Genomic DNA, 57671 nt, shown 5'->3' with positions numbered 1-57671 from the left:
ACATGCGCGATTTCGCCGGCCGTGGAGGAGCTACCTTCGATGATGACGTCGTTAAGGCATAGTGCGGCACCGACGCCTCGTCCGATGGAGATGAGCATGGAATTGGGGGAGCAGTCGCCGAAGAATCGTTCCGCCACAAGCGCGGCGTTGGTGTCGTTGCCTACCAGTGTGGGCACTCCGGTGGCGTTTTCCACCTCGGCTTTCAGCGGCAGTTCGTCCCACTCCAAGTGCACGGATTTGCGCACTACGCCGTCGGGTTCCACAATGCCAGTCACGGCGATGCCGATGCCGAGAATCGGCAGTGGCGTTGAGACGATGAGCTGCTTGCACAGGCCGATCACGTCCTCGACGCTGCAACCGTTGTCTGCAGGAAGTTCGGTGCGGTCCACGATTCTGCCGGAAAGATCCGCCAGCGCTCCTTTGGCGAGTTTCGGATTCGACAGGTCGATGGAAACGATTCGCCAGAAATCAGTGTCGATGGCGAGTACTTGCGAACGTTTGCCACGCCCCTCGCGATTGTCTGGTCCGAGTTCGCGCAGAATACGATTGTCGACCATTTCGCCGGTCACTTCGCTGGTGGTGAAGCGTGAAAGTCCGATGAGTTTGCCGATGTTGGCTCGTGATATTTGCGTTGCGGGGAATAGTTGCTTGAATGCGGCGGTGATATTGCTGATTCGAATATCGGAAGGTGATGCCTTTGTCTGAGTGCCGCTCACGGTGTCCTCGCTTTCCTGTGTGGGGCTGATACATATTGTAGTTTGCCGCGATGCAAGCGTGTCATGTAATTTTTATTGTCAATAAAGATTACTAAACAGGAGTGCGTGGTAGTTTTCGAAATCTTGCGCGCTCTGGATTTCGATAGTTCTCAGTGAAAGATTAGTTCACCTCCTTGGGATGTCGTCGAACATATACAGTCTCACCGCCGTTTCTGTCTGCAGTGCCCATGCCAGCACTTTAAACTGTGCCGCCATAAAGCTTCCTGTTTTTACGCATAACGAGACCGCACCTTCGGCCATATGGATCTGAATTACTTCAGCTTTGCAGCCGAAGTGCGTCTCACAATGGGGAACAACTATCGCGATTTGTGAGGAAGGTCCGCCAGATCATGTATATGCGTATGGCCCGTACTTGTAGTACGGGCCATACTTTTCGTTCCATGGCTGTGGCGTAGAAATGGATTATTCCTTGACCGCACCCGCGGAGAGGCCGGACTGCCAGTACTTCTGCAGGCACAGGAACGCGATGACCAGCGGGACGATCGTGATCAACGAGCCCGTGATCACCAGATTCTGGATCGCCTGGCCGCCAGCGGTGCTCGCCTGGTCCTTCCACTGGTTCAGGCCGATTGTCAACGGATACCAGTTCGAATTTTTCAGCATGATCAACGGCAGGAAGTAGTTGTTCCACGTCGCCACGATCGTGAACAGGGCCGTCGTAACGATGCCCGGAGCCAACAGCGGCAGGGACACCTGGAAGAACGTGCGGAGCTCCGAAGCTCCATCAACTCGCGCGGCTTCAAGCAATTCCGTCGGAACCGCCTGCTCGGAGAAGATCCACATCAGATACAAGCCAAACGGGCTGATCAACGATGGAATGATCATGGCCCACGGCGTGTTCGTCAGGCTGAGCTTGGCGAACAGCAGGAACTGGGGGACCGCCAACGCGATGCCCGGCACGCTGATCGCGCCGATGATGACCGCGAACACGGCCTTGCGGCCCGGGAAACGGAACTTCGCCAGCGCGTAGCCGCCCATGATGGCCAGCAGTGTCGCGCCGCCCGCGCCCACGACCACGTACAGGAGCGTGTTGAGCAGCCAGCGCCCGAAGATGCCGTCCTGGTAGGTGAACACGGTCACGATGTTGTCCCACAGGGCGAACGTGTGGCCGAAGCCCAGACCGAACGTGGACGTGAAGTCGGCCTGCGTCTTCGTGGCGTTGACCAGCAGGTACACGAACGGGAACAGGCAGTACACCGCGAAGATCGCGCATACCAAGGTCAGCAGCTTGCTGCGCCTCGGGTTCGACACGTTCGCGAAACCGGACTTCGCCGCGCGTCTGCGCTCCGCCTTCTCATCCATTTCCACGCGCTTCAAGCGTGCCCTCTCGGCCTTCCTTGCGGCTCGTTCCTGCTCTTTAAGCTCTTGGGGAGTCATATACCCCGTCGACATCGCAGTATCGCTCATGATTGTTATGCTCCTTGAAAAATCCGTGTCCTATGCAGATGACGTACGCCCCAAGGCGTTACTTCATCTGCTCCTTCATGCTGTTGAGCTGCACCGCGTACGCGATCGCCATCGTGATCACGGCCATCGTGATCGCCAAGGCGGCGGCGTAGTTCGACTGGTTGCCCGCGAAGCTCAGGTTGTACGCGTACATGTTCGGCGTGTAATACGTGGTGATCGAGTTGCCAGGCACCATGTTCTGCAGAATGCTCGGCTCGTTGAACAGCTGGAACGAGCCGATGATCGAGAAGATCACCGTGATCGCGAGCGAGCCCTTCAATTCGGGCAGCTTGATGGACTTGATGATCTGCCATTCGCTCGCGCCGTCAATGCTGGCGGCCTCGTACAGCGAGTGCGGGATCGTGGACAGCGAGCTGTAGAAGATCAGCATGTTGTAGCCCGTGAACTCCCAGGTCACGATGTTGCCGATCGAAGCGAGCAGCACGCTTGGGCTCAGCACGTCGAGGTTCGTGCCCAGCCAGTCGTTCAGGGAGCCGACCAGACCGTATTTCGCGCCGTACATGAAGCCCCACACCAAAGTCGACACCACGGCCGGCACCGCGTACGGCAGGAACGTGCTGATGCGGAAGAACTTCGCGCCGTGCAGCTTCATGGAATCCAAAGCCAAAGCCATCGCCGCCGACAGGAACAGCATGATCGGCACCTGCACGCAGGTGAACAGCGCGACCCTGCCGACTGAGCTCCAGAACTGCTGGTCGTGGAACAGACGAATGTAGTTGCTGATTCCCACGAACTTCGTGCCGCCGATCATCTGCTTCTGGAAGAAGCTGATGTAGACCGCGTACAGGATCGGGATCACGAACACGAACACGAACACCAACGCGAACGGCCACATAAACTTCCAACCACGCCAATCCGCCTTGTGTTTATTGACACGCACGGTTGCCGAATGCAGTGGCATATTGGCAACAACTTCCGTTGCTGACATCATTCTCTCCTTCGAGACATTTTTTGATTGTTTTTGATTGCCGCGCAAAGATTTCCGAGTGTGAAACAGGTGTGGATGGGAAAGCATCCCTTTCGCGCCTGTACTTTCACTCCACGGTGGAGCCTTGATGAATCGCACCCCGATCGTTGGACTGAAGAAATTCAGATTTCGATGATCGGACGGTACGGTTCATGCCTTCGAGGACACCCGATGGTATTCTTTTTCCTTTCTTTCTATTGGACGGCAGTGGCATGATCCTTGCTTTTGGCGCCCTTGCTTGTAGTCTGCATCTTAAAACCGAAGGATTATGACTGACAAATAATTTCGATGATTTCGACGATTTCAATAATCAAGGCACTCACCATAACAGACACGCGCGATTGTATCGTGTGAGGGCCTACGAAGTTGATGGTTCAGCGCATGATAGCTGAACCGCCGGGGTTGCAATTTGGCACATATTCCAGGCAATTTGTTGATAGAAATATATAGCAGAGCTGTTATTGGCGACATCGCTGTTGATTTACGTTGTAGGTTTTTCCGGTCTGTGTTGACTTCTTAGTAAAGCGTTGAAGTGTCCGATCATATGACGATGTATGTGCTTTTAGACGCGGCACATTCCTCGGGACAGCACTATATTCGCTAATGTGACTTTCTCGTTCTTTAGACAATGGATCATCAATTGTGTTGGCCGTTGCGTGATGCAGCCGCGCGTGTCTGTTCTGGTGAGTGCCTTGATTATTGAAATCGTCGAAATCATCGAAATTATTTGTCAGTCATAATCCTTCGGTTTTAAGATGCAGACTACAAGCAAGGGCGCCAAAAGCAAGGATCATGCCACTGCTGCTCAATAGAAAGAAGGGAAACAATGAGGTTCTCATTAGGAAAAATAATTGCTCTCTGCGGTGCTGCGGCGATGGTTGTTCCATTGGCAGCGTGTGGAACAACTCAGTCGGAAACTCCCGATGGGAGCGGTAAGACGGTTGTTAATGTTTGGGCTTGGGATAACAATCTTAAAGCTAATGCTAAGGTTTTCATGAAGAAAAACCCTAACATTGTCATCAAATTTACCAATGCCGGTAGTGGTAAAGATGAATACAAAGCTCTGAATAATGCTTTGGAAGCTGGCAGTGGAATTCCGGATATAGCCATGATTGAATATTATGCGATTCCTGAGTATGTAATTAAGGGCTCTCTTAAAAATCTGAATGACTATGGGACTGCCAAATATAAGGATTTCTACACCCCAGGTACTTGGAATGCAGTGAATTTCAATGGCGGTATGTATGGTATGCCAGTCGACTCTGGACCAATGGCTTTTTACTATGACAAAGAGGTATTTGACAAAGCTGGCATTTCTGAGCCGCCAAGTACTTGGGATGAGTTCTATCAAGATGCAAAGAAGATTAAGCAGATTGGTTCATATATTACTAATGATCCAGGGAACGCCGGATTCTTCAATGCAATGGTCTGGCAAGCAGGTGGACACCCATATTCCACATCTAAAGACGGCACTAAGGTTACCGTCAAACTCACTACTGATAAAGGAGTGCAGAAATTCTGTGACTTCTGGCAAAAGATGATTGATGAAGGACTAATCGAAACGAAGACAAAAGATAGTTCTGATGATTGGTATCGTTCAGTTGGTTCCGGAGAATTTGCGAGCGTGATATCTGCTGCATGGGCTCCCGGCATGTTTTTAAACAATGCTTCGGAGGGTGCTGGAAAGTGGCGAATTGCTCAAATGCCAACGTGGAACGTCGGCGAGAAGGTAAGTTCTGAGTACGGCGGCTCCTCCCTTGCCCTGATGTCGTCATCCAAGAATGCGGATGCTGCGTACAAGTTTATGGAATTTGCCAGCACTAATTCTGATGCCATCATGTCCCGTGTGGACCAAGGTGGTTTTCCTGCTGATTTGAAGACCATGTCTAACGATAAATTCCTTAGCCAGACTACTATGGTGAACTCCGATGGAGACACGGTGGATTATTTTGGCGGTGAGAAGTTCAATGCTGAATTCGCCGAGGCTGCGAAGCGTGTCACATCTAAGTTCGAATTTCTGCCCTATGACGTTTATGCGCGAAGCGTTTTCACCGACACTGTCGGGGCGGCTTACACGGGACAGACCACAATGAAGGAAGGTGTGAAGGCTTGGCAGGACAAGCTCGTTGAGCAAGGAAAGAGCCAAGGCTTTACTGTGAACGAATAAGGATAACAATGGCTGGAATCAAGGACGTGGCGGCTCTCGCAGGAGTTTCCATAAGCACGGTTTCCTATGTGATGACAGGGAAACGTCCCATAGGGGCAAATACCCGTCGGAGAGTATTGCAAGCTGCGCGGGAACTTGGTTACTTGGCGAAAAACGGTGGTCCAGCTCCGTTGAGTGGTGAGACTCATTTCGTCGCGCTGAGTTCGCCCGTCCATGATTCCACCAGCTATACCAATTATTGTGCTTATTTTCTAAATTTTCTCAAAGCGGCCAGGCAACTTGGCTATGAAACGTTGCTGTTGACTGAGGAAACAGGAGATGAGCAGCTTCGCTCTATCATCGATACTGGGATGGTGGATGGTGTCGCTCTTATGGATGTGACTATGAATGATCCCCGAATTGAATTAGCTCAGCTTTCAAGTATTCCGGTCATTTCTATTGGACATCCTATGAATGAAATAAATGTGCCATGCATTGATACCGATTTTATTGAAATGGGTGAAATGATCATGCAAACGCTTTGTCGTAATGGGCACAGCAGAATTCTGTTTGCAGGGGGGAAGGAGATTGATTACGAACGAAATGGAGGTGCAAATTACCTCATTCGACTCAGGACATCAATGCATGATGCTGCTGCGCGATACAAGATTCATATAGATGAAGAGTTTACCGACGAGGATGATTTCGATGCTGCCGAAAACCTACTTGAGAGGTTCATCTCGAGTGAGAACACAGCAATTGTGACTCAAGGCGGCCCATTGTTCCTTAATAATCTTGTTGCTGCGACGCGGCAGCGTGGAATGAAGATTCCTCAAGATCTTTCGCTGATTTCAGCGGGAACATATACAGATTCCATAGGCAAGCGTCTGAGGATAGATGAATTTCCCTTAATGCCAGCAGAGTTGTGTCAACTGGGCATGAGCATGCTTGTTCGGCTCATGGATGGAACTCTAAAGGGAAAGGAAAAAGCAACATTGATTCATCCCGTATATAGGCAACGTGGATCCATAGCATCGCGTTGATGAAGAACTTGATTTAATAAGGAAACAAGATATGACTGATTTCAATCGTTCCGTCCTTCCCGACGCCGTGCGTTCCAACGGCGCGACCCCGAACCCATGGTGGGCCAACGCGGTGGTCTACCAGATCTACCCGCGTTCCTTCCAAGACACGAACGGCGACGGCATCGGCGACCTGAAGGGCATCACCAGCCGTCTCGATTATCTGGCCGACCTCGGCGTGGACGTGCTGTGGCTGTCCCCGGTCTACAGGTCCCCGCAGGACGACAACGGCTACGATATCTCCGACTACCAGGACATCGACCCGCTGTTCGGCACGTTGGAGGACATGGACGAGCTGCTCGCCGAGGCGCACAGGCGCGGCCTGAGGATCGTGATGGACCTGGTGGTCAACCACACGTCCGACGAGCACGCCTGGTTCCAGGCCTCCCGCGACAAGGACGACCCGCACGCCGACTGGTACTGGTGGCGTCCCGCCAGGCCGGGCCACGAGCCGGGCACCCCGGGCGCCGAGCCGAACCGGTGGGGCTCCTACTTCGGCGGCTCCGCATGGGAGTACGATCCGGAGCGCGGCGAATACTATTTCCACCAATTCTCTAAGAAGCAGCCGGATTTGAATTGGGAGAATCCGGAGGTTCGCAAGGCCGTGTACGAGATGATGAACTGGTGGATGGATCGCGGCATCGACGGCTTCCGCATGGACGTGATCACCTTGATCTCGAAACATCTCGATAGCCACGGACGGCTGCCCGGAGAGGTCGGCTCGGAATTATCCGAAGGAGAGATAGGCGAAGAGGGATACACGAACGCGAGCCCGTTCTGTTCCGATGGTCCGCGGCTCGACGAGTTCCTCGCCGAAATGCGCCGTGAGGTGTTCGAGGGCCGCGAGGGCTACATGAACGTGGGCGAGGCGCCGGGCATCACTCCGGAACGCAACGAGTTCATCACCGATCCGGCCCACAAGGAACTCGATATGTTGTTCTTGTTCGACCACGTCAGTGTCGATCAATCCCCCGAATCAAAATGGGATACACGCGCTTTTGCTCCTAAAAAACTTCAAGATAGAATGAGCAGACAGCAGGAGGCCGTGAGGAACGCCGGCTGGGCCAGCCTGTTCTTCTGTAACCATGACCAGCCGCGTGTCGTGTCCCGTTGGGGCGACGACTCTGACCGTGAGTCGCGCGAGTTGAGCGCCAAGGCGTTCGGCATGCTGCTGCACATGCACCGCGGCACCCCCTATATTTACGAGGGCGAGGAGCTGGGCATGACCAACGCCCATTTCACCGAGCTTGGCCAGTACCGCGACTTGGAGGCCGTCAACGCCTACCGTCAGCGTGTGGAGGAGGCCAAGTGCCAGTCGCCGGAATCGATGATGGCGGCCCTCGCGCTCATCGGACGGGACAATTCGCGCACGCCGATGCAGTGGGACGCTTCCAGGTATGCCGGCTTCACCGCGGCCGACGCGGCGACGGAGCCGTGGATCGGCGTGAATCCGAACCATGTGGAGATCAACGCCGCCGAGGAGTTCGACGATCCGGATTCCGTGTACGGCTTCTACAAGAGGCTCATCGCCATGCGCCACAACAGCGCGACCGTCGCGACGGGCGAGTGGAATCTGGTCGCGACAGACAGCGAGCAGGTGTATGCCTTCACCCGTACCAACGGTGACGATGCGATTCTTGTTGTCGTCAATCTCACCGGTAGGACGGCGCGGGTGCCGGCGGAGGTCGCGCGATTGCTCGGAAATGGCGTGGGCGAGTCGCAGGTGCTGCTCAGCACTTATGATGCCGTGCATGGCGTGAAATCGATCGCTCGTGGCGAGCTCGCTCGCTGGGAGGGAGTCGTGATTCAGCTCTGATCGACTCAAGCTGACTTCATGTTCACGCTCGACCTTACCCTGGTTGAGTGTGAACATGAAGTCAATGTCAGGGTCGTGTCTATCTCCCAGAGTGGCGTCTCTTAATGGGGGAGTCGATGTCCGTCAAATGTGAATTGGAGAACACTGGCTGGTGCCGCTCACGGTGTCCTCGCTTTCCTGCGTGGGACTGATACATAGTGTAGTTTGCCGCGATGCAAGCGGATGCTTCGTTGTGTATTTATTGTCAATAAGCATTACTGAAAACTGTTGTGTGATGCAAATATAAGCATTTCTGTCTTTTGTGAATACTCTATGTTTGGCTAAATTGCAATGCTTTGGCATTGTTTGTAGCTTGCTTCTGATTTAAATGTAAGGAAACTTGACAAAAAGGAATCGCATATATATGCTGTGATTATCCGGCGCGATGAGGTGCCGGAATAATCTCACGAAGGAGAGAGATATGCGATCCCACACTCAGCGTTTGATGGTTTCCTCCGATACCCTCAAGCCGGTTACGCTCGGCCTGTACGGCATGGTATCGCTCGCCACCTTCAACGATCGCGGATCGCTGATGATGGGTGCACTGCTCGGCGTGCTGCCGGTGATCGTACTCTTCCTCGGTCTGCAGCGCTACTGGCAGGCAGGTCTTGCGGCAGGCGCGGTCAAGGGCTGATCAGGTATCCATCTAACTCCGTGCGTGGCGTAAATGCTGCGCACGGGTGCCCGGAGCAACGGAACAACCGCAATCCGGGCACCTATCCTATTCCAGGCAGGTATATGCAATGGACGCAAAACTGCATCGCAATAATCGTGAGCAAGGATGCATCGGTATCGACATCGGCGGCACAAAAATCGAAGGTGTGCTGCTCGACGCAACAGACCGCGTCGTCGACGTTTGCCGTATGCCATCGCATTCCGGCGAAAACAACGTTGTAACCGACATCGTGCGCGTCGCACGTACACTCTCCAACGAACCGTTGCCCATCGGCATTGGCATTCCAGGACAGGTGAACTGCGCAACTGGACAGGTGCGCAACGTTGTCAATCTCGGCATCGAAACCTTGGAACTCGGCGAACGCATCAGTGAGATTATGCACGTTCCGGTTCACGTAGAAAACGATGTGAACGCAGCTGCGGTCGGAGCCACGGAATTCGTGGAGCACGTAGACGGCAACGTAACCGTGGTGTTCCTCAACTTCGGCACCGGTCTGGCCGCAGGGCTCGTACGCGACGGGCAAGCCGAACACGGGTACAGCGGATGCATCGGCGAAATCGGGCATCTTCCCGTCGACCCGAACGGATTCGCATGCCCCTGCGGGCAGCGAGGATGCTTGGAAACCGTAGCATCCGGCGGAGCCGTGGCAAAACTCTGGACCTCCGCAAACCCACCCATGCCTGACCTCATCCGCAAAGCACGACAAGGAGACGAGCATGCCAACGACGTGCTCGGCAAAGTGGCGCACGGCATGGGGGACGTCATCCAAATCGTCGCCCAAGCCTATGATCCGCAACGCATCATCATCGGCGGAGGCATGGCGAAAACCGGCAATGATCTGATCGAAGTCATTCAAGCCGAATTGAGCCGCAGAGCAGAAGGTTGCCGATTCCTGAACACACTCGACATCGCATCGAAAATCAGAATCGCAGCGGTCGATAAACCAATCGGCGCAATCGGTGCTGCGCTCGCAGCAAAACGAGCACAGCTGGGAAACCAAACAATGTAAGCGGACGTGCAACAAGTCGCAAGTAATCGCACAATAATCCGCGTAAAACGGCGAATTCAGCAAGCTGAAAGGCAAATCGATGACAAACGAGAATACCCGCGAATGGGCGATCATTCCCGAACCGAACAGCATGACGGTCGGCGAAGGCGCGGTATCGCTGCCCTACGCGGGTCGTGTGAACGAATCCATTGCAAATGGCGATGGCGATTATCTGCTTGCACGTCAGCTTGTTGCCGACATACGTTCCGTGACAGGGCTTGATTGGGATTACGCGACGGGTTGTATGTGGCCTGGATTCATCAGCTTGCATATTGCGGATTCGGGCGCGGCGGAAGAAGATGGCATTCCCGGTGCATATACGCTGACTATCGATACTGACGGTATTGCGATTACCGGTTACGATTTCGAAGGTGTGCGCAACGGTGTGCAGACCCTGCGTCAACTCATACGGCAAAACGGTGCCGTGCTGCCAGTACTGCAGATCGAAGATGCTCCCGCATATCAGATCAGGGGATATTACTTGGATGCGACGCGCGGTCGCGTGCCAACGCTCGCATGGCTCAAACAGTGGGCCGACAAACTCTGCCTTTACAAATACAACCAATTGCAGCTTTACATCGAGCATACGTTCGCATTCGACGGCATGAGTGAAACGTGGCGTGGTTCAAGCCCGCTCACGCCGGCAGACATACTTGAATTCGACCAATACTGTGCGAACCTTGGCATCGAACTCGTGCCGTCAGTCTCCACGTTCGGTCACCAATACGTTGCGATGCGCACGCAGGAACTGCGCGAACTCGGCGAATTCCCCGAAGACGCCGACCGGCCGTTCAGCTTCATCGAACGCATGAGGCACCACACACTCAACGTCGCCGACGATCGATCGTTCGCATTCTCCACGCAACTGGTCGACTCGTACCTGCAACTTTTCCGTACGAAACGATTCAATATCTGCGCCGACGAAACCTTCGACCTCGGCAAAGGCAAGTCGAAGCAGGAAGCTCAACGCGTAGGCGTCGCAACGCTGTACGCAACATACGTGGGCAAACTCTGCGAACACCTTTCCCAGCAAGGCCATGAGCCCATGTTTTGGGGAGACATCGCCATCGAGATGCCGGAAATTCTCGAAACCCTGCCAAACAACGTCACCCTGCTGAACTGGCAGTACGAGCCGAAAGCGACCGACGAGAAAATCCAACTTGTGGCGAAAGCCGGAGCCAAACAAATCGTATGCCCGGCCGTATGGGGGTGGAATGCGCTGCTCCCTCGCATCGACGACGCGTGGAACAACATTGCACGCATCGCACGATACGGCCGCGACTGCGGTGCGGAAGGCATGCTCGTCACCGATTGGGGCGATTTTGGGCATGTCAACGATCCGCGCATGGCCGTGCCTGGCATGATATTCGGTGCGCAATATGCGTGGAATCCAACAGAAAATATTGCTGGAGATACTGACGAAAATAGTGCCGAAAATGATTTGCTCGCGCGTATTTCGCGCGTCGAATATGACGATTGCAGCGCACGGTTCGTCACATTGCTCCGTAGCGCTTCCGCGCAAGCCGCATTCACTTGGCGTGAGCTTGTGGAATATCTCGAATTGGATGATGGTACGGGAAATTGCAATACCGAAGTTGCGCAAACTATCCCATGCTTGACCGATCGTCTTGCCAATCCGGGAAACGCATTGACTTTGCGTGAGGCGCGCGATCGCATGATGCGCAATATGGAAACGACAATCGAACGAATTCCGCAAGTCAATCGTAAGCTGCAGCAATGCATGGTTGAAATTGCGCCAATTATGGCGCATATAGGAAAGCCGAGCATTGCAGCTGCCGTGCGTATCGCCATGGAAGGTCAGCTGTTGCTCAATCGAGTGGGATTCGCGCTCGCCGGCGCGCATGACGTGCGTGATGCGCATGACGTGCGTGATGCGCATGACGTGCGTGATGCGCATGACGTTGACGATCAGCAGCCCTCCGACTGCTGTGCGCTGGCACGCGATCTCGAATGCTGGTGCGAGGCCTATGCGAAGGAATGGGCTGTGACGAGTCAACCATCGGAACTGCATCGCATTCAGGAAACCGTGTGGAAAGCGGCCGACGAGTTGCGGCGAATCAGCAAATAAATCATCAAACAAATTCTCAAGTAATCAGCAAACGAAAACGTCAATCCAAGTTCAATGAAAGGAACATCATGACCGAAGTCATCATCGTGAAAAACGAGCGCGAAGCGGGCGATATTTACGGCCGTTCAGTCGCCGATCTCATCAAAACCAAGCCGAATGCGGTATTGGGTCTGGCAACTGGATCCAGTCCGCTCGCCGCATACCAGTCGCTCGCACGCATTGTACACAGCGAGCATATTGACGTATCGCAGGTGCGCGGTTTCGCATTGGACGAATACTTGGGGTTGCCGCTTGATCACCCGCAGTCGTACCATTCCACCATTCACCGCACTGTTGTGGAACCGCTTGGACTGAACCCTGATTTGGTGCACGTGCCTGGTGACGTGCTTGACGGGGCGCCGCTGAGCGACGGCGAACGCATTGCGGCTGCCGGACCTGCCTACGACAGGGCAATTGAAGAGGCTGGTGGCATCGACGTGCAGATTCTGGGCATTGGTACCGACGGGCATGTCGGTTTCAACGAGCCGGGATCGTCGCTCGCTTCCGGCACGCGTGTCAAAACGCTGGTTGAACAGACACGCATCGACAACGCTCGATTCTTTGACGACGACATCAACAAGGTGCCTACGCATTGCATCACGCAGGGCATTGGTACGATTCTCAAGGCTCGTCACTTGGTGCTGCTTGCCTTCGGATCAGGCAAGGCTGAAGCTGTGGCCGAAACGGTGGAGGGTGGTGTGAGCGCGTTCTGCCCGGCGTCCGCGTTGCAAATGCATCCGCACGCCACCATTATTGTGGACGAAGAGGCTGCGAGCCGCCTACGTCACAAGGACTATTACCGTTACGCCTACGCTCACAAGCCCTCTTGGCAGCACATCTGATTGCTGCTCTGCAGTCGGTGTCCGCTAGCGTCCGGATTCTTCCATTCGCTGGAACATTCTGGACGCTTTTCGGCCTGTCATCGGGATGATTCTTCCACTCACTGGAAGTTTTTGGACAGTACGAGGGTATTTCGCCGTCCGGATTCTTCCAGTGACTGGAGGAATTGGGACTCTGAGGTGGCTGTTAGCGGGAGGATTTCTCCACCGACTGGAGGTTTTTGGACGCTGATGGGCTTGTCGGCGGGGTAATTCTTCCACTGACTGGAAGAATTGGATGCTAATTGAGGAATATGGCTGGAAGTGAGTCGGAAGGTTTGAATATGGAACAGTCTCGGGAGCGTTTTGCGAATGAGGTGGACATTGCGTTGGCGCAGTCGGCCCGCCCGTTTGCGATTCACAATGCGCGCAAAGTCGATGCGCGAGGTGTTGTGGAACATTATTGGATAGTTTCCGATGGTAGTGCGATTATTGCGACTGGTAATCGGGACGATGATTTTGCTGCGGCTTGCGCAAGCGTCGGTTTGGATGCGGAGGCTGCAGTTGGTGCCGATGCTGATTCCGGTTCGGTCAGTTCGGCTGGTTCCGGAAATTCCATGACCGGTTCGACCGGTTCCGTAACCGACGCTGCAGGCTGCATGATGACTCCCGGTTACGTCGACATTCATGCGCACGGTTCGTGGGGGAGCTCCTTCGATGATGGCGTGCAAGGCATACGCACGGCTCGCGCAGGTCATATGATGCACGGCACCACCCGCCAAGTGCTCAGTTTGATCACCAATCCGCTTGATGTGATGTGCGCCAATCTTCAAACCGTGCGTGGCATGATGAATGCTCGCCCTGACATTCTTGGCGCGCATTTGGAAGGTCCGTTCCTCGCGTTGTCTCGCAAAGGTGCGCATGATCCGGAATGCTTGAAGGATCCGGTTCCCGAATATGTTGATCGTCTTTTGCAAGCGGCAGACGGCTGTTTGCGGCAGATTACCATTGCGCCCGAATTGCCTCACGGTATTGATGCGATTCGTCGTTTTGCAGCGGCCGGAGTGGTTCCTGCGGTAGGGCATTGCGATGCCGATTATGCAACTGCCTGCAGGGGTTTTGATGCGGGTGCTGGCATTATGACGCACATGTTCAACGCGATGAATGGCTTGCATCATCGTAAGCCAGGTCCGATTCCGGCTGCCGTTGAAGATCCGCGCGTCACTATCGAGCTGATCAATGATGGTTTTCATGTGCAGGATCCGATGGTGCGTTTGGGATTCGGTTTCGCACCGCATCGCATGGCATTCGTAACCGATGCCATGGCTGCCACCGATTGCCCGGATGGTCATTATTTGCTGGGTGCGTTGGATGTGGATGTGATTGATGGTCACGCTCGGCTCGTGTCGAATGGTGCGATTGCCGGTTCCACGCTGACATTGGAAAAGGCTGTTCAGCGTGCGGTGCTCGAATTAGGATTCGCGCCCACCGACGCAGTGGAAGCCGCCACATTGACTCCGGCCAAAGCATTCGGTTTCGACCGTGCGAACCCGGTCACCAAGAAGCCGCTCGGTCTGCTAGCCCCCGGCTACGCTGCCGATGTGCTTCTGCTCGACCCCGCCACTTGGTCCGTCTCTCACGTCTGGTGCGCCGCCCACCCTCTTCGTTGAGGCGTGATTGCTGAAACGTAATTGCAAGGACCGGCTCCGTAACAGGATGCCGGTCCTTGCTGTATCTCAAGTTTTTTGTTTTCAGTCTTGCGGGGTGAAACTGTCGCGTGCGACGAGACGGGTGGAGATTCGCATATGCTGGCTGATCGTGCGATTCGCGGTCAGTGCTTCGGCAAGCATGAGCGCTGCGGCTTTCGCGAGTTCGTCCTGGCTAATGTCGTACGACGACAATGCGGGAGATGTGTATTTCGCGATCTCCTGATTGTTGATGCTGATTACTTTGATATCTTGTGGCACTATCACATTTTCGGTGGCAAACGCCTGTAGCACGCCAACCGCCAACGGGTCGGCTGCAACGATCACTGCATCGGGCAGATCGTCCGCATGATCCTGCAGTAACTGACGCCCCTGCAAACGGCCGTTTTCCACAGTGAATGGGCCATTCGCATACACCAATCCCTGCACGTCCAAGTCCAAACGTAGCGTCCAATTGCGGAATGCGAACGTACGAATATCTTCCGGATATTCATGCTCGCCCATAATGTTGCCCAAGCCGCCTATGAAACCGATTCGCGAGCAGCCGGATGTCGTAAGCGCGTCAATTGCATCCAATATGGTCTGTTCCAAATCGGGTTGCACTGAATCGAACAATTCCGGCGCAGGATTGATGTCGATGAATACGCCGTGTGGAAGCTTCCTATGCAGGCGGTGCAGCGTCTTGCGACCCAATGGCGATGGGCCGATCGAAATGAATCCGGCGTATTTGTCGGCATTGGCGATCAGCGAATCCACGTCCTCATGCATGGTTACGTTCATGCGTTGCTCTTCAGCATGTTTGACGAGCGCTTCGCGCAACTCGTCGAAATACACGTCCTGCAAACCCTCGTCGGGAACGACATTGTCGAGAATCGCGACATCCTGCGGAATGGTAATGCGCTGATATTGCGGTACGTTCTTGTACCCCATTTCTAGACTGGCGTTTAGAATCTTCTCGCGGGTGGAATCCTTCACCGAAAAGGTGGGATCGTCCTTCAAAACCCTCGAAACAGTGGCTTGGGAGAAACCTACCCGTTTCGCTATCTCTCTGATAGTGGCCATTCGAATCCTCCTCGAAGCCATCGTTGGCTAAACACATTTACTAATTAATTTAGCATATATGCCTCCATCCTGCCGTATTCCCTCTAAGCGTTTCACGAGATGAAGCAATCGTGCGACAAACGAGACTCCTCTTTACTCAGCTTGCCTCGGGGCGGCTTCGGGCAATGAAGTGCCCATGGTTTCGAGGCGCATGAGGAACTCGTTGGCGCTCATGGCGTTGCTCAACAGCGTGCCCTCGGCGAGCGTGCCTCCGATGGAACGGATGAACTCAACCTGGTCCAGGGACTCCACGCCATCGAACACCACATGGAACGCATCGTTATCGCGCGAAATCTCGAGCGTGCGCTGCATGATCTGCTTTGCGCGAGGCGTACGGAAATCGCGAACCACCGTCTTGTCGAATCGTGCGAAATCCAATGGCAGATGCGCGAACGCGGCAACCTCCGAATACGTGGTGCCAGCATTGGTCAAACCCAACTCGACGTTCGGCAAAGCGGCAAGAGCGGCAACCTCATCATCAACTTCATCATGCACCACATGAATGGCATGCGATCCCAACTGCAGACCGAAACGCAGCTGTGGCTGCTCATGAGTCAACTGCTCCAAGCGCTCGTGGAAGATGGACGCGCCTAATTCCGAACCATTCATGCAAATGTCCACAATATCCAATTCGGGTGCCACCTTGCGGAACGCGGTCATGTCTTTCACGCAGGTTTCCAGCACGTCGAGCGTCAGCTGCACGCTCATGTTGAGACGATGCGCTTCAGCCGTTACGAAATACGGTGCCAGCGTACGGCCCTTCGCGTCATGCACGCGCACAATCGTATCCAGCGAAGTGATACGTTTCGTATTCACATCGAAAATCGGCTGGTAGAGCACGGAAATCGTATTGTCTTCGATCGCATGGCGAAGCACGTCGGAAGCGTTGAAATAGTCTCCCGAACCATTCTGCGCGGCGAGCGTGGACGTCATGCCGTCGACTACGGGCAGATTGGAGCTCTCCGACTCGTAGATGTGCGCGCTCGCATCGGCAAGCAGCACGGCGAACCCGTCCGTCGCGTTCGAGAACGAAATGCTGCTCGACACGTCCACGGAAACCTCGCCTTCTTCGGTATACACCGGCATGACGGCAAGATTGCGCATGCGTGTGGCCAACTCCTCCACACCACTGGTTGACGTCACATCGGTTACGATCATGGCGAATTCCGCGCCGTTCACGCGCGAAAGCGTGGCGTTTTCCGGCAGCAGCTGGCTTAAACGCATGCCCACGGATCGCAGCACGGCATTGCCGATTTTGCGTCCATAATGTTCGTTGACGGTGCGCAAATGCTCCACGCTGAAATACACCACGGCAACCAGATTATGCACATTCTCGGTTTGCAGGCTCTTCAAATGCCCGATGAACGCACGATACGTGAGTGCTCCAGTCAGCGTATCCGTTTCCGATTCGGTGCGCAGCAGCGTCACTTCCTTGTTCACGCGTAACGATTCAGTAAGTATTTCGCCGCAGGTGAGCAATATCGTCTCGTCGGTCGACATGAACGGACGATTCCAAATACTGCGTTCCGTCGCGAGATAATACTGTCGCGAGCCGGTGGAAATAGGCGCGGAATAGCGGTAGGAATACCCTCTTTTATCAAGATTGTTTGCATTGCTGATGAAACAGCGCATGCGGGTGAGACCACGATTAATGCGTCTTACCACGGTCTCTTCCGGAACTTGATTCGGCAACGGCAGCGCGTCACTCACATTCGCTATGCATTTCAACGCACTTCGGGATCGCGCGAGCCGGCTCATCGTATCGACCGTCATCAGCAACAGCGAGCAGGCGATCAGTGCCAGCATGAACACGGAAAGCACGGTGGCAGTATCCGAGCCAATATTGGCGAACTCCAGAATTTCGGGAATCCACACAATCGCCATCAAATCAGCCAAAGCCATGGCAAGAATGTGAGACAGCGAATACTCGTGCATGGCTTTACGAATCGGAATTTGTACAAAAAAGAACGTTACAATATCACAAATCAATCGAATAATCGGCACTGCAGCAGTCATAATCAGTAATGGCAGCAACCAATGCTGAAATTGATAAGGATTAATCGCAGCATTGACGGAATTCTGTCTGATAATAATCGACAGTACGTGAGAAGTATTCGCAAATAATATTTTGATCAGTGGGATTGGCGCAAGTGTGGTTCCGGCGTGAAGAATGCCGATTTTCAGACTGCGTGCGGTGATGATCGACGTGATGATGGTAACGATGATCAGGAACATGGCCACGTTGGGGAAATAGCCGGTTACCAGCAGTATGACGGTCAACGGTGGCAGCACGGTGTGTTCGGCGGCAACGCGATACGACGAACGCTTTTTGTGGTAGATCAGGCACAGCAGAAAACACAGCGACCATATGCAGATGCGCGCAGGGTCTTCCATAAGTTGCTGCACGCCTTCCTGCGCATGGAATGCGATTGCGGCCGCAATGCACAACGCATAGATGATGGCCAGAATGGTGATTCTGGCTGGTTTTCTGATACCGTCTTTTGGCTGGCTGCTGTTGATTGCCTGATGCTTTGATTGCTTCGATGTCATGATTGCCTGATTTCGTTCCCTTGTTTCACGTTGCTTCTTGCTGAAGAAGTGACGTCTGCCTGCCTATGTCTGCTTGTGCTTGCTTGCGTTGCCGCCGGCTACAGCACCGGTCCGATAATGCGCCACGGTGCGTTCGTGCCTTCCTCGGCGCTGTCCGGCTGCTCGTTTTCGTTGTTGCCCAACGATTCGTAGATATCGCCGTTCCAGATCACCTTGTCGCCTTGCTTGTACAATACGTCTGGCTCCCATGTGGGGTAGGCCTGCTGCGAGGAATTCCAACGTGCATTGTCGAAATCGACGAGCGTGCCCGGTGTGCCTCGGAAGCCCGAGCCCAAGGTGGTGGCGAATTCGCCGTTCGTCTGTTTCATGCCGCTGCAGAATGTTTTGAGCGTGTTTGTGTTCGTATAGTTTTCGCCGCATTGCTGGTCGCGATTCAGCGACCACATGCTTAAGTGGCCCAGGCTTGTTTCTAGCGCGAACGTGTTGATTTCGCGCGCATTGTCGAGCGTGAAATACTCGTTTTTGGTGTCGTTCTGGCCGATGAGTACGGTGGCTCCCAGCAGTTCCCAGATCTGATGGTCGCTGAAGAGTTTGCCGCGACTGTACAGCAAGGTTTTGTATTGCGCGTGGGCCGCGTTCAATGAGCTTTTGATCAGGGTGGATTGTGTGATCGACGTGGATGCCACGTTGAAATCCATGGTCATGAGATTCACGGTGGAAAGCGTCACGCCAGCGTCCAGAAACGCATTCACGGTTTGCATTCCTTGCATTGTAAGGCCTTTCGCGTCAGCTGGAAGCGTCAGGCTGATGATCAGATCGTGACTGGTATCGTCTTTTCCTTTATTTTTCGCTTTTTCATTGGCGATGAGTTTTGCCACGGCTTGCGCTCGCCGGGTTGCGGTTTCGCTGTAGCCGTCGAGATTCTTGTTTTCGATATCGAAGTCGAGCGAGGTGATGTGATAGCGGTCGATCACCTGCTGGTATGCGTCGGCAAGCGCGTCGACGTCAGTGCATGCGGCGGCCAGTTCGGTACCGTTCTGGCCTCCGAAGCTGACGGTTACCGTGCGGTCGGTTTTGTAGGTTTGCGCGATACGGCTGTCAAGATCAAGCGTGGAGGCTGCCTCGTCGAGCGTGTAGTAGCCGCCCCAACTGGGCTGGCAGCCGTCGCCGGCGGTGATGAAACCGAGGGACACATTCCGGTAGACGTTGCCTACCTTGGATTCAAACTCGTATGAGGGTGTTGCGGTCACGTCCACATAGCCGCCGAACCAGGGTTCCGGCAATTTCTTAGCCGCCGTTCGCGTGAAGGTGATCCACGACCATGTGCCGGCAGCAACGAGCGCGATGCACAGTATCGCTATGAACAATCGGAGGAAGGAAAATCGCCTTCCCGGAAACAAGGGTTTCATCATTCCCTTTCATCAAGAATCGTCAAGCTACCATGCCGATGGGGGCATCGGGTGGTCGAGCGGGCTATGCCCCGCTTGGCTTCAGTGCGCAGGCGGGTGATTTTACGGGGGATTGGGTATCCCTCTCGTGCGCTGGCTCTCTTATATCTTGCTAACAGTAAGGGAGTGTAGTATGTGGCTGGTACGAAGATTTTAGGCATTGATGTATGTTTTTGCGTCGATGAGGCGGCGCCGGCAATTCAAAGGGGTTTGAGGTGGCAAGAATAGGGGATGCTGAAGGTGGTGATCGCAAACATCAGTGGGGAGCGGAAACCTCCACACAACCGCTTGCGATTATGCATGGCAAGCCTTCGCCGACGCGCGTTGTGCTCGGTTACGTTGCCATCATCTGCACGGTTATTTCATGGCTTATCTACATGATCACGATGATTTTGTCATTGTTCGTCAACAATCCTTCGCTCACGTTACGTTTCGTGGTTGAAGGCGTGCTGTACATGACGATTGTGACCACGCTGATTTTCAGTGCGCTCGTCTATCTGGTCACACGGCAGGGCGCGCTATATCGCTTCATCCGACATGAACGCGTGCCTCGGGCGATGCTCGACGACCATTTCGCACATAACTACAACAAAGGCATCACCGTACTGATCCCATCGTATGTGGAACAGCCGAAAGTTGTCGAAAAAACAATCTGGTCGGCGGCATTGCAGGAATTTCCCGACCTTGCAGTCGTACTCCTAATCGACGATCCTCCGCATCCTAAAAATGATGAGGCGCGAGCGATTCTCAAAGCAAGCCGTGAACTCATGCCGAAAGTATTAGCCGAATTGGCGGCACCTGCGGAACGTTTCACAAAAGCGCGCGACGAAACCGCTGCGGCGTTCGCCGATCAGATGGACGCAAGGCGTAGCGTGGTCGCACGCTGTGCGGAAGACTATCGTGCGGCCGCGCAATGGTTGGAGCATAAGGCCGACACATGGCTGGTCGAAGATCATACCGACGATTTCTTCTGCGATCAGGTATTGCGCGGTCTTGCACGCGACCTGCGTTTGACGGAACAGGCGTTGAACGAATCGATCACATTGCAGCAGCATGTCGACGCGAATCGCATTCTGCAACTGTATGAACGTTTGGTGCGTATCTTCACCGCAAAAGGATGGTCTTTCGAACGCAAACTGTACGCATCGACTTCCCGCGAAGGCAACAAGGCCATGAATCTGAATTCCTTCATCGGATTGATGGGACACTCGCTCAAACGTGTGGAAACTTCCGATGGGGTGATTTTGCGTGACGTGCGTGAGGGCGAATCTCCGGATTTCGTGATGCGCAATTCCGAATATGTGCTGACGTTGGATGCCGATTCCATGCTGCTGCGTGATTACTGCCTGCGTTTGGTGTACCAGATGGAACAGCCGGGCAATGAGCGCGTGGCCGTGATTCAGACTCCGTATTCCTCGTATCGTGGAGCGCCGACGCGAATCGAACGTATTGCGGCCGCCACCACTGACATTCAGCATATGCTGCATCAGGGTATGACGTACTATGATGCCACGTTCTGGGTGGGTGCGAATGCGGTGATCCGCAAGGCCGCGCTTGACGATATTTGCGTGGTCTCGACCGAGGGCACGCGTACGGTGAAAACGTATATTCAGGATCGTACGGTAATCGAAGACACCGAATCCAGTATTGATTTGGGCTATTTCGGCTGGCATTTGGTCAATTATCCGGAGCGGTTGAGCTATAGTGCCACGCCTCCGGATTTCGGCTCGCTGGTGGTGCAGCGGCGGCGTTGGGCGAACGGTGGTCTGCTGATCATCGGCAAATTCTTCCGCATTGTGCATGCGCGGCATCAGCAGGGCAATGATGTGAAGCTGGGCGAGTGGGCGTTGCGCGTGAACTATATGGCGTCCATCGCATGGTCGAGCTTCGGCTTGATGTTCCTGTTGGCGTATCCGTTCGATCAGCGGTTGCTGAGCCCATGGGTGGTGTTCGCTTCGTTGCCGTATTTTGCCACCATGTCGAGCGATTTGAAGCGTAACGGGTATAAGCGTTCTGATATTTTCCGTATTTACGGTTTCAATATCGTGCTGTTGACGGTGAATCTTTCCGGTACGCTCAAGTCGATTCAGCAGGGCATGACGAATACGAAGATTCCGTTCGCGCGTACGCCGAAAGTCAATAATCGTACCGCTTCTCCGGCATTGTATGTGACGATGCCGTGGGTGATCATCATTTACTCGTGCATGGTGCTCTACGCCGATACGCTTTCGCATAATTGGGGCAACGCGGTGTTCGCCGGCTTCAATGCGATCGTGACGTTCTGGGCGCTGACCGCGTATATCGGCATCTGGCATTCCGTGCAAGACATGGTGGTTGGTCTGATTCGCTGGTTCTTCGTACCGATCAAGGAACCGCAGCAGGAAGCGGCCCGCAAGAAGGCCTCCTGGCGTGACGCCCTCTACTTCGGTGACCGTCAAATGATCTACGAGTCCCGCCCCCTGTAGCCTTGAGACTTCTCTAGCCCGTGTGTACGTGTACGGGCGGTGGTTGTAGATGCCTCCATCCTATGCAACTTGCGTTTCCGTCTGCACGTCCTAGTGTTTGGGGAGGATGGCCGCACGTTTTTGGCTTGCTGACCTCACGATTTGGGAAAAAAGGCGGAAAATAAAATCGTAAGGTCGAAACCAAATCGCAATCGTGCGACGGGACTCAAGATTGCAACGGTCGGTACATCAAAATCATGATATGAAGGAACGGGGCCGCAACATCCCGGTGTCCATCATTTCGAGGAATGACGGGTAGGTGTGTCGAAACGTTTGACAAATCTGAATTGCTGGCTTACAATTGGTGAAACGTTTCGACGAAACGATTCGATAAAATACGAGCGTGATTCTGCGGAAGAAATTCCGGAAGGCTCGGCGGATGGCTTTGTTGAACGATGGACGAGAGCTGCGGTACGCATGACGTGTAACGCAAATGACTTGGAGAGCCGAAGGAGGCGGAAGATGGCGGGCATCAAAGATGTGGCTCGGGAGGCGGGGGTGTCAGTCAGCACCGTTTCGTACGTACTTTCCGGCAAGCGTTCCATTTCCGCCAAAACCACCGATAAGGTGATGGCCGCCGTTGAACGACTTGGATATACTCCGGATGCCAGCGCCCGTAAAATGCGCGGCATGCGTAATCATATTTTTGCGCTCAGCGCGCCGATTCGCGGTGATATCAATCAGGCCAAATACAACGCTTACTTTCTGCAGACCGCATGGCAGGCAAAGAACCGTGGCTACGATGTGCTGTTGCTTACCGGCGAGGACGCGGTGGCTGACATTCGGCGCGTGACGCAAAGCAACTTGGTTGATGGCGTGGTGCTGCTCGACATTGAGGAACATGACGAGCGTACCGCCCAGGCTGGCTCATATTCCAAACCCTGTGTGGCCATCGGTTACCCTGCAGAGCATGAAGGCTGTGCCTGTGTCGATATCGATTTTGCCACGGCTGGTCGTATGGCTGTGGATTGCCTGTATTCCAAGGGGCATCGGAGCGCTATGTTTTTGCGTGACAATGAGACCGATTACGATCGCGGTTCGGGCTATGTGCTGCTGTTCCGCAAGGCTTTGCTGGAACGTGCCGAAGAGTTGGGCATGACGATTCATGAATCCTCCAAGCATCGTGACGATCGCTTTGATGCCGCGGAATTCGTGCGTGAGCTTCGTTCTTTGGATGAGCGCCCCACAGCGATTGTCAACCAGGCGAACGCCAATGTGCTGAAGTTGGTATTGCAGCAATTACAGGCTTCGGGATTGCGGGTGCCAGATGATATTTCGGTATTGTCGTGCGGCACGTATTTCGAGGGAGAGCTGATGCCGCAGCCGATTACCGAGATGCCGGTCATGCCGCAGGAATTATGTTCTAAGGCTGTGGATCTGCTGGTCGACGCCATCGATGAGCATCGCGACATCAAGGGATTGGTGGAGCTGTCCGCTCCGGTCATGCATAGTCGAGGTTCCGTTACCAAAGTTGGTGACGTGTGAAAAGAAAACTGTAGGAGTATGTCCGTGAAAGGCGGACGGATTTCCGTATCCATAATCGAAACGATTCGAAAGTAAGTGAAGGCGTTGTAGCCGAAGCGAAGATGGTGATTGCCGAATTGAAAAGCGCCAATCCGCGGCCATCGTCGAAACGTTTCGAAAAAAGGAGGCGACACATATCAATCTTCATAACTGAAAAACAACTTGAGACATAACTCAACAACACAACCACCAATAACAAAGGAGAAACCATGAAGATCACACGAGGCATCGCACTTGCGGCCGCGGCGGCAATGTCGCTGACCACGCTCGCTGCATGCGGCAGCGACACCGCGCAAGACGAGGAAACGCCAGACAGCCTGTCGTTCTGGTATTACGAGGAAGACGACGCTGGCCAGACCCAGGCATGGCGTCGCGCCGCGGAAGCCTTCGAAAAGGAAACGGGTGTCAAAATCAATTTCGAACGCAAGTCGTTCACGCAGATCGCGCAGAACGGCAGCCAATTCCTCAATTCCGATGAGGCGCCGGATCTTATGGAATCCAATCGAGGCAACGGTTCTGCCGGCGTGCTCTCCACCATGGGGCTGCTCACCGATTTGGGTGATTACGTCGATCAATACGGTTGGGACAAGAAGGTGACCGGCGCCAATGCGGCCGTGGCCAAGTATGATGAAAACGGCATCATGGATGGTGACACCTGGTACGGCATGACCAGTTACGCGGAATTCCAGCGCGTCTACTACAACAAGGATCTGTTCGCCAAGTACGGGCTGGAGATTCCGACCACCTATGACGAGTTCGTGGACGTCTGCCAGAAATTCGTGGATGCCGGAGTGACGCCGATCGCCGCCGACGCGCAGGAATACGGCGTGATGTGGCTGTGGTGGCAGCTGGTTTCCAAGGAGGCCGACGCCAAATTCATCGACAACTGGCAGCTCTACAAGGGCGATGTCGACTGGAACTCCAAGATTCTCACCAATTCCGTGAACACCATCAACGACTGGCTCGACAAGGGCTTCATCTCCCGCAACGCCACCGGTATGAAGGCCGAAGACACCACGCAGGCATTCATCAAGGGGGAGTATCCGATCTATCAGACCGGCACTTGGAATCAGGGACGTTTCGTCAAGCAGATCACCACTTTCGATTGGGACGCCGCAGTGATGCCGGAATCGAATTTCGCGATTGGCTGCGCAGGCAATCTGCTGGTGATTCCGGAACGCTCGCACCACAAGAATCTCGCTGCGAAGTTCATTGACTACGTGCTTTCCGACGATGTGCAGAACTACCTCGGCAACGCCGGCGGAATTCCGGTGGCGGGCGACGCCAGCAAGATCAACGACGAGAAGAGCAAGGCCATGATCGAGGAATACGCCTCCTACGCCAATGATGGCAAGCTCAGCTACTACCCGGATTACGCCGCTTCCAACCTTACCGATGCTGTTCCGGCGGAATTCCAGGAACTGGTGAACGGCACCAAGAAGCCAGCCGACGTGCTCAAGGGTATCCACGAGAAGTACGATGTCGGTGTGGAAGACATGGGCGTCAAGACCAACTGATCGTATATCTGATCTCATATCCAATCTCATATCCGACATCGCACGGGATTATTCCGGTTTTGCTCAGTATCAATCATGAATAATCCCGTGCGGTATCGCAAATTACAACTTGCGAACCAATATCGCAATCGTAAATATTCACAGGCAACGCAGCGCAACCAAAGGAAAAGCCAAAATGTCAAAGAAGACCAAAAACGGGGGAGTCTCAATGTCAAGGCTTCCCGGAAACCGTTCCGCAAAATTCGTACCATATCTTGTTCCCGGACTGGCAGGTCTGCTCGTTATCGTCGTTATTCCATTCGTGTGGAACATTTACTTGAGTTTCACTCGATGGCGTGGAGTTGGCCCGGTTAAATTCGTTGGATTGCAGAATTGGAAACGTCTGTTCGCTGATTCCACGTTCTGGATTTCATTCGCTAATTCATTCTGGATTATTGTGGCTATCGTAGTTATTCCTACGATTCTTGGACTATTTATTTCGTCACTGCTGACTGACGTTATTCAGAAGAAATTCGGCGGCAAGACGGCTTCCTTCCTGCGAGCCATGTTCTACCTGCCGCAGTTGCTGCCGGTTGCTGTCGCGGCCATCATCATGGGCTGGATCTTCCGTCCGGAAGATGGCGCGGTGAACGCGCTGCTCGTCAAGCTCGGCCTGGGATCGTTGCAGCATAACTGGCTCGGCAGCCCTGATAGCGCGCTTCCGGTGCTGATGTTCATTCTGGTGTGGATCCAGTTGGGCTATCCGATCGTGATCTTCATGTCCGGTCTGCAGCGCGTGGATCCTGAACTTTACGAGGCGGCCGGTCTTGACGGAGCCAACTGGTGGCAGAAATTCCGTGTGGTCACGCTGCCGTCCATCATTCCCGAACTGCTGGTGGTCATCCTCACCGCCACCATCGGCGCGCTGAAAACCTTCGCACCGGTCTATCTGCTCACCAAAGGCGGGCCGGGAACGGCAACCACCGTGCCATCATACTATTCCTACAATCAATTCTTCCAAGTGCAACAAGTCGGCTACGGCGCGGCCATCTCCACAGCGCTCACCGTGGTCATCATCGTGTTCTCCATCGTGTTCACCATGGTGCAGAAGCACGTCGAAAAGGAACTGGTCTGAACGGTTCAAACCGCAACTGACCCGTAACATGTAAGACTCGCAAGACTTCGAAAGTCGAGGAAACAACCATGACGCAAACCATGACCGCATCGGCAGCGCGGAAAGCATCCAAGAAAACCCAACATGTGCGCTCGACCGGCGACTGGATCACCCTCATCGTGCTCATCGCAGCCGCACTGCTCGTGCTTTTCCCGTTGCTCGTGCTCACCGTCAACGCGTTCAAAACATCCGCCGATTACAATGCCACAGGCCCGCTTTCGCTGCCGAAGCATTTCACCATGGACGGCATCATCTCCTTCTGGACCACCACCAAGTTCCCGCTGAAATTCTGGAACAGCTTGGTTATTTCGCTGGTAGTGGCTGTGGCCGCCGTCGTGCTTTCCGTGCTGAACTCCTTCGCGCTCGGCATCGGCAGGGTCAAAGGCAACACCTGGATTGTGCTCGCCATCATGCTTGCCAATATGATGCCGCAGGAAGCGCTGCTCTACCCGCTGTACACCATGTTCAAGCAGGTCGGACTGTACAACACCAAACTGGCGATTATCATCATCTTCACCATCATTCAAAGTGCGTATGGCACGTATCTGCTGTCATCCGTATACGGCACGTTCCCGCAGGCCATTCTCGAAGCGGCAGCCATTGACGGCGCCTCGCGCTGGCAGATTCTGCGTAAGGTGGTGCTGCCGATTTCCTGGCCGACCATCAGCGTGCTGTTCGTGTTCTTCTTCGTGTGGACGTGGAACGAATACATGATTCCGATGGCATTCCTGATGGGCGACGACGTGCAGACCATTCCGCTGGCGCTCGCCACATTGCAGGGCCAGCGCACGATGGATGCGACCACACTTGCTTCGGCTTCGCTGCTGAGCATTGTGCCGACTATTATTTTCTTCATTATTTTCCAGCGCAAGTTGTCGCAGGGCATTACCGCTGGTGCCGTAAAGTAGCGGGAAAAGGGGTTTCTTATGACTCGAGATAACGATTGGAGCGCTATGCAGCAAAGTTCGTATCATGATATGCAGGTCGATTCGTTGGGTGCGTTCTCCGCGCGCAATCCGCTTGACTCGCTTGCGGTTGCGGCGCCGGGGCGCACGCGGTGTGTGAACGCCGAGAATCCCACGGGCGGCAAGGGCACTGCGGCCACTGCGGCCAGTGCGCTTGGCCCGTCGCGCAAGGGCAGTCCGTGCATTCAAACCGTGAAAGCAGGGGAGAGCGTCACACTGATGGATGTGGACGGTCCGGGCGTGATCCGTCATATTTGGATGACCGTCACCGACCGAACCTCCCCGACCGGCCCGAACGTGCTTCGCAATCTGATTCTGGAATTCTATTGGGATGGCGAGGAAACCCCGTCCGTGCAATGCCCGATCGGCGACTTCTTCTGCTGCGGTCACGCGCAGGCTTGCCGAGTCAATTCGATGCCGGTGGTGGTCGTGCCTAATCGCGGCTTCAACTGCTATTTCTCCATGCCGTTTGAACATGCGCGCATCGTGCTTCGCAACGATCATAATGAAGACGTTCCCGCGTTCTTCTACCAGATCGATTACACCGAATATGACGCGCTTCCGGCAGACACCATGCGTTTCCATGCGCAGTGGCGTCGCGAGCGCGTCACCGAACTGGCTCGCGACTATGTGGTGCTCGATGGCGTGCACGGTCGTGGCGCATATATCGGCACGTATCTGGCGCTCACCGCGTTGGAAAGCCGCTGGTGGGGCGAGGGTGAAGTCAAGATGTACATCGATGGGGACGACCAGTATCCCACGTGGTGCAGCACCGGTGCCGAGGATTATTTCGGTGGCGCGTGGAGTTTTGCCGATTTCGACGAGCATGGGCGTATGCATGAGCAGACGTTCTGTGCGCCGTACGTCGGTTTCCCATTCTATTCGCAGCGTCTCGCCTCGCATCGCGAGAGCGCGTATTGGGATGTGAATACGCCGGTGACCCGCGGATTGTATCGCTGGCACATTCCCGATCCGATTTATTTCGAACATGATTTGCGTGTGGAATGGCAGCAGATCGGTACTGAGGAGGGCGGCAATTTCGAGCGTCAGGACGACGTCGCTTCCGTCGCATACTGGTATCAGCTCGAGCCGCATACTCCGTTCGATCCGATTGGCGATCGTCGCTTCCGTCAGCCCCGCTGAATTGTTGTCTGCACAACCCGCAAAATCGGGCCGATTCAAGAGTTGTGCAGACAACAATCGGCCCATTTATACCCCTGAACTTGCGATTTCCAGTCTTTCCGGTCAGTTCGGGGGCGTTGTGCTGTCTGCACGACTTGCGTTCTGTGCCTGCACAACTCGGGTTTTAACCCAATTTTGTGGGTTGTGCAGACGCGGGGTGTGGGTTGTGCAGACGGGAAATGCGACTTGTGCAGACGGGATTAGATGTCGCAACGCCTGCTGTGCCGATTATCGTGCGAACGTTCTGCGCATCCACGCAACAGCCAGTTGTGTCCAGATCTGCATGCTTGGTTCGATGCCGTTGACGCCCTGCCATGCGGTTTCCGCAGTGCCCAACGACAGTCCGTGACCGCCGTTCGGGAACAGGTGCGCCTCCACACTGACGCCAGCCTTCTTGCAGGCGTCGATCAGCATCAGTGTGTTCTCATATGGCACGACTTCGTCGGGAACGGTGTGCCATACGAACACCGGCGGTGTTTTGGTGTCAATATGGCGTTCGATCGACACGGATTCGAGCGCTTCCGGATCGTTGCGTCGCTCGCCAAGCAGCGAGTCGAAACTGCCGCGATGCGCGAGCGTGCCAGACGTAATTACAGGATAGGCGAGCATCAAACCGTTCGGGCGCACCGCATCCGGGTCATATCCATGTGCCTCAAGCACGTCATCGCTGGTGGACGTGGCGAGATTCGCAGCCAGATGACCACCCGCGGAAAAACCGATTACAGCAATCGCCTCCGGATCAACATGCCATTCAGCGGCATGCTCACGAATCATCTTCATCGCATCGGCAGCTTCCAAAAGCGCAACTGGAAAAACGGAAGGTTTTACCGAATATCGCAACACAAAAGCATTGAAACCGGCCGCGAGGAACTGCATCGCGATCGGCTCCGCTTCGCGATCGGACGTCATTTCGTAACCGCCGCCCGGAATCACGAGAACGGACGGACGTACACGATCGGGAACGATTTCTTCACTGTTGTCAAGGCAATATCCGACGAATTTCGCTGCGCTGCCATCGATGCCAAGAATTTCGTGTTCGAAATATTTCATATATCCATCATAGGTGGAACACGACGCACGTTATGCAGGAACTATTTGGTCCCGCTATTTTTCGTACCTTGTGATCCGTGGATGCAAATTGTGCAGTCGGGAGAGTGTGTCCTACTCGAGCAGCCAGTCGAGAATGTTGCGGTGTTGAATGCCTTGGTAGTCGCCGAGACCGACGGTATCTAGAGTGAGCAGCGTTTTGGGGTGATTGTCGCGCACGGTCTGCAATGGTGCCAGTTCCCGCGCAAGTGTCGACTCGTCAAGCACGGTTTGCGAAACCTGATAGTAGTGCGGGCCGTTGGCGTCGGATGCGACGAAATCGATTTCTCCGCCCCGAAGCTTGCCGACCGAAACGGTGCTGTACCGTCGCAGCAATTCCAAGTAGATCACGTTTTCGATGCGGTGTCCGAGGTCGCCTTGCCTTTTGCCAAGCAGCCAGAATCGAAATCCCATATCGCCCAAATAATATTTGGATTCGCTATGCAGATACGCTTTGCCTTGCAGGTCGTATCTGGTTGCTTCGAAAAGTAGGTAATTACGAACCATTTCTTCGATATACCCGCTGATTGTGGTGGGAGAAATGCGGCGGCCGCTTGCGGCGAGGCCTCCGGACATGCTTTTCAGTGACGCAAGATTACCTACATTGTCGGCGAGGAATGCGGCTACATCGTTGAATGCCCGCATATCCATACGGGGGTTCCGCTGTGCGATGTCCGCTACAAGAATGGTGTTGAACACGCCTCCCAAATAGTCGGCGATGTCCCGATCTTCGGTGAGCTGCGTGACGTAGGGGAGTCCTCCATATGTGAGATACCGGTCGAACAGCGCATTGTCATTTGCTGTTGATTGCAATGCATTTCGGTATTCCGAGAAAGACAGTGGCAGCATCTTAAGTTCGACATATCGTCCGGTGAGGAGTGTTGCCAATTCGCTGGAAAGCAGATTTGCATTCGATCCGGTGATATACAAATCGACGTCATCACGCACGTACAGTCCGTCCGCAGCTTTTTCGAAATGTTCGACGTGCTGTACTTCGTCGAGAAAAACATAGTTGGTGCAGTTCGGCTGCAGTCTCTCAACGATGTAATCGTATAAAGACTGGTAATCGGTTGGATAGTGTGCGTCGAGAGATTCGAAATTAATGGAGATGATACGGCTTTCTGCAATGCCTTCCGCAACCAGCGAACGGCGGAAAAGCTCTAAAACCATGGATTTTCCGCAACGTCGCAGACCGGTGATCACCTTGATGACATCCCGGTCTTTCCACCGTTGAAGCCAATCGGTGTACTGCGGTCGCTCGATAAGCTCACTGGTGACCATGTGGAACCTCTGCCCTGTTGAAATGATGTTGATGTTATCCATGATATGTCGAAAACGTCCAGTGAAATGGATGATTTTGCGATTTTTGCAGAATTGTCCATTTTACTGGATGATTTTGTGGAAAATACAGAATCGTCTAGTGAAATGGATGATTTTGCAGAGTGGGTGAGTGATATGGACGTGCGATTGGGCAAATCGGAAATAATGTTGCAATCATTCGACGGAATTCACGAATGTGTATGTTCCGCTTACATGTCCGATACATTTTTCCCAGCGAATTGACAGGAACACGCATCATTCCTCTAAGACTTGGGCGCTTATATAGAACATGTCAGCGGTTATGACGGCTGGCGAGGTTCCTGAAGAACCCCATAACTGAACCCTTCTTCTCTCTTCTCTCTCAGCCGGCGGCCCTTCTTCCGCCGGCTTTCTTTTTCTGAACAGGATTCATGCGATTTGCGATTGATGCCGTTCTGAATGTGTAAAAAGAAACGGCCGACCGCGCTTATTGGCATATGGTCGACCGTTGCGATGTTTGTGATTATGCAGTGGTTGTGTGTGGTTGTGCGGTTGTGTGCTGGCGTTCGTGAGTTAGCAGCGTTCGTACGAGAATCTGCGCAGACGTTCGAAGCATTCCACGCTTTCCTCAAGCCATGGCATGCCGATCACGAATACATGGCCGAGTGTCTCGTGGCGGCGTGGCTTCGGGTCGAACAGTTCGAAATCGGCTCCCTTGCGTGCCAGTGCGGTGGCGAGCGCCAGATTATCGGCCTCAAGGAAATCGTCGCCACAGGTCACGATGAACAGTGGCGGCAGGTCGACGTTGAACGCCAGGCCTTCGGCGGTGAGGAACTTCGGGTCGGCGGCTTCGATGCCGTCGAAGAATTCGACGCCCAGCATCTGTTCGAGGCCGGTGCGGCGGTTCGGATCGTAGCCAACGGTCAACTTGCTGCCCATGGTTTCCAATGATGCGGAACTGTACGCGCCGCACACGGGAGCCGCGCCTGCGAATCCAATGCCGGAAGGCTCGTCAATGCCGAATGCGGCCGCAGCCTCGGCGTTGTTCTCAATCGCCAGCGTCAGCATGGTCAATGCGCCGCCAGCTGAATCGCCGGTGAGGAACACGGCGTTCGAGTCGACCGGATAATCCGCCAAATGTGCCTTGATCCAGCGCAATGCCGCTTGAACATCCGCCAACTGACCCTTTAGATCGGTCTGTGGGGCCGGGCGGTAATTCAGTGAGAACACGGCGAAGCCCGTTTCGGCCAGATGCACGTTGAAATTGCGGTTCAATTCCTTGTATCCATAGGTGAAACCGCCGCCATGTATATCGATGTACACCGGCAGTGTATGCCCGCAACGTAGCACCGCGTCATGTGGCAGATACAGGTCGAGCAAATGCCCCCTGCACTGCCCGGCTTCCGCATCGTAGCCGCCGTCGGGAAGGTAAGGAATATCGTCGATTACGTCGATGCTTTCCGGTGTGTGCCACAGTTCGGAACGCGGGGTGTCAACCGCGATTGCACTGAAACGCATGTCGAGAATGCCTTGAAGTCGCGCTTCGGAAAGTCCTGCAAGATCGACGGTGGTTTCCGTCCAACGTTCCGCATGCTTGATCATCTCGTCGGTAAGACCATATTTTTCCGCATATTGCGCGATGATCGCCTGTTCATCCGCCATCATTGCCGTCCTTTCGTGATTTTTCATACGATTGCGGTCGTTGCCGTCGTCGGAATGCCGCACTTCGATATATCGTACCGGTTCGATACGGAAAGCGCTACCGCAATCATCCATATTTCATTGCGCTCACAGTGAATTTATGTAATGGCGCATGCGTTGATTTTACTGCGATTTCGACACGCCGAAATCGCCCACGTTGCGTCGAAAAACGATTCGCATAGAATAAGTCGCGTTTGCGAATCCGAACAGGGGTTTCGACCGATAGAGAGACGGCAACGGGACGCTCGACAAACGACGGACGTGAATCGTAACGGCAACGAATGGCCGTAAAAGCAACGAACAAACGCAACAACAGCCCACGAAAACCCAAATACCCCAGCAAACAATCTGAAGGAACGCCACGTATGTACGTCGATCCGAATCGAAATACAGAAGCAGGCAACCTCAAATGGATCCTGCCATACTGCAAACCTGACCTGCCGCGAGTGGCCGGTGCGATAGTGCTGTTCTGCGTCAACAACACCATGGCGCTCATCATTCCGATATTGTCAGGCATCATTGTGGACCGTGTGATCGTGCAAGGACACGTCGACGAACTGACACGATTGTGCATCATGATGATCGTGTTCACCATCGTGCGCGTCACCTCGCGCTACGGCTACCAAATGTGGATGGAACGTTTCGGACAGAACTCCGTATTTCGTCTCGTCAGCGACGAATACGAGAAACTGCACGAACTTGACTTCACGTATTTCAACCACACGCGCACCGGCGACATCATGAGCCGCATGACCTCCGACACCGACGCCATCCGCCACGCGTTGAGCTGGGTGAGCTACCAGGTGCTCGACTGCGTGGTCATGTTCGTCGGCGCGCTCGCCATGATGTTCACCATCGACTGGCGTCTCGCGCTCGCGCTCGCATGCGTCACGCCGTTCATTTTCATTCTTACGCGCGGACTTTCCACGCACGCAAGGCCGCTGTTCTTCGCCATCCGCAACTCGCTCGCCGAAATGAATTCGATGGTCGAAGAAAACATCGAAGGCAACCGTGTGATCAAAGCGTTCGTACGCGAACCGTACGAAACCGAAAAATTCGACGAACGCAACGACGATTACATGCAACGCAACATGGCTCAGGCCTACAACAGCCGCAAATACATGCCGTGGCTTGACGGATTGGGATTCTCGCTGCAGCTGATCACGCTCGGCCTCGGCGGATTCCTGGTGATCACCGGGCGCATGACGCTTGGCGATCTCGTGGCGTTCAATTCCTACCTGTGGATGATCGACGGGCCGGTGCGCCAATCCGGATGGCTGATCAACGACTGGCAGCGTTTCAACGCATCCTGCATCAAAATCCGCAAACTGCTCACCTCTCAGTCGCACATCACGGAAAAGCCGGGAGTCGGCGCAAAAGCGAATACCGCGACTACGAATGCGAACAACGCCAACAATGCCAACGGTGCAAACGATGCAACTGGCAACATCTCGCAATCGCAGGCGACGTTTACAACGTCGGCGACACAAGCGGCGCAGACAACACAGGTAACGACTAACGCGACCCGCATCGCCGGCAGCATCGACTTCCAGCATGTCAGCTTCGCCTTCCCCGACGAACCGAACACCCCCGTGCTTGAAGACGTGGACTTCCATGTTCCGGCAGGCGCCAAACTCGGCATTCTCGGCGAAACGGGCGCGGGCAAATCCACCCTCGTCAACCTTATCTCCCGCTTCTACGACCCCACCGAAGGCCATGTGCTCATCGACGGCGTCGACGCGCGAGACTGGCCGCTTGCCGCACTGCGCTCGCAAGTCTGCGTCGTCGCGCAAGACACGTTCCTGTTCTCCGACACCATTGGCGGCAACATCAGCTTCGGTATGGGCGAACAGCGCGAATACGACGAACAGTACATTCGCCGCATGGCCACCATCGCCGGTGCGGACGGCTTCATCCGCAGCATGCCGGAAGGTTACGATACCGTGGTCGGAGAGCGTGGCGTCGGCCTTTCCGGCGGCCAAAAACAGCGCCTGAGCCTCGCACGCGCGCTCGCCGACAATCCGTCGATCCTCATCATGGACGATACGACCAGCGCCGTCGACATGGAAACGGAAGCGGAAATCCAGCGCCATCTGCGCGAACTGGACGAACAGAAAACCATCGTCACCATCGCACATCGTATTTCATCGGTGAAAGATTCCGATCTGATCCTCGTGCTTGAGCATGGCCGCATTGTGGAGCGCGGCACGCATGACGAACTGGTGGCCGCGCACGGCCGATATTGGGAGATCTACTACAAGCAGCTCGGCTTGCAGGCGGGTCGTTCCCATGGTTTCGAAGCGTGACGCAGCTAAGGCAAGAAAGGAGGAAAACCCATGGCAAAACGTAATACATTCCGTGAAGACGAAGAGCTGGAAGAGCATATTAATCTGCACGATATTCTGCGTATCGGCGTCTATTTAAAACCATATATGTCGCGTATCGCACGCATTCTCGTCGTCGTCGTAATGATGAGCTGCATTGCGGTAGTTGTACCATATTTGACGAAAATCATGATCGATAGTGCGATTCCGTCGAAAAATTTCACCTTACTTGGTGAATTAACGGGATTGATGGCCGTGCTTATTGTGATTTATGAGTTTGGATTGCGCTATCGTACCGTTGAAATTACTCGAGTTGGTCAGCTCATGTTGAAAGATATGCGTCGCGATATTTTCACGCATATTCAAACGCTGCCGTTCAGCTATTTCGATTCGCGTCCGCACGGCAAAATCCTGATTCGCGTGGTCAATTATGTGAACACTCTTTCCGACACGTTGAGTTCCGGTTTGATCAATGTGATTTCCGACGTGTTCACGTTCCTGATCACCTTGGTGGTCATGTTTGTGGTCGATTGGCGGCTCGCACTGTTCAGCTTGGTGCTTTTTCCGTTCCTGATCGCGTGGGTGCTGACATTGCAACATTTTCAGCGTCGCGCGTACCAGGTGCTGTCGAACAAGCAGAGCAATCTCAACGCGTTCATCCACGAGTCGATTGCCGGCGTGAAAACCACGCAGACCTTCGCTCAGGAGGCTGCACAGTTCAAAACCTTCCAGGAGCAGCAGAACGACGTGCGCACTTCGTGGATGAAGGCCGTGCACATCCAGTTCCTCATGTGGCCGGGCATTCAGACCATTTCCGTCATGACGATCGCGTTCATCTACTATGTGGGCGTTACGGGCTTCGGCGCGGTGAACGTTTCCACCGGCGTGCTGATCGCGTTCGTCGGGTATGCGAACAATTTCTGGAATCCGGTGATCAGCATCGGCAATTTCTACAATCAGCTGATCACCTGTTCCGCATATTTGGAGCGTATTTTCGAAACGCTTGACGTGCAGCCGGAGATTCGTAACGCGCCTGACGCGACTGAACTGCCGCAAATCGAAGGTCGCGTCGATTTCAACGATGTGGTTTTCCGTTACGAGCCTGACGGTCGTAATATTCTCAATCTGGTCGATCTGCATGTTGAACCAGGCAGTACTGTTGCGTTGGTCGGCCCGACCGGTGCCGGCAAAACCACGATCATCAACCTGCTGTCGCGTTTTTACGACGTTGCAGAAGGATCGGTGACGATTGACGGGCATGACGTGCGTTCGGTCACGTTGGAATCGTTGCGTCGGCAGATGGGCGTCATGCTGCAGGATACGTTCATTTTCTCCGGCAATGTGCGCGAGAACATTCGCTACGGCAAGTTGGATGCGACCGATGCCGAGATCGAAGCGGCCGCGAAGGCGGTGCATGCGCACGAGTTCATCATGGATTTGCCGAATGGATATGACACGGTGGTGGAGGAGCGTGGTTCCACGCTTTCCGCAGGTCAGCGCCAGTTGATCGCGTTTGCCCGCGTGCTGCTGGCCGATCCGCGTATTCTGATTCTCGACGAGGCCACGTCGAATATCGATACGCGTACCGAAGAGGCGCTTCAGGCCGGATTGAACCACCTGCTGAAGGGACGTACGAGCTTCATCATCGCGCACCGACTGTCCACCATCGAGAACGCGGACATGATCTGCTACATCGATCATGGGCAGATCATGGAGCAAGGCAACCATGCCGAGCTGCTTGCCAAGCGTGGTGCCTATTATCGCCTCTACGACTCCCAATACGCCATGATCAAGGTCTAAATGGGCTGATTAGGGCTTGGACTGATTGGCTTGAAAGGCTGATTGGCTTGAAATCAGCCTTCCTGCTAGCCGCTTGTCGTTTTTCGGCCGGCGGCTAGCCGCAAATTATCAGGTACGAGGCGGAAGATAGGGAAGTGAGAAAGCAACGCATGTTGCTGCGCACGAAGATGACGCGTGAATGCGTCGATGAAACAACGCGGGAAGGTTTGGCATGGCAGTAGAGAAGCCAGTTCTCACCCAGGAGCAGCAAGATGCGGTCGCAGCGCTCGCATCCACCAACGTGTATGCGAAGCAATCGAAATTCAAAACCTTCCGCGAGCTGCCGCCGAAAGACAGGTGGCCGTACTTCAAGCAGAACTTTCTGACCGATGTGCTGATCATTATCGCAGTGGTCGGCTTGGTACTTGCTTTCGTCATCTCGTATGTGACCAAAGGTCCCGAGGCCAAGCTGAGTCTTGAAGGCGTCGATATGGCGGAATATTCCGAACAGATTGATGCGTTGGGCGCTGATTTTGTGAAGACGCAAGGTATTGAAGACGAGCGTCTCGTGCGGACGGATGCCTCCATTGCGATTGGCGAGAATGCCGCGCAAGATGGTTCCGCATCGTTAACGGCTCGCGTTTCGGCAGGTCAGATCAACATGATTGTTGCCGAAACCGATATTTTCGCCGAAGTCAATGATCGCGGCGACATCACCAAACCCGCGGAAGTGATGAGTGCCGCCGATCTTGAGCAGGTCAAGGATGCGCTGGTCGACGCCAAAGGCAATCCGGTTTCCGATGTGAACGACGCTGTCGGATTCGACTTGTCCCATTCGAAAACATGGATCTCTACGCATGGACTGCCGAAAAAGGGGGTTATTCTTGGATTCAGCAACGTTTCGGAATCCAAGGATATGCCAATCCAATTCGTGAAATATCTGCAATTTGATTAGTTTGATTGCATCGAGCGATATTCGTACGATTCGCGGAATGCGCATGCGATTCGTGCGATGATTGCACCTTTGCTTTGCCGAAATGCATTTGCCGAAATCCTGTTGCTGAACGTTTCCTGAATACCTGTAGACACGCATGCACGCTATGCCCTGTTTTCCGCCTAAGCTAGTGGAGGTACGTCAAACGATACACGTTAATAAACAGGCGGTATCCGAAGCGCGAAGGAGATGGCAATGGCAGCCAGCATGTTGAACCCCCTACTTCCTCGTCAGGATGGACGTCTCGAATGGGGTAACGGTGTGGTGTCCATGCTGTTCGACATTGCAGGGGATTCTCCCGTCCGCCTATGCAACGTTGTAGGACGAGGCATGATCCCCATTGACGGTCGCCTGTCCGACGATGGAAAGCCTGTAGTGGAAAAGGATCCCCGCCCGATCGTGGAAGTGCTCGCCGCGAACACCGGTTCGCAAGACAACCGTCTCGCATTGATTGCCACGGTCGCCGGCAGCAAGCTACGCTTCGTTTCCGCGCTCGCGTCCGAGCCCGGGCAGGGTTCCGACGATCCGTTCCGTTTGGAGATCACGCAGTTCGCGTCGTATGCCGATCTTGAGCCGAAAGGCCGCGAATTCGAGCCGACCGCCAGTGGGCGCGATGCGGCTGCCTCTGCTGTGAATCCCACACCCGTAACGGTTTGTGCCGACCCGCATGAGGGCCTGGTGGTCACCTCCGTGTTCGAAGCGTTTTCTAATCTTTCCGCGGTGCGCACGTACACGCGTCTGCAGTCCGCCAAACAACTGCCGATTGAAGCGGTGTCGTCGCTGAACCTGACCGTTCCCATGCGCGTCAACTGCGGCAAAATCCATCGTTCGAATATTTTCTGGGGTGACGCCGCCTGGGCCGTGGAAAACGATTGGCGCGTCCGCCCGCTGCGAGACACCCAGGTGCGTAACCGCAACCAGAAAATCAATCCAGGCCAGTCCAGCTCGAGATTCGCCATGAGCTCCACTTCCACATGGAGTACGGGCGTGCATGAACCGGCCGGTATCGTACAGGTCGAGGGTTCTATGCGCCGTGCCCGCGACTTCTCCGTAATGTGGCAGATCGAGCACAATGGCCCGTGGGAGTGGGAGGTCGGTGAGGATGATCCCGGTCTGCACATCAGTGCATTCGGCCCGGAATATCAGGATCACGGCTGGTTCACCAATCTCGGTGAAGGCAACGATTTCGAGTCGGTTCCCGTGTCGTTTGCCATTGCCGCAGGCGATTGGCAGCAGGCCGTCGCCGAAATGACGTTGCAGCGTCGCGCATTACGCATTGCCAAAGCCCGCGAACTGGGCCGCATCAAGCAGTTCGAGCGTACGCAGGGTCTTGTGATCTACAACGATTACATGAATACGCTGTTTGGCGATCCTCGTATTGAGAAGGAGCTGCCGCTGATCGAAGGCGCGGCAAGCGTTGGCGCGGATATTTTCTGCATCGACGCCGGCTGGTACGACAGCACCGACGGCGGCTGGTGGGACATGGTCGGCGAATGGCAGGCCTCCACCAACCGTTTCGGCGACACCGGTTTGCGTGGTCTTGCCGAAAACATCCGTGCGCACGGCATGGGCTTGGGCCTGTGGCTCGAACCTGAAGTGATCGGCGTGAAATCGCCGCTGGCAAGCACGCTGCCGGATTCCGCGTTCTTTCAACGCCATGGCGTGCGTGTGTGTGATTCGGGTCGTTATTTGCTTGATTTCCGTTCCCCCGAAGCACGCAAGCATGTTACACGTACCGTTGATCGTCTAATCGACGATTTCGGCGCGGTGTTCTTCAAGTTCGACTACAACACCACTCCCGGCGTCGGCACTGATTTGAATGCCGAATCCGTTGGCGACGGCTTGCTTGGGCATTGCCGTGCGTATTTGGATTGGCTTGACGATCTGCGTCGCCGTCATCCGGATGTGATGATTGAAAACTGCGGTTCCGGCGCCATGCGCGCCGATTACGCGCAGTTGTCTCGCTTGGATCTGCAGTCCACTTCCGACCAGTGCGATCCGCTGATTTATGCGGCCATCGCGGCAGGCGCGGGCATGATGATCCTGCCGGAACAGCAGGGAAACTGGGGCTACGCCCAGCAGGAGATGGACGATGAGACGGCCGTCTTCACGCTTGCCACGGGCGTGCTCGGCAGACTGTATCTGTCTGGTTTCATCGATCGCATGACTGAACCGCGTCTTTCGCTCGTTCGAGATGCCGTCGCCTTACATCGTTGCGTGCTTGCCGACCAGCAGCATATGGTGCCGTTCTGGCCGTCGGGACTTCCCGATTTCGATGGCGATTGGCTCGCCGTCGGGTTGCGCCATGTCGAAGCGGATGCGCGCGACCGGTACGTGCGCGGCGAAGACGCTTGGAATGAGCGGAATGCCGATCAGAACGATCAGCAGAATGGTCAGCGGTCTCAGTCGGAAGATAAGCCTGATTACGTCATCGTATGGCGTCGCGGCGGCACCCCCTCGGTGAACATGCCGCTGGAAGCCGGCAAAACCATCGAACAGGTTTTCCCGAATCCTGCCGAACCGGATCATGCGCCGGATGCCGAGCCGTGGACCATCGAACGCATGGATCCGGAAACGGTCCGTCTGAACGCAACCACGTCCAAGCGTCCCTCCGCCCGAATCTTCGCGATTCGCCGCCGCGGTTGATCGGGGCTGAGCCAACCAATCGCTAAAATGGCGTATTTTCCAGCTATCGTGCGTTCCGCTGCAATCGGGCGCGGAACGCACGATAGCTATATGATCGCGGTCGTGGATTCACGTTCGACCAACTGATATCCGATGGTTGCGCGGCTCGGCGGCAGCACCGTGCCTGCATCATTGGAATTTCCGGCATTGCTGGAATTACCATTCACTTCGCCGCGTTCGATCCGTTCGACGATCATATCGACCGCGAATTTGGCAAGCTGGTCGAGATCCACTTGGATGGTGCTCAGCGAAGGGGTGGTGTAGGTTCCAGAAGTCACGCCGTCGAATCCGATCACCTTCACGTCTTGCGGCACATGGATGCCATAGTCGGCGAGGCCGCGAATCACGCCGAATGCGGCGAAATCATTGGCGCAGCACACTCCGTCGAACGCGATTGCGGGAATCTTGTCGGTCGTTTCGATCGATTTGCCCGTAATCTCGCCGCTTACATTGTTGAAATCGGCGGTTCCGGCCGTGCCTGTTTCGCGGTCTCCGGCACCCGCGCCGGCTCCGCAGTCCGCCCTTCGTGCCGCCATAATCCGTTCGGCGATCGCGTGCCCGGCGGTAATGCCGTCGTCGGAGCAACCGCCTTCGAACACCATGGTTTCGTCATATGGCAATCCTGCGTCCAGCAACGCCGCGCACGCCCCCCGAAGTCGCAGTGCGAACGCATTCTGCGCATGCGCTAACTCGGCGCGCGGCACGAACGTATGCCCGACAATCGCAATATTCCGGCATCCCTGGGCGATCAGATACTGCATCGCAGCGCGTTCGCCCTCCTCGTTGGGGAAATTCACGGCATCCACGGTTGGCGTTTCCTCGCATGCGTCGAGCAGTACGAGAGGGCGCCCGCCGTTGAGTTTGGCGAGCGGTAGATTCGTGCCCAATCCGGTGGCATGCAGAATCTCACCGTCGAAGAGCTGCCCGGAGAACGGATTGCTGGTCAGAGCGTGTTCGGCCGCGTCCGGTGAATATTGGGTTTGCTCAATGAATGGCGTGAGTCCGCGTGATGTGATCTCGTGGCTCAAAGCTTGCGTCAGTTTCGAATAGAACGGCGAATCGAATTCGTTGACGATGATGTGAATAATGTTGCTGCGACCTGATTTGAGCATGCTGGCTGTCAGATTGATGCGATAGTCGAGTTTTTTCGCTGCTGCCAATACTTTGGCTCGGGTCGATTCCTTGACGCCGGCTTTGCCGTGCAGTGCGTTCGATGCGGTCATGGGGGAGACTCCGGCCTGATTTGCCACGTCTCGCAACGTCGGTTTGCCGCTTGTCATGCGCCGCTCCTTACAGCCAAGTTTTTCTGTAACGATATTATATATGATGATTTTCTAGTAATCGTTGAAATTTCAAAGAATCACCAATATCTTATCATGATTGTGATTTCTGAAATATGCTATAAAATATGTAACGGTACATATCTGAAGTTTTCCAGGATGATGAAGTCGAACAAGTAAGTCAAGGATGACGTCAGATACTGTAAACGACACGCTTTTCTAACGTTGTACAAGGAGAAGGCAATGGCGATTACCGAGGATTTGCCAAAAGTATGGCGACCGCCAATGGGCTGGAACAGCTGGGATTCCTACGGCACCACCGTCACTGAAAGCGAAGTGCTTGCCAACGCACGATTCATGGCGGAACACCTGAAAGACGCCGGCTGGGATACGATCGTCGTCGACATCGACTGGTACGACCCGACCGCTCGCGCACACGGTTACAATGCCAATGCGCCGCTGATCCTCGACGAATACGGGCGTCAACTGCCCGACCCTGAACGATTCCCCAGCGCTGCAGACGGGCACGGTTTCGCACCGCTTGCCGAACAGATCCACGCCATGGGACTCAAATTTGGCGTACATATGATGCGAGGCATTCCGCGCTTGGTGGTCGACAACAATCTGCCGGTCAAAGGCACTCCATACACGGCGCAAGAGGTGGCGGACCTTAACCACGTGTGCAAGTGGAATTCAGACAATTATGGGCTGAACCATAACCACTCCGGAGCTCAAGCTTGGTATGACGAACAGCTCGACCTGTTCGCCTCATGGGGGCTTGACTTCCTCAAAGTCGACGACATGCAAACGCCATTCCACAGCGCGGAAATCGCCGCCTACCATAACGCCATCGCCAAAGCTGAAGCGAAATACGGTCGCAGCATCAGCCTGTCGCTCTCGCCGGGCGGTTGGGTGAGCACCGGCTACACCGAATTTCTGCGAGACAGCGCGCAAATGTGGCGTATCAGCGACGATTTATGGGATCGTTGGGAAGACATCTACCAGCAATTCCCGCGTCTTGCGAGGTGGGCGCCGTTCCAGACCACCGGTCATTGGGCTGACGCCGACATGCTGCCGTTGGGGCATATTGGATTGCGGGCCGAACGTGGCGACGATCGCCAAAGCCGCCTCACCGAAGATGAAAGCCGCACGTTGCTTGCCCTCTGGTGCATGGGACGCAGCCCACTTATGGTAGGCGGCGACCTGCCGACCAGTACCAGCGAAACCATTGAACTGCTCGCCAATCCGGCATTGCGCGAAGTCACCGCAGGATCCACCAACAATCACGAAACCGTGTACGAACGCATCTTCGAACGTTGGGATGACGAAAACTCCTACCTTGGGGATCTCGTGGTGTGGGCCGCCGATGCGGCCGACTGGGCGGATGGCACTCCTTCCGCGCATTCGGGCGGACATTATGCAGCCATCTTCTGGACCGGCGATCGCGACTACGAACTGCCGGCAACCATCGAACTGCAATCCATCGTCGGATTAAGCCAACGCAACGATCCGTGGACGATTACCAATCTGTTTGACGACAAAACCAACGCAACTGGCGAAACTGATGTAACCGGCGCACGTATCGAAGGTGAGGGCGAAGATCGAGTCATCCGCGGAACCATACCAGCGCATGGCGTGCTCTGGTTCGCACTCGACCCGCGCTGACGGCAACCAGCAGTCGCTATAAATCGCCATCAATCATCAAATTTCCAACAAAACTCAATAACAAACCACCAACCAAACACAACAAGGAATGCCATGACCGACACCATCATCGCAACCCTCAACAAGGCAGGTGTGCGCAACATCAGCACCGACCTGTGGGGCATCTTCTACGAAGACATCAGCTACTCCGGCGACGGCGGACTCAACGCCGACCTCGTACAGAACGGCGCATTCGAATACAATCGTGCCGACTCCTCCGACTGGAGCAACTACAGCTTCTGGCGCAAAATCGTGCCTGCCGGCTCCTTCGCAGCCTTCGACGTGCTCACCGACAATCCGGTAGCCGAAGAAAACCCGCACTATGCGTCCGTTGAAGTCGAACAGGCGCCGGCTTCGCTTGAAAATATCGGCTGGGACGGCATGGTCTTCCGTGCCGGCGAAACCTACGATTTCTCCGCATGGATGCGTATTTCCAACAATTGCGAAGCTTCCGCACTTCCCGTCACCGTCGCTCTGATTGGCGACGATGGAAATGCGATTGCAGAACAAGATATCACCGTCGATTCCAACGATTGGCGTAAGCAAGAGGTTTCGCTGACGGTTTCCGGTGAGAGCAATGCCATCGTTGTACATGAAGGCGCTTTGCGACTCACCTTCACCACGGAAGGTACCATTGATCTTGATTTCGTTACCCTCGAACCACGCACCACCTACAACGGGCTCAAGCATTTCCGTCCCGATTTGGTCAAGGCGCTCGCCGACCTGCAGCCGCGCTTCATGCGCTTCCCGGGCGGCTGCATCACCCACGGTCTTGGCATGGATAACATGTACCACTGGGATCGCACCATCGGTGATGTTGAGCATCGGCCGCACAATTTCAACCTGTGGGGATATCACCAGTCGTTCCGTATCGGCTACTACGAGTATTTGTGCCTGTGCGAAACCATTGGCGCGAAGCCGCTACCGGTGCTGCCCGCTGCCGTGAGCTGCCAGAACACCAGCCAAGGTCCGGTGCCGATCGCGCAGAAAGACATGCCGGCATACATCGATGAAGTGCTGCATTTGGTCGAATTCTGCAATGGCGACGCCGCAACCACCGAATGGGGTGCCAAGCGTGCCGCCATGGGTCATCCGGAACCGTTCAACCTTGAATATTTGGGCATTGGCAACGAAGATCTTATCGATGACGTGTTCAAGAACCGCTTCCAGCAGATCTTCGACGAGGCCAAGGCCGCCTACCCGGATATTGTTGTGGTTGGCACGGTCGGTCCGGCTCCGAGTGGCCCCGACTATGAGGCTGGTTGGCAGTATGCACGTGAAGCCGGTATTCCCATTGTTGACGAGCATTCCTACCAGTCTTCCAGCTGGTGGTTCCACAATCTCGACCACTACGACACCACGGATCGTGAAGGCCCGAAGGTGTACTTGGGCGAGTATGGTTCGTGGAACACACAGCTGATCAACGGTCTTTCTGAAGCGGCGTTCATGGGTCGCATGGAATTGAACGGCGATGCAGTGGTTATGTCTTCGTATGCGCCGCTGTTTGCCAAGAACGGGCATCACAGCTGGAATCCTGATCTGATCTACTTCGACAACGAACGTACCTACCTGCCGTACAGCTACTGGGTGCAGCAGATGTATGCCACTACCACGTCCGATACCGCATGGCCGGTTGCAGTGGAAGGCAAGACCACGCTGCGTCGCGAACTGCCGTCGACGGTCGGCTTGCGTTTGGAAGGCGCTGCTCGCGCCGACATCACCGACTTCAGCGTCGACACTGCTGATGGTCGCCATATTGAGCTTGAAGACTGCCATTACGCGGGCAACGGTCCGAAAGCCACGAATCTGAACATCGACGCCGACGCCTACACCATCAACGCCACCATCACCTATTATCAGGGTCGTTGGGGTCTGCAGCTGGTGCACGGCGACATCAACGGCAAGAACCACAACATCACGTCGCTCGGCCGTGCCTTCGAAATCAAGGTGGTGCGCGACGGCACCGCCTACAATCTCGACGGCACCGAATGGTCCATGGACGAAGTGTTCCCCGGAACCGTGTGGCAGGTGCGCATCGAAGTGACCGATCGTGGCGAAAGCATGAAGCTGTATATCGATGGAGAGCTTGTTGCGCAAGGTGTTGAAGAGCCGGAAGAGCCTCGTCGTACCGTCACTGTGGCTCGTAACGATGCCGAGGGAGTCACTTACGTGCGTATCGTCAACGCGCTCGATGCCGAAGCTGAAGTGGATGTGACTCAGGTGCTTGACGAGCTTGGTGTTTCCGCGGAATCCCGCGCTTCGGCAACTGCCACTGTGCTTGCCGGAGCCGACCCGTACGCTGGTGAAATCGGCAAGTCCTCACCAACCGTTCCAGTCGGAACCTCGCTTGACCTGACCAGCGGCATCTACACCGCCCCCGCCTGGTCCTTCACCACCCTCACCCTCCATGACTAATCGCGGAAAGCGTTTCAGCGCTACATCGCAAAACATATAGAGGTGCGTTGGTTAATCCCACTGCCATCGATGAATAACGCGGCTTCCGAAGCAAGACTGCCATCGAGCGTAGGCTGGAGGCATGAGCAAACACCATCGTGACCGCAGCTGGGCGCCAGCACCGCAACCACTTCCCGAGAACGCGCACGTTATCGACAACCACACGCATGTGGCGTCCGTCGTGCCGTTCTCGCGGGCCATGAGCCATGAAGCCCAAGAAAAAGGCCAACCGGAAGTCCCCGTATACAGCGTCGACGAACTGCTGAACCAAGCACAACAAGTCGGCGTCGAAGGCGTCATCGACTGCGGATGCGAACTACCGAACCTCATGACCGCCATCGACATGGCACGTGAACACCCCCAAACCGTGCACGCGGCCATCGCCATACATCCCAACGAATCCGTGCTCCACGGTCATCGCGGAGTGCCCGGACCAGACGGCCTTCCGCTCAAATACAAACCCTGGCACGACACCAACTTCGAAGACGCCATGGCCGAAGTACACCGTCTTGCCATCACTTACCCCAATCAGGTTGTGGCCATAGGCGAAACCGGCATGGATCTCTTCCGCACCGGCGAAGCCGCCAAAGAACTCCAGCGGGAAGCTTTCCGCGCGCACATCGCGCTCGCCAAGGAACTCAATCTGCCTATGCAGATCCATGACCGTGACTCGCATAAGGAAGTTATCGAAACGTTGCTGGCGGACGGCGCTCCCGAACGGACCGTGTTCCACAGCTATTCCGGTGATGCCGAAATGGGTGAGATAGCGCGCGAAAACGGTTGGTATCTCAGTCTTTCGGGCACATCCAGCTATAAGGGCAACGATGGTATCCGCGAGTCGGCACGCATTGTCGGGCTCAGTCATGTCATGGTCGAAACCGATGCCCCCTACCTAAGTCCGATGCCGTATCGTGGCCGCACCAACGCGCCGTACATGATCCCCTACACCCTGCAGTCGTTGGCGAATTATCTCGATAAACCGCTGACGGAAGTCGCGCAGGCAACACGAAAGACTACGCGCGAAGTGTACGGAATCTGAACAAATTCCGAAAATCGGCAAAGCGGAAACGATTTGTCCGAAAATGAGAGAGAATAAGAGAAAAACAAAAGGGAAAAAACCCACAGGAAGTCTACTTCTTTCGAGATCAAGAATCGCAAGAAACAATGTGAAGATTTGACAAGACTTCGTACGGCTCCTAACGTGCCTTTTTGCGTTTATTTTGGGGAGTGGGTTGGAAGGCCCGCCACTTGGAGGTAGCGTTATGGCTAACGAGCCTAACGAGGATGAGCCGCTGTTTCACGCAGCCACATACACGCAGGCGCCGAAGGTTTCGCACAAGGTGCTGACCAAGGAAGAGCGACAGGAGCTGATCAAGCAGCACGAGGAGAAGCAGCAGGAGGCCGCCAAACTTGACCAGGTGGCCAGCAAAGGTCCCATCGGCCGCTGGTGGAGCCGTCTGCAATCCGGGCCAAACAAAATCACGCCTGCCATGGCGATCGTGGCGTTGGGCGTGGTATATGGCGATATCGGCACCTCGCCGCTGTACACCATGCAGACGTTCCTCAACGGGCAGGGCGGACTCGCACACGCTGACCACGAGGCCGTGCTCGGCGTGCTTTCGTTGGTGTTCTGGTCAATCACACTCATCACCACTGTCAAATACGTGTTGATTGCCATGCGCATCGATAACAAGGGCGAAGGCGGCATTTTCGCGCTGTACTCGTTGATTCGAAAGTACGGTGCATGGCTTGCGATTCCCGCCATGCTCGGCGGTGCCGCGTTCCTCGCCGATTCCGTGCTTACCCCAGCCGTGTCCATCAGCTCGGCAGTGGAAGGCTTGGAAACACTACCGGCTTTTGAAAAACTTTTTACCGAAAACAAGCAGCTGACCCTGATGATCACCGCGGCCATCATTCTGATACTGTTCTCTGCGCAGTCGCGTGGCACCGAGCGTATCGGCAAGGTGTTCGGTTCGGTCGTGCTTGTATGGTTCTCGTTCCTAGCGGTTGTCGGCTTGGCGAATCTCAGTCAGTATTGGGGCGTGTTCGCGGCGCTCAACCCCTTGTACGGTGTCAGATTCCTGTTCAGCAGCCATAATGCCGCTGGTCTTGCCATCATGGGTACGGTGTTCCTGTCAACCACCGGTGCCGAAGCGCTTTATTCCGACATGGGTCACGTTGGACGTGGCAACATCTATTTCACGTGGCCGTTCATCAAAATCGCGCTTGTGCTCTGTTATTTCGGCCAAGGCGCATGGATGCTCAATCATTGGGATGATTCGGCTTATGCCCGCACGCACGGTTTGAACCCGTTCTTCGAAATGATGACGCCCAGCGTGCGTTACGTGGCCGTCGTGCTTTCCGTGGTCGCGGGCGTTATCGCCTCGCAGGCATTGATCACCGGCGCGTTCACGATGGTGTCTGAAGCCACCCATCTGAACTGGATGCCGCATCTTCAGGTTCGTTACCCGGCCCGTACCCGCGGCCAGCTGTACATTCCTGTGGTCAATGTGGTGCTTTGCGTTTCCACGCTGTTGGTTTTGGCGCTATTCCGCGATTCCGAGCATATTTCCGCGGCGTATGGCCTGGCGTTGACCATCACAATGATCACCACCACCATTCTGCTTGCCGTCTACATCTGGCATTCAGGGCGTCGTATCGGAGCGGTCGTATTCACCGTGCTGTTCCTTGCGATTCAGTTCATGTTTTTCTTCGCTTCCATGGCGAAGTTCCTGCATGGTGGCTGGTTCACAATGCTGCTTACCTTCGCGATTCTGCTGGTCATGTATACGTGGAACGAAGGCACGAAGCTGGAACGTGCGCAGCGTCGTCATATGCAGCCCGCCGAGTGCCTGCCGGTGCTGGAGCGGCTGCATGATGACGATACGATTCCGTATTTTGCCGACAATATCGTTTACCTCACGTCGGATCCGGAGATGAAGCGTATCGATACCGATATCTTCTTCTCGATTTTCGCCGACCATCCAAAACGTGCCCGCGCTTGGTGGGCGGTTTCTGTCGAGACCGCTGATGAGCCGTTCACTCGCGAGTATTCGGTTGAGAATTTCGGCACGGATTACATGTTCCGTGTTCGCATTCGGCTTGGTTTCAAGGTTTCTCAGTCGATTCCGGCTTACATTCATCAGATCATGAACGATTTGTCGAAGTCGGGGGATCTGCCGAAGCAGGAAAGCCGTTATCCGAAGCTTGATGCTGATCCGAATATCGGTCCGATTCGATATGTGCTGATTCACAAGGCGCTTATGCCTGAGTCGAAGGTATCGCAGCGTGGCGCGATTTCTTTGGAAATCAAGTATGCGATCCGTCGTCTTGCGGGATCTCCGGTCAAATGGTTCGGCCTTGCGCCTTACAATCCACTGATTGAGATACAGCCGCTGTTCCTCGCGACTCAGCGTCCTCCGCGGCTAAAGCGTGTGTGAAACAAGCCGTGAAACGGGCTGCATGATGATGATCGCTTCTGCCATCGTCGCGCAGCCCGTTTTCGTAGGGACATTTTGTAGGTTTTGCACGGTCTTATCGCGAAGAATCGTTGGAATCACGCGGTTTTTTGCACGCTATAAGCAATGTCGATAGCCATATGCGCGCGTTGCAGCACAAGCCCTGTAGAGTAATCAACCATGTGCAGATTACTTGGATTCGCGGCAGCCGGAAGCAACACCAGTCTCAATGGTGTGCTCGGCATGCAGACCGTACGCGATTTCCGTGATCTGAGTGAAATCCACAACGATGGCTGGGGCTCCGCGCTGGTCACCGTGCCGAGCGAGTCGCCGTACCTACGTGACGGTGGCGCTCCCACTCCGGAAACCGGCACCGCCATCTACAAGAACACGATCGCGGCCCGCCATGATCCGATTTTCGACGAGCTCGCCAACGCTCCGGCCCGTGGAGGCCTGTGGCACCTACGTTTGGCCAGCTCGAACCTGCCGCTGATTCTCGAAAACCAGCAGCCGTTCTACGCCAACGGATTGAGCTTCATCCACAATGGCGATATTTCCGACGATCAGGGTCGCAACATCATCACCAACCGTGCGTTCCCAGTCGACCCGAATATCGTGCAGTCCACCGGCGGCCGTTCCGATTCCGCCATTTTCTTCGCAGTGATTCTGCAGTACATCGGTTTTGGTTTCGCGCTCGACGAGGCGGTCGCGCAGGCAGTGCGCGAACTGCGCAAAAGCTATCCGAAATCCAGCTACAACTGCATGATTCAGAGCCAAGACCAGTTCATCGCTCTGTGCGCGGCCGGTCGTGAGGTCACGTCCAAGCGCATTGTGGAAATCTATGACCAGTACGGACGTGGCGACCAGGCGCATGACTATCGTGTGATGCGCTATCGTGCGCTCGGCGAATCCGAAGCGGATCAGGCTGCAGGCCAGCTGAAGGGCGTGGTTGTGGCCAGCTCCGGTTTCGATCAGCGTGCCGAAGATGGCTGGACTCGTTTGGAAAACGATCGGATGATCGTCGCTTCTAACCGTACCGGCGCATTTCGCGTGCGTTCTATCTGAAATTCGTAAGCTGAAAATCCGTACTTGGGAATTTTCGACCGTAATTTTCGACTGTAATTTTCATCTGGGATTTCTGGACATTTTTTCGACCGGATTCAGCATGCGGCAATCGTCATACAGCGCCTAAGATAGGCGGTATGACAACCGGATATATTCCTACACTCGCCCAAGTTGACGAACTGCATCGAAAAATCGCGCAATCGCAAGCCGCATACGATTTGATTCACGGACATTGCGTAGTCGTTGCCGACATCGCACGTCGCATGGCACGCAGGCAGAACGCACTTTTCACCCGTCGCTGCACGCTACCGGACGATGCCCCCGAAAAAGTGGGCGATTTCGGCCTTAGGCTTACGCAAGATGGCAATGGAGACGAATCGTTCGGCATGCTTCGCATTCCTTCCATTCCATCATCGGACGGGCTTACGGGCGGAACCGTTCCGCCAAGGCTGATCGATGAGCATCTGGTGGTGATCGGTGGTCTGCTGCATGATATCGGCACGTATTTTTTGCTCAAACAAGATGGTTCCGACGGTGGGCCGCTGAAATTCGACGGTCCGAATTACGTGCGGCATGGGCTTAAAGGCTACGAATATTTGTTGAATGAGGGTGTTGACGAGTCCATCGCGCAGTTCGCGCGCAACCACACCGGTGTGGGACTCACCAAAGAAGCGGTGGAATCGCAAGGATTGCCGCTGCCTCCGGCCGACTATGTGCCCATGAATCTTGAGCAGGAAGTGGTGATGGTGGCCGACAAGTACAACAGCAAGTCGATTCCGCCGAAGTTCCTGACTGCCGAAGCCTATGCGCGCAAAGCGGCCCGTTTCGGCGAAAGCAACAGGCGCGAATGGCTGCGGCTGCTCGAACGATACGGCGTGCTTGACGTCACGCCACTTGCCGAGCAGTACCACATGCGTATCGCGGAGTAGGGCAGACCGCTTTCAGAACACGTAAGCCCTTTGGGATTTGGCTAAAACCAGAATTCCAAAGGGCTTACCTATGGGCGCGCGAAAGAGTCTATGTTCGCGCGCCCGTTGCACTAGGCGGCTAGTCAAGTTCCACGCTGTGCTCCATCGCATCGGCGACCTCCGGATTGGTGGTCACCACGATGATGGCGCGCTTGCGATCGGTATCGCGCTTGAACTTCTTCAACAGATCCAACACCACGGCCGCATCGTCGGCATTCAATCCAGCGGTCGGCTCGTCGGCGATGATCACCTCAGCCTCGCAGCTTAGCGCACGAGCGATGGCCACGCGACGCTGGTTCAGTTCGCTTACTTCGCCGACTGCCAGGCCGGACGTCACCTCGTCGAAGCCCACGCGCTTGAGCAGTTCGCGGGCGATCACAGGCTTCGGCTTGAGGAAGTTGCGGTTCGATGCATCCATGGCGTAGAGCACATTGCCTTCCGCGTCGAGATCGGGGCGGAAAGCGAAACGTTGCGGAATGAATCCGATGCGGTGTCCCAGCACTTCGACCGGTTCGGTGTCGCTCAGGTTGGCGCTTTTGTGCATCACATTGCCGCGGTCCGTGCGCACCATGCCGACCATGGTGGCCAGCAATGCCTGATGCTGTTCGCGATCCTCCGCGTCCACAAGCACCGCATGCGTGGAGCCTGCATGGAACGACAACGACAGGTCGTCAAGAATATTGCGGCCGGTCTTGCGATTGGTCACGGTCACATGATCGAGCGCGAATGTCGGATTCGTTTTGAAGAAGAACGCATCCTTTTTGCGATTGCGCTTGATTTCATTGTCGAGCTGTGACGAAACGCTGGTCACGGAATCGGCTTTCACCGTTTCATGCGATTCCAGTACGGTCGGTTCGTCGGAAGAGCGCAAAGCGAGTGTTTCCTTCACTTGATTCGCGTTACCCGCCACCACGTCCGAATCGTCATCCTCGGTATCCGCAACGTCATTTGCAGCGTCGGCGGTTTCGTCGGCATCTGCGGTATCGTTGTCTGCAACCGCTGCAGTGTCGTCGTCATTTGCATCGTCGGAAGTCGCAGCATCGTCATTTTCCGCAATTTCGATATCTGCATTGTCATCGTCGTACATCACCGTAAAATCGATGGATTCAATGGAATCTGCGGAAGATGCGTCATCTGCAATATCGCCGATCGCAGTATCATCGACGGTCTCGCTTGCCTCGGCTTCAGCGGTCTCGTCAACCACGGTCTCGTCGATGTTTTCGTTCTTATCGTTCATATTGTCGCTCATGCCGTCACCTCCGAGCGTTCCTCAAACAGTTGGTTCAAGTTGAAGCAGGCCACGCGCACGAACGCCACGATGCCAAGCGCCAGGCATGCGCCCAAGCCGCACCAGATCACATTCCACACTGAAGCGGACGTGATCGCCACAGTCTGCCCGCCGGCCCACGCGGTGCCGATCGGCTTCGCCAATAGCGCGCCGGCAACCAAACCGATGATCCAACCCGGAACCGTCATCATGAACGTTTCCAGCATGAACTGCCATCCCAAACGGCCCTTGGTCACGCCGGTGATCATCGCCATGCCGATCTCGTCGCGCCGACCGCCGACTGCCGCCCACACAATCAATGCCAGCAACGCGATTCCGCCGACGATCGTCACGGCCAACAGCACGATGCGTGCGGCCGAAGCGGCGGAATCAAGCGGCTCAATCGACTTCTTATAGGCGGTAAGCGACGGCGAGGTGATCTCGTATGTCTTCGTGTCCAACTTGGCCTTCTTCACCGCGCGCACGAACTTGTCGTACGTGGAAGGATTCGCCAGCGAGAACACGATATTGAGATTCGGAACGCCCCATCCCGTGGCCCCCGTCGTGTCAAGCCCGTTCTTGGCGAAGTTGAGATACGTCGTGTAGATCACGTTTTCACGATTGTCCTTCGCGTATTTTGCGTCGGAACTGTTGCCCTCAGGCACGTCGCTGTCATATTCGTAAATGCCGCGCACGGTGAATGTGTACGTTTCGGAAGCCTTCGACGGATTGCCGACCGTCACCTTGTCGCCGACCTTGAGATTGTTCTTATCGGCTAGCGCCTGCGAAATGAGTACGCCGTCGCTCTGCGTCTTATAGCTCAGATGATTGCCCTTGACCACTTTGTAGTAGCCGTAATCGTTGATTTTCGTGGCATCCAACGTGTAGAACGCTTGCAGGGTCAGATTGCCGCCGGTCTTGTCTTCGCTGGTATCGCTTTTCGCGGCGATCGCCTGCAACGACTTGCTTTCACGCACCGGCACTGACGTTGCCAATGTGTATTCGAAGGTCACGCTGCTGTTCTGTGCGGCCGTTGCGTACGTGCCGTACTTTTCCCACGTCAAGTATTTGTCGGTATAGCTGGAATCGGCGCCGTCGCGCTTGGCTTTGGTTTGCGCGGTCGGCCGAATTACCGCAGTGGCTTTCTGCGACTGGTATGTTTCATTATTGGCGGTGTTGTCTGCTCGTATGACTGCCAGATCCACGGCAGCCGAGAAAGACACCAGTAGTGCGAGTAGGGCGATCAGCGCGGTGCGCCATTTGACGCGGCCGAGCGCCGCCCATGCGTTCTTGAGAACGAACATGCGGTACTTCTCCAGTTCTCTGTTATTGCGCGCCGGCGCATGCCGACGTCAGCGTTGGCCGGGACGCGCGCTCCGCAGCAAGGCAGGCCCGTAGCGCATGGTGCGTCCCGTGAAATTATCTTGGGCTTCCAACGTGATTGTTTTCTTGCGCAACACTGTTATACCCCTGCATGAAGTCTGAATGATTCCTGAAAATCGACCGTTGGGCATGGTTGCGGCGCTCGCTATGATGGAATTGATGACTTCCGAACAGATTACAAATGCCGGTTCCGTTACGGCCGATCATGACTCGATTCAGACGCATGCGCAGACTCGGTCTCGGCAGAACAGCTTGGCCACGGGCGGCCCGTCCGAGCGGAAATGTGATCTGCGATGGCGTCCCGCTATGCTGCATTCGGCGTCGCTCCGCGCGTTATTGCCGTGGCTTACGTCGATTATCGGCATCGTGTCCGCGTTATGCTTGGTGATTGCGTGGTTCCCCTCCACGGTGTGGAATACGCCGATTGCCAGCAGCGATGCCCCCGCGCATTACTATTTCATTCGCCGCCTGCTTGACGAAGGTTTGGGGGCGGCATTGCATTTGTGGCCTCATAATTCGTTTTATCCGCCGTTATTCCACATTTGCGCTTATTTCGTGATTAAAATCGCGGTGCTGTTCGGCGTGCAATGTTCGATTTACGCGGCATTCAATATCACGTGGATCATCGCTTCGGGCGTGATTTTTCCTTCCGGAATGCTGGTATTGTGCAGGTATTTTCTACAACGTTGGAATCGCGGCAATCCAATTTCACGTATTTCGCAAGCATCGCCTACTTCTGAATCGTCGTCCGTATCTGAATCGTCGAATGTTTCAAACCAGCATGCATCGTCAGCTGTAAATCAGCAATATAACGCCACTCTCGACGCTACTTTCGTTCTGCAGAATCTGCTTGGACTGTTCGTGCCGGTGCTTGCCGTCAGCTCGGTGTGCCATCCGTACGGACTGCTGAGTGCCGGCCCGCTGATCGCATTCGGTTTCGCCACTTCGCTGCTGCCGTTCCTTATCGCTGCCACGTTGCGCTTGTTCGATGAGATCTCCGCACGCGAGCATATAGTGAAATGGCTTGCGATTACTGCAATTGCAGGCGTGATCTGTTTGGTTGCGCACCCGCGTATTGCATTCACGTATGCTCTGATTCTGGTGCCGTTTATTGTGTTGCGTTTGCCGTGGAAGCTGATTCTGGGTGCGTTTATCGCCATGTGTGTCGGCGCGGTTGCGTTTGTGGCCCTGATGCTTACGTCGTTCAAATCGGATCGTTGGGCGAATCCCGCTTCCTGGTTCCATAGCCATCAGCCGTCCAAGAATTTGTGGGAGTCAATTTCGTTCTGTTTCACGGATGGTCTTGACGGTTTTCCTGCGATTTTGTTCGCATTATTGCTGATTGCGGGAACCGTTGCCGCTTTCGTTTGCGTCTCCCGCCGCACTGTTGTGCGCTTTTCGGATTCGCTTTCGGTTGCTGTTTCCACTGTGGCTCCCGCTTTTCCCGCTGATGCTGATGCTTTGGCTTCCGATACTGCGGTTCCCGCTCCTGCTGTTTCCCCGGTTCCCACTTCCGGTCTGCCGGCTGTTTCGTGTTCCGATGCTGCTGACGTCTCCTTATTCGAATCGTCCGAACCATCTCGACCTCGCCGCAACGATCGCCTGCGTGACGTGATCGCGTTGATGGCCGCATTTCTGCTGGTCACACTGGTTTATGTGTGCACGGTCACGTTGGTTGGCGCGCTGCCGAATATCATCAGCGCTCCTTGGTATCGCGATGAAAACCGTATTGTGACCATGCTTCCGCTGGTTGCGTTGCCGTTGCTTGTCATTGGCGTCAACGCGTTTTCCGAATGCGTTTCCGCGTGCGCCGCATCCGCTTCTTTCGCTCCTTTTGTATCTTCCTTCTCCACGAAGAATAGTGTTTCTTCTTCTTCCGTTCCTTCTCTTTCTTCTGGGCCTGCTGTTTCTTCCGTGAAGAGTGTTTCTTTCATTTCTAATTGGATCGGCCCAATCGCCGCATTCCTCGTAGTTGCGATACTTGCGGTTTCCGCGCAGATCGTATGTCCGTCTCGCACTGCAGTTCGTGACGCGATCATCGCGCATTCCAGCCTGGATCAAAGCGACCCCAACGAGCAGCTCACCGAGCAGAAGATCATTGTGCTGCGCAAGGTCACGGAACGTACTGGCACTCAGGCCACCATCATTTCCGATCCGCTGAACGGTTCGATGTATGCGGAGACGCTGTTCAACGCGAACATGCTGTATCCGATCATCAATGCGCGCACCGATGTGTCACCCGCTCCGTTCGGCAAAGTGGAGACCGCGTTTGCTTCCGGCGATGTGCAGCAGGTGCTTGGCACGGTATGTCCGCTGACCGACGCTCCGAAGTACTTTCTTACGATGGGCGACCAAGCGCAAAGCTTGCAGTCGTTCCCGTATCGCGCCCAATACGATTCCTTCCATAATGAGGAATTGATTGATGCGTATGTGGATGACGGCACGTTGGTAAAGGTTGCCGATTATTCGCAGTATGGCCAGGGCTGGGCTCTCTACCGTTTCGGATGCGCCGATTAATCGATTTTTGGCTGCGCTGCCTTGTTCTGCCGTCGCCTGCGCGCGCATATGTGAGACCGCACTTTCGATCAGTTGAGATCTGAATTTGTTCAGATTAACGATCTGGGTGCGGTTCTTTTTATTGCTTCCTTTCTTCCTCTGCTTGCTTCTTCTCTTTTCCATCTCGGCTGATGTGTGGATGGCTGGTTGCGGAGTTGGTTGCAGATGTGGTGTCGTGGTGCCGACACGCCCGGGTGTTGGCTTGCGGTGGGGTGTTTTGAGGTTTTTCCGACGGTCTTTTGCCGCGCGATGGTGTTCCTTGCCTGCTTTTCCCGTGTTTTCGACACGCCGGTGGAGTCCAGTGTTTTCAATGGTTTTCGTGGTGTTCGTGGATGTCCGATTTGCGTTGCCGGCCGTTGTGCTGTAGGTTTATCTCTTGCTGCCGCTCAGCGAGTGGTTCCCCGGCTGGGGTTCCCTGAGGTGGGTGAGTGGTGGTGGTTTGAGAACTCAAAAGCGTATTTGTACTACTTCTTTATAGTCAATGATTGCCAGTCCGTCTTACGGCCCGCGTGTTTGGCGTGGGTGCCGGGAGGCCGGTCAAACGGGACGGGGTTTTTGCGGACAGTCCGTTTTCCTTATAAACGGATGTCGGTTTCTTTGTTTTTGAGAGTCACATGTTGGTTCTCTTCATGAAAGGTTTTTTGTGGAGGGTTCGATTCTGGCTCAGGATGAACGCTGGCGGCGTGCTTAACACATGCAAGTCGAACGGGATCCAGGCAGCTTGCTGCCTGGTGAGAGTGGCGAACGGGTGAGTAATGCGTGACCGACCTGCCCCATACACCGGAATAGCTCCTGGAAACGGGTGGTAATGCCGGATGCTCCGACTCCTCGCATGGGGTGTCGGGAAAGATTATATCGGTATGGGATGGGGTCGCGTCCTATCAGGTAGTCGGCGGGGTAACGGCCCACCGAGCCTACGACGGGTAGCCGGCCTGAGAGGGCGACCGGCCACATTGGGACTGAGATACGGCCCAGACTCCTACGGGAGGCAGCAGTGGGGAATATTGCACAATGGGCGCAAGCCTGATGCAGCGACGCCGCGTGCGGGATGACGG

General features: G+C 55.0%; 36 protein-coding genes, 1 rRNA gene and 3 pseudogenes (1 of these 40 running past the window's edge). 28 read left to right on the top strand and 12 right to left on the bottom strand.

What is annotated here, in order from left to right; all coding sequences use genetic code 11:
- The 3 genes from CE168_RS05960 to CE168_RS05950 all read right to left on the bottom strand — a co-directional run.
- On the bottom strand, window positions 1–716 hold the 5' portion of the coding sequence (locus CE168_RS05960) for an ROK family protein (protein WP_099571546.1). It extends 409 nt beyond the left edge of the window; 716 of the gene's 1125 nt are visible here — the first part of the coding sequence; the start codon lies at window positions 714–716; its stop codon lies beyond the left edge, outside the window.
- 462 nt (window positions 717–1178) lie between these two features.
- On the bottom strand, window positions 1179–2183 hold the full coding sequence (locus tag CE168_RS05955) for a carbohydrate ABC transporter permease (protein WP_099571545.1): 1005 nt from the start codon (window positions 2181–2183) through the stop codon (window positions 1179–1181).
- Window positions 2184–2241: 58 nt separating this feature from the next.
- Window positions 2242–3171, bottom strand: coding sequence for a carbohydrate ABC transporter permease (locus CE168_RS05950; protein ID WP_374110568.1), 930 nt, complete (start codon window positions 3169–3171; stop codon window positions 2242–2244).
- Between the two features lie 865 nt (window positions 3172–4036).
- Between CE168_RS05950 and CE168_RS05945 the strand changes: the two genes are divergently transcribed.
- From CE168_RS05945 to CE168_RS05910, 8 genes and pseudogenes are all read left to right on the top strand, one after another.
- Window positions 4037–5377: an ABC transporter substrate-binding protein gene (locus CE168_RS05945; protein WP_099571543.1), complete on the top strand. Its 1341-nt coding sequence runs from the start codon at window positions 4037–4039 to the stop codon at window positions 5375–5377.
- Window positions 5378–5385: 8 nt separating this feature from the next.
- Window positions 5386–6399, top strand: a complete 1014-nt coding sequence (locus tag CE168_RS05940; RefSeq protein WP_039199446.1) for a LacI family DNA-binding transcriptional regulator — start codon at window positions 5386–5388, stop codon at window positions 6397–6399.
- A gap of 31 nt (window positions 6400–6430) precedes the next feature.
- Complete coding sequence (locus CE168_RS05935; RefSeq protein ID WP_099571542.1) at window positions 6431–8254, top strand: glycoside hydrolase family 13 protein; 1824 nt, start codon at window positions 6431–6433, stop codon at window positions 8252–8254.
- A 481-nt stretch (window positions 8255–8735) separates the two neighbouring features.
- Window positions 8736–8927: pseudogene (locus CE168_RS05930) on the top strand (carbohydrate ABC transporter permease); the annotation flags it as partial.
- Between the two features lie 109 nt (window positions 8928–9036).
- Window positions 9037–9978: an ROK family protein gene (locus CE168_RS05925; protein ID WP_099571541.1), complete on the top strand. Its 942-nt coding sequence runs from the start codon at window positions 9037–9039 to the stop codon at window positions 9976–9978.
- Window positions 9979–10057: 79 nt separating this feature from the next.
- Window positions 10058–12106 carry a beta-N-acetylhexosaminidase gene (locus CE168_RS05920; RefSeq protein WP_099571540.1) on the top strand — a complete coding sequence of 683 codons (2049 nt, stop codon included), beginning with the start codon at window positions 10058–10060 and terminating at the stop codon, window positions 12104–12106.
- 68 nt (window positions 12107–12174) lie between these two features.
- Window positions 12175–12987, top strand: coding sequence for a glucosamine-6-phosphate deaminase (gene nagB / locus CE168_RS05915; RefSeq protein ID WP_099571539.1), 813 nt, complete (start codon window positions 12175–12177; stop codon window positions 12985–12987).
- A gap of 290 nt (window positions 12988–13277) precedes the next feature.
- Window positions 13278–14633: an N-acetylglucosamine-6-phosphate deacetylase gene (locus CE168_RS05910; RefSeq protein WP_099571538.1), complete on the top strand. Its 1356-nt coding sequence runs from the start codon at window positions 13278–13280 to the stop codon at window positions 14631–14633.
- 81 nt (window positions 14634–14714) lie between these two features.
- On the opposite strand, the gene CE168_RS05905 is transcribed toward CE168_RS05910, so the two are convergent.
- From CE168_RS05905 to CE168_RS05895, 3 genes are all read right to left on the bottom strand, one after another.
- Window positions 14715–15731, bottom strand: a complete 1017-nt coding sequence (locus CE168_RS05905; protein ID WP_180753725.1) for a LacI family DNA-binding transcriptional regulator — start codon at window positions 15729–15731, stop codon at window positions 14715–14717.
- Window positions 15732–15863: 132 nt separating this feature from the next.
- Window positions 15864–18320, bottom strand: a complete 2457-nt coding sequence (locus CE168_RS05900) for an EAL domain-containing protein (RefSeq protein ID WP_099571536.1) — start codon at window positions 18318–18320, stop codon at window positions 15864–15866.
- A gap of 98 nt (window positions 18321–18418) precedes the next feature.
- A complete protein-coding gene (locus CE168_RS05895; protein WP_099571535.1) occupies window positions 18419–19732 on the bottom strand; it encodes a chitinase in 1314 nt (437 codons plus the stop codon).
- Window positions 19733–19983: 251 nt separating this feature from the next.
- Here CE168_RS05895 and CE168_RS05890 point away from each other — a divergent pair, with 251 nt between their 5' ends.
- From CE168_RS05890 to CE168_RS05865, 6 genes are all read left to right on the top strand, one after another.
- Window positions 19984–22233 carry a glycosyltransferase family 2 protein gene (locus CE168_RS05890; protein ID WP_099571534.1) on the top strand — a complete coding sequence of 750 codons (2250 nt, stop codon included), beginning with the start codon at window positions 19984–19986 and terminating at the stop codon, window positions 22231–22233.
- Window positions 22234–22734: 501 nt separating this feature from the next.
- The gene (locus CE168_RS05885) at window positions 22735–23757 is read left to right on the top strand and encodes a LacI family DNA-binding transcriptional regulator (RefSeq protein ID WP_180753724.1); all 1023 of its coding nucleotides are present in this window, start codon (window positions 22735–22737) and stop codon (window positions 23755–23757) included.
- A 248-nt stretch (window positions 23758–24005) separates the two neighbouring features.
- Window positions 24006–25313 carry an ABC transporter substrate-binding protein gene (locus CE168_RS05880; RefSeq protein ID WP_099571533.1) on the top strand — a complete coding sequence of 436 codons (1308 nt, stop codon included), beginning with the start codon at window positions 24006–24008 and terminating at the stop codon, window positions 25311–25313.
- Window positions 25314–25488: 175 nt separating this feature from the next.
- Entirely contained in the window at window positions 25489–26427 is a 939-nt protein-coding gene (locus CE168_RS05875; protein ID WP_099571532.1) for a carbohydrate ABC transporter permease, read from the top strand.
- 68 nt (window positions 26428–26495) lie between these two features.
- Complete coding sequence (locus tag CE168_RS05870) at window positions 26496–27374, top strand: carbohydrate ABC transporter permease (RefSeq protein ID WP_099571531.1); 879 nt, start codon at window positions 26496–26498, stop codon at window positions 27372–27374.
- A 69-nt stretch (window positions 27375–27443) separates the two neighbouring features.
- On the top strand, window positions 27444–28574 hold the full coding sequence (locus CE168_RS05865) for a glycoside hydrolase family 172 protein (RefSeq protein ID WP_099571657.1): 1131 nt from the start codon (window positions 27444–27446) through the stop codon (window positions 28572–28574).
- Between the two features lie 267 nt (window positions 28575–28841).
- On the opposite strand, the gene CE168_RS05860 is transcribed toward CE168_RS05865, so the two are convergent.
- Window positions 28842–29663: an alpha/beta hydrolase gene (locus tag CE168_RS05860; protein WP_099571530.1), complete on the bottom strand. Its 822-nt coding sequence runs from the start codon at window positions 29661–29663 to the stop codon at window positions 28842–28844.
- 111 nt (window positions 29664–29774) lie between these two features.
- On the bottom strand, window positions 29775–31022 hold the full coding sequence (locus CE168_RS05855; protein ID WP_201797055.1) for an ATP-binding protein: 1248 nt from the start codon (window positions 31020–31022) through the stop codon (window positions 29775–29777).
- A 3-nt stretch (window positions 31023–31025) separates the two neighbouring features.
- Here CE168_RS05855 and CE168_RS05850 point away from each other — a divergent pair, with 3 nt between their 5' ends.
- The gene (locus CE168_RS05850) at window positions 31026–31262 is read left to right on the top strand and encodes a hypothetical protein (protein WP_099571528.1); all 237 of its coding nucleotides are present in this window, start codon (window positions 31026–31028) and stop codon (window positions 31260–31262) included.
- 309 nt (window positions 31263–31571) lie between these two features.
- Here the strand turns inward: CE168_RS05850 and CE168_RS05845 are convergent, their stop codons facing one another.
- Complete coding sequence (locus CE168_RS05845) at window positions 31572–32663, bottom strand: alpha/beta hydrolase (RefSeq protein ID WP_180753734.1); 1092 nt, start codon at window positions 32661–32663, stop codon at window positions 31572–31574.
- A 401-nt stretch (window positions 32664–33064) separates the two neighbouring features.
- Here CE168_RS05845 and CE168_RS09350 point away from each other — a divergent pair.
- From CE168_RS09350 to CE168_RS05825, 5 genes and pseudogenes are all read left to right on the top strand, one after another.
- Window positions 33065–34067: pseudogene (locus tag CE168_RS09350) on the top strand (ABC transporter ATP-binding protein); the annotation flags it as partial.
- Window positions 34068–34225: 158 nt separating this feature from the next.
- Window positions 34226–35005, top strand: a pseudogene (locus tag CE168_RS09345) (ABC transporter ATP-binding protein); the annotation flags it as partial.
- Between the two features lie 30 nt (window positions 35006–35035).
- Window positions 35036–36823, top strand: coding sequence for an ABC transporter ATP-binding protein (locus tag CE168_RS05835; RefSeq protein WP_099571527.1), 1788 nt, complete (start codon window positions 35036–35038; stop codon window positions 36821–36823).
- A gap of 211 nt (window positions 36824–37034) precedes the next feature.
- Window positions 37035–37757 carry a hypothetical protein gene (locus CE168_RS05830; protein ID WP_099571526.1) on the top strand — a complete coding sequence of 241 codons (723 nt, stop codon included), beginning with the start codon at window positions 37035–37037 and terminating at the stop codon, window positions 37755–37757.
- Between the two features lie 228 nt (window positions 37758–37985).
- Entirely contained in the window at window positions 37986–40442 is a 2457-nt protein-coding gene (locus CE168_RS05825; protein ID WP_435374776.1) for a glycoside hydrolase family 36 protein, read from the top strand.
- 86 nt (window positions 40443–40528) lie between these two features.
- On the opposite strand, the gene CE168_RS05820 is transcribed toward CE168_RS05825, so the two are convergent.
- Window positions 40529–41761: a LacI family DNA-binding transcriptional regulator gene (locus CE168_RS05820; protein ID WP_099571524.1), complete on the bottom strand. Its 1233-nt coding sequence runs from the start codon at window positions 41759–41761 to the stop codon at window positions 40529–40531.
- Window positions 41762–42046: 285 nt separating this feature from the next.
- Here CE168_RS05820 and CE168_RS05815 point away from each other — a divergent pair, with 285 nt between their 5' ends.
- The 6 genes from CE168_RS05815 to CE168_RS05790 all read left to right on the top strand — a co-directional run bounded on the left by CE168_RS05815 (window position 42047) and on the right by CE168_RS05790 (window position 51371).
- Complete coding sequence (locus CE168_RS05815; RefSeq protein WP_099571651.1) at window positions 42047–43426, top strand: glycoside hydrolase family 27 protein; 1380 nt, start codon at window positions 42047–42049, stop codon at window positions 43424–43426.
- A 93-nt stretch (window positions 43427–43519) separates the two neighbouring features.
- The gene (locus tag CE168_RS05810) at window positions 43520–45880 is read left to right on the top strand and encodes an alpha-L-arabinofuranosidase C-terminal domain-containing protein (protein WP_099571523.1); all 2361 of its coding nucleotides are present in this window, start codon (window positions 43520–43522) and stop codon (window positions 45878–45880) included.
- 121 nt (window positions 45881–46001) lie between these two features.
- A complete protein-coding gene (locus tag CE168_RS05805) occupies window positions 46002–46958 on the top strand; it encodes a TatD family hydrolase (RefSeq protein WP_039199411.1) in 957 nt (318 codons plus the stop codon).
- A 223-nt stretch (window positions 46959–47181) separates the two neighbouring features.
- On the top strand, window positions 47182–49359 hold the full coding sequence (locus CE168_RS05800; protein WP_039199410.1) for a KUP/HAK/KT family potassium transporter: 2178 nt from the start codon (window positions 47182–47184) through the stop codon (window positions 49357–49359).
- A gap of 198 nt (window positions 49360–49557) precedes the next feature.
- Complete coding sequence (locus tag CE168_RS05795) at window positions 49558–50442, top strand: class II glutamine amidotransferase (RefSeq protein WP_039199409.1); 885 nt, start codon at window positions 49558–49560, stop codon at window positions 50440–50442.
- Between the two features lie 137 nt (window positions 50443–50579).
- Window positions 50580–51371, top strand: coding sequence for an HD domain-containing protein (locus CE168_RS05790; RefSeq protein WP_099571522.1), 792 nt, complete (start codon window positions 50580–50582; stop codon window positions 51369–51371).
- Window positions 51372–51489: 118 nt separating this feature from the next.
- On the opposite strand, the gene CE168_RS05785 is transcribed toward CE168_RS05790, so the two are convergent.
- Together CE168_RS05785 and CE168_RS05780 are read right to left on the bottom strand one after the other, a co-directional pair.
- Window positions 51490–52659 carry an ATP-binding cassette domain-containing protein gene (locus tag CE168_RS05785; protein ID WP_099571521.1) on the bottom strand — a complete coding sequence of 390 codons (1170 nt, stop codon included), beginning with the start codon at window positions 52657–52659 and terminating at the stop codon, window positions 51490–51492.
- Window positions 52656–53981 (bottom strand): ABC transporter permease, encoded by a 1326-nt coding sequence (locus tag CE168_RS05780; protein WP_099571520.1) that lies wholly within the window; start codon window positions 53979–53981, stop codon window positions 52656–52658. Before CE168_RS05780 ends, CE168_RS05785 begins: the two co-directional genes overlap by 4 nt.
- A gap of 181 nt (window positions 53982–54162) precedes the next feature.
- Here CE168_RS05780 and CE168_RS05775 point away from each other — a divergent pair, with 181 nt between their 5' ends.
- The gene (locus tag CE168_RS05775; protein WP_236824343.1) at window positions 54163–56577 is read left to right on the top strand and encodes a DUF6541 family protein; all 2415 of its coding nucleotides are present in this window, start codon (window positions 54163–54165) and stop codon (window positions 56575–56577) included.
- A 679-nt stretch (window positions 56578–57256) separates the two neighbouring features.
- Window positions 57257–57671, top strand: a 16S ribosomal RNA gene (locus tag CE168_RS05765); the annotation flags it as partial.

The organism is Bifidobacterium sp. N5G01, assembly GCF_002742425.1.
Lineage (GTDB): Bacteria > Actinomycetota > Actinomycetes > Actinomycetales > Bifidobacteriaceae > Bifidobacterium > Bifidobacterium hominis.
This window is presented reverse-complemented; position numbering and strand designations above follow the sequence as displayed.

Excerpts from the sequence above, each read along its gene's own strand:
- CE168_RS05955 (WP_099571545.1), bottom strand. The coding sequence starts at position 2,183 with ATGAGCGATACTGCGATGTCGACGGGGTATATGACTCCCCAAGAGCTT.
- CE168_RS05950 (WP_374110568.1), bottom strand. The coding sequence starts at position 3,171 with ATGTCAGCAACGGAAGTTGTTGCCAATATGCCACTGCATTCGGCAACC.
- CE168_RS05945 (WP_099571543.1), top strand. The coding sequence starts at position 4,037 with ATGAGGTTCTCATTAGGAAAAATAATTGCTCTCTGCGGTGCTGCGGCG.
- CE168_RS05940 (WP_039199446.1), top strand. The coding sequence starts at position 5,386 with ATGGCTGGAATCAAGGACGTGGCGGCTCTCGCAGGAGTTTCCATAAGC.
- CE168_RS05935 (WP_099571542.1), top strand. The coding sequence starts at position 6,431 with ATGACTGATTTCAATCGTTCCGTCCTTCCCGACGCCGTGCGTTCCAAC.
- CE168_RS05925 (WP_099571541.1), top strand. The coding sequence starts at position 9,037 with ATGGACGCAAAACTGCATCGCAATAATCGTGAGCAAGGATGCATCGGT.
- CE168_RS05920 (WP_099571540.1), top strand. The coding sequence starts at position 10,058 with ATGACAAACGAGAATACCCGCGAATGGGCGATCATTCCCGAACCGAAC.
- nagB (WP_099571539.1), top strand. The coding sequence starts at position 12,175 with ATGACCGAAGTCATCATCGTGAAAAACGAGCGCGAAGCGGGCGATATT.
- CE168_RS05910 (WP_099571538.1), top strand. The coding sequence starts at position 13,278 with ATGGCTGGAAGTGAGTCGGAAGGTTTGAATATGGAACAGTCTCGGGAG.
- CE168_RS05905 (WP_180753725.1), bottom strand. The coding sequence starts at position 15,731 with ATGGCCACTATCAGAGAGATAGCGAAACGGGTAGGTTTCTCCCAAGCC.
- CE168_RS05900 (WP_099571536.1), bottom strand. The coding sequence starts at position 18,320 with ATGACATCGAAGCAATCAAAGCATCAGGCAATCAACAGCAGCCAGCCA.
- CE168_RS05895 (WP_099571535.1), bottom strand. The coding sequence starts at position 19,732 with ATGATGAAACCCTTGTTTCCGGGAAGGCGATTTTCCTTCCTCCGATTG.
- CE168_RS05885 (WP_180753724.1), top strand. The coding sequence starts at position 22,735 with ATGGCGGGCATCAAAGATGTGGCTCGGGAGGCGGGGGTGTCAGTCAGC.
- CE168_RS05880 (WP_099571533.1), top strand. The coding sequence starts at position 24,006 with ATGAAGATCACACGAGGCATCGCACTTGCGGCCGCGGCGGCAATGTCG.
- CE168_RS05875 (WP_099571532.1), top strand. The coding sequence starts at position 25,489 with ATGTCAAAGAAGACCAAAAACGGGGGAGTCTCAATGTCAAGGCTTCCC.
- CE168_RS05870 (WP_099571531.1), top strand. The coding sequence starts at position 26,496 with ATGACGCAAACCATGACCGCATCGGCAGCGCGGAAAGCATCCAAGAAA.
- CE168_RS05865 (WP_099571657.1), top strand. The coding sequence starts at position 27,444 with ATGCAGGTCGATTCGTTGGGTGCGTTCTCCGCGCGCAATCCGCTTGAC.
- CE168_RS05860 (WP_099571530.1), bottom strand. The coding sequence starts at position 29,663 with ATGAAATATTTCGAACACGAAATTCTTGGCATCGATGGCAGCGCAGCG.
- CE168_RS05855 (WP_201797055.1), bottom strand. The coding sequence starts at position 31,022 with ATGGATAACATCAACATCATTTCAACAGGGCAGAGGTTCCACATGGTC.
- CE168_RS05850 (WP_099571528.1), top strand. The coding sequence starts at position 31,026 with ATGTCGAAAACGTCCAGTGAAATGGATGATTTTGCGATTTTTGCAGAA.
- CE168_RS05845 (WP_180753734.1), bottom strand. The coding sequence starts at position 32,663 with ATGATGGCGGATGAACAGGCGATCATCGCGCAATATGCGGAAAAATAT.
- CE168_RS05835 (WP_099571527.1), top strand. The coding sequence starts at position 35,036 with ATGGCAAAACGTAATACATTCCGTGAAGACGAAGAGCTGGAAGAGCAT.
- CE168_RS05830 (WP_099571526.1), top strand. The coding sequence starts at position 37,035 with ATGGCAGTAGAGAAGCCAGTTCTCACCCAGGAGCAGCAAGATGCGGTC.
- CE168_RS05825 (WP_435374776.1), top strand. The coding sequence starts at position 37,986 with ATGGCAATGGCAGCCAGCATGTTGAACCCCCTACTTCCTCGTCAGGAT.
- CE168_RS05820 (WP_099571524.1), bottom strand. The coding sequence starts at position 41,761 with ATGACAAGCGGCAAACCGACGTTGCGAGACGTGGCAAATCAGGCCGGA.
- CE168_RS05815 (WP_099571651.1), top strand. The coding sequence starts at position 42,047 with ATGGGCTGGAACAGCTGGGATTCCTACGGCACCACCGTCACTGAAAGC.
- CE168_RS05810 (WP_099571523.1), top strand. The coding sequence starts at position 43,520 with ATGACCGACACCATCATCGCAACCCTCAACAAGGCAGGTGTGCGCAAC.
- CE168_RS05805 (WP_039199411.1), top strand. The coding sequence starts at position 46,002 with ATGAGCAAACACCATCGTGACCGCAGCTGGGCGCCAGCACCGCAACCA.
- CE168_RS05800 (WP_039199410.1), top strand. The coding sequence starts at position 47,182 with ATGGCTAACGAGCCTAACGAGGATGAGCCGCTGTTTCACGCAGCCACA.
- CE168_RS05795 (WP_039199409.1), top strand. The coding sequence starts at position 49,558 with ATGTGCAGATTACTTGGATTCGCGGCAGCCGGAAGCAACACCAGTCTC.
- CE168_RS05790 (WP_099571522.1), top strand. The coding sequence starts at position 50,580 with ATGACAACCGGATATATTCCTACACTCGCCCAAGTTGACGAACTGCAT.
- CE168_RS05785 (WP_099571521.1), bottom strand. The coding sequence starts at position 52,659 with ATGAGCGACAATATGAACGATAAGAACGAAAACATCGACGAGACCGTG.
- CE168_RS05780 (WP_099571520.1), bottom strand. The coding sequence starts at position 53,981 with ATGTTCGTTCTCAAGAACGCATGGGCGGCGCTCGGCCGCGTCAAATGG.
- CE168_RS05775 (WP_236824343.1), top strand. The coding sequence starts at position 54,163 with ATGATTCCTGAAAATCGACCGTTGGGCATGGTTGCGGCGCTCGCTATG.